The organism is Calothrix sp. CCY 0018, assembly GCF_963920925.1.
Lineage (GTDB): Bacteria > Cyanobacteriota > Cyanobacteriia > Cyanobacteriales > Nostocaceae > Rivularia.
This window is the reverse complement of record NZ_CAWUDI010000013.1, coordinates 1-57,671: the sequence shown is the minus strand read 5'-3', so window position 1 is coordinate 57,671 and position 57,671 is coordinate 1. Positions and strand designations below refer to the sequence as shown.

Annotated in this window: 51 protein-coding genes, 1 tRNA gene and 1 other annotated feature; of the genes, 17 read left to right on the top strand and 35 right to left on the bottom strand. The window is 39.2% G+C overall.

The features are described 5' to 3' along the window. Window positions 1-587: 587 nt before the first annotated feature. The 3 genes from ACM03V_RS11645 to ACM03V_RS11635 all read right to left on the bottom strand — a co-directional run bounded on the left by ACM03V_RS11645 (window position 588) and on the right by ACM03V_RS11635 (window position 3,910). Window positions 588-1,121 (bottom strand): hypothetical protein, encoded by a 534-nt coding sequence (locus ACM03V_RS11645; protein WP_414620946.1) that lies wholly within the window; start codon window positions 1,119-1,121, stop codon window positions 588-590. 405 nt (window positions 1,122-1,526) lie between these two features. After that, window positions 1,527-2,873: an O-antigen ligase family protein gene (locus ACM03V_RS11640; protein ID WP_414620945.1), complete on the bottom strand. Its 1,347-nt coding sequence runs from the start codon at window positions 2,871-2,873 to the stop codon at window positions 1,527-1,529. A gap of 194 nt (window positions 2,874-3,067) precedes the next feature. Continuing rightward, window positions 3,068-3,910, bottom strand: coding sequence for a YaaW family protein (locus ACM03V_RS11635; RefSeq protein WP_414621028.1), 843 nt, complete (start codon window positions 3,908-3,910; stop codon window positions 3,068-3,070). Window positions 3,911-4,155: 245 nt separating this feature from the next. Here ACM03V_RS11635 and ACM03V_RS11630 point away from each other — a divergent pair, with 245 nt between their 5' ends. Next, window positions 4,156-5,208: an NAD(P)/FAD-dependent oxidoreductase gene (locus tag ACM03V_RS11630; protein ID WP_414620944.1), complete on the top strand. Its 1,053-nt coding sequence runs from the start codon at window positions 4,156-4,158 to the stop codon at window positions 5,206-5,208. A gap of 117 nt (window positions 5,209-5,325) precedes the next feature. On the opposite strand, the gene ACM03V_RS11625 is transcribed toward ACM03V_RS11630, so the two are convergent. The 3 genes from ACM03V_RS11625 to ACM03V_RS11615 all read right to left on the bottom strand — a co-directional run bounded on the left by ACM03V_RS11625 (window position 5,326) and on the right by ACM03V_RS11615 (window position 8,025). Beyond that, window positions 5,326-5,658, bottom strand: coding sequence for a DUF3140 domain-containing protein (locus ACM03V_RS11625; protein ID WP_414620943.1), 333 nt, complete (start codon window positions 5,656-5,658; stop codon window positions 5,326-5,328). A 24-nt stretch (window positions 5,659-5,682) separates the two neighbouring features. Then, the gene (locus ACM03V_RS11620; RefSeq protein WP_414620942.1) at window positions 5,683-5,898 is read right to left on the bottom strand and encodes a DUF2945 domain-containing protein; all 216 of its coding nucleotides are present in this window, start codon (window positions 5,896-5,898) and stop codon (window positions 5,683-5,685) included. A 522-nt stretch (window positions 5,899-6,420) separates the two neighbouring features. Beyond that, a complete protein-coding gene (locus ACM03V_RS11615; RefSeq protein ID WP_414620941.1) occupies window positions 6,421-8,025 on the bottom strand; it encodes a S41 family peptidase in 1,605 nt (534 codons plus the stop codon). Between the two features lie 403 nt (window positions 8,026-8,428). Here ACM03V_RS11615 and ACM03V_RS11610 point away from each other — a divergent pair, with 403 nt between their 5' ends. Beyond that, window positions 8,429-8,560 carry a hypothetical protein gene (locus ACM03V_RS11610; RefSeq protein ID WP_414620940.1) on the top strand — a complete coding sequence of 44 codons (132 nt, stop codon included), beginning with the start codon at window positions 8,429-8,431 and terminating at the stop codon, window positions 8,558-8,560. Window positions 8,561-8,836: 276 nt separating this feature from the next. Beyond that, complete coding sequence (locus ACM03V_RS11605; protein ID WP_414620939.1) at window positions 8,837-8,992, top strand: hypothetical protein; 156 nt, start codon at window positions 8,837-8,839, stop codon at window positions 8,990-8,992. Between the two features lie 291 nt (window positions 8,993-9,283). On the opposite strand, the gene ACM03V_RS11600 is transcribed toward ACM03V_RS11605, so the two are convergent. Next, entirely contained in the window at window positions 9,284-10,138 is an 855-nt protein-coding gene (locus tag ACM03V_RS11600) for a M28 family peptidase (protein WP_414620938.1), read from the bottom strand. Window positions 10,139-10,419: 281 nt separating this feature from the next. Between ACM03V_RS11600 and dnaK the strand changes: the two genes are divergently transcribed. From dnaK to ACM03V_RS11580, 4 genes are all read left to right on the top strand, one after another. Further along, window positions 10,420-12,678 (top strand): molecular chaperone DnaK, encoded by a 2,259-nt coding sequence (gene dnaK, locus ACM03V_RS11595; RefSeq protein ID WP_414620937.1) that lies wholly within the window; start codon window positions 10,420-10,422, stop codon window positions 12,676-12,678. 308 nt (window positions 12,679-12,986) lie between these two features. After that, window positions 12,987-13,976 carry a DnaJ C-terminal domain-containing protein gene (locus tag ACM03V_RS11590; RefSeq protein WP_414620936.1) on the top strand — a complete coding sequence of 330 codons (990 nt, stop codon included), beginning with the start codon at window positions 12,987-12,989 and terminating at the stop codon, window positions 13,974-13,976. A 164-nt stretch (window positions 13,977-14,140) separates the two neighbouring features. Next, window positions 14,141-14,683: a J domain-containing protein gene (locus ACM03V_RS11585; RefSeq protein ID WP_414620935.1), complete on the top strand. Its 543-nt coding sequence runs from the start codon at window positions 14,141-14,143 to the stop codon at window positions 14,681-14,683. A 107-nt stretch (window positions 14,684-14,790) separates the two neighbouring features. Then, complete coding sequence (locus ACM03V_RS11580) at window positions 14,791-15,063, top strand: DUF3143 domain-containing protein (RefSeq protein ID WP_414620934.1); 273 nt, start codon at window positions 14,791-14,793, stop codon at window positions 15,061-15,063. A 117-nt stretch (window positions 15,064-15,180) separates the two neighbouring features. On the opposite strand, the gene ACM03V_RS11575 is transcribed toward ACM03V_RS11580, so the two are convergent. From ACM03V_RS11575 to lysA, 3 genes are all read right to left on the bottom strand, one after another. Further along, complete coding sequence (locus ACM03V_RS11575) at window positions 15,181-15,930, bottom strand: isoprenyl transferase (RefSeq protein ID WP_414620933.1); 750 nt, start codon at window positions 15,928-15,930, stop codon at window positions 15,181-15,183. Beyond that, entirely contained in the window at window positions 15,927-16,847 is a 921-nt protein-coding gene (gene cdaA / locus ACM03V_RS11570; RefSeq protein ID WP_414620932.1) for a diadenylate cyclase CdaA, read from the bottom strand. The genes ACM03V_RS11575 and cdaA overlap by 4 nt, the downstream gene beginning before the upstream one ends. 169 nt (window positions 16,848-17,016) lie before the next feature. After that, window positions 17,017-18,432 carry a diaminopimelate decarboxylase gene (gene lysA, locus ACM03V_RS11565; RefSeq protein ID WP_414620931.1) on the bottom strand — a complete coding sequence of 472 codons (1,416 nt, stop codon included), beginning with the start codon at window positions 18,430-18,432 and terminating at the stop codon, window positions 17,017-17,019. Between the two features lie 97 nt (window positions 18,433-18,529). Here lysA and rimI point away from each other — a divergent pair, with 97 nt between their 5' ends. Together rimI and ACM03V_RS11555 are read left to right on the top strand one after the other, a co-directional pair. After that, the gene (rimI, locus tag ACM03V_RS11560) at window positions 18,530-19,084 is read left to right on the top strand and encodes a ribosomal protein S18-alanine N-acetyltransferase (RefSeq protein WP_414620930.1); all 555 of its coding nucleotides are present in this window, start codon (window positions 18,530-18,532) and stop codon (window positions 19,082-19,084) included. A gap of 406 nt (window positions 19,085-19,490) precedes the next feature. Next, on the top strand, window positions 19,491-21,986 hold the full coding sequence (locus ACM03V_RS11555) for an ATP-dependent Clp protease ATP-binding subunit (protein ID WP_414620929.1): 2,496 nt from the start codon (window positions 19,491-19,493) through the stop codon (window positions 21,984-21,986). A gap of 249 nt (window positions 21,987-22,235) precedes the next feature. Here the strand turns inward: ACM03V_RS11555 and ACM03V_RS11550 are convergent, their stop codons facing one another. Beyond that, window positions 22,236-22,475 (bottom strand): pentapeptide repeat-containing protein, encoded by a 240-nt coding sequence (locus ACM03V_RS11550; RefSeq protein WP_414620928.1) that lies wholly within the window; start codon window positions 22,473-22,475, stop codon window positions 22,236-22,238. A 453-nt stretch (window positions 22,476-22,928) separates the two neighbouring features. On the opposite strand from ACM03V_RS11550, the gene ACM03V_RS11545 reads away from it, so the two are divergent. Next, window positions 22,929-24,719, top strand: coding sequence for a protein kinase domain-containing protein (locus tag ACM03V_RS11545; RefSeq protein WP_414620927.1), 1,791 nt, complete (start codon window positions 22,929-22,931; stop codon window positions 24,717-24,719). A gap of 160 nt (window positions 24,720-24,879) precedes the next feature. On the opposite strand, the gene rplL is transcribed toward ACM03V_RS11545, so the two are convergent. The 8 genes from rplL to rplS all read right to left on the bottom strand — a co-directional run bounded on the left by rplL (window position 24,880) and on the right by rplS (window position 29,358). After that, window positions 24,880-25,284, bottom strand: a complete 405-nt coding sequence (rplL, locus tag ACM03V_RS11540; RefSeq protein ID WP_414620926.1) for a 50S ribosomal protein L7/L12 — start codon at window positions 25,282-25,284, stop codon at window positions 24,880-24,882. A gap of 102 nt (window positions 25,285-25,386) precedes the next feature. Continuing rightward, window positions 25,387-25,974: a 50S ribosomal protein L10 gene (gene rplJ / locus ACM03V_RS11535; protein ID WP_414620925.1), complete on the bottom strand. Its 588-nt coding sequence runs from the start codon at window positions 25,972-25,974 to the stop codon at window positions 25,387-25,389. Between the two features lie 33 nt (window positions 25,975-26,007). Further along, window positions 26,008-26,228, bottom strand: a sequence feature (ribosomal protein L10 leader region). Between the two features lie 92 nt (window positions 26,229-26,320). After that, on the bottom strand, window positions 26,321-27,031 hold the full coding sequence (gene rplA / locus ACM03V_RS11530) for a 50S ribosomal protein L1 (protein WP_414620924.1): 711 nt from the start codon (window positions 27,029-27,031) through the stop codon (window positions 26,321-26,323). Between the two features lie 215 nt (window positions 27,032-27,246). Beyond that, a complete protein-coding gene (gene rplK / locus ACM03V_RS11525; RefSeq protein ID WP_414620923.1) occupies window positions 27,247-27,672 on the bottom strand; it encodes a 50S ribosomal protein L11 in 426 nt (141 codons plus the stop codon). A gap of 6 nt (window positions 27,673-27,678) precedes the next feature. Continuing rightward, window positions 27,679-28,323, bottom strand: coding sequence for a transcription termination/antitermination protein NusG (gene nusG, locus ACM03V_RS11520; RefSeq protein WP_414620922.1), 645 nt, complete (start codon window positions 28,321-28,323; stop codon window positions 27,679-27,681). Further along, a complete protein-coding gene (gene secE, locus ACM03V_RS11515) occupies window positions 28,320-28,547 on the bottom strand; it encodes a preprotein translocase subunit SecE (protein WP_414620921.1) in 228 nt (75 codons plus the stop codon). Before secE ends, nusG begins: the two co-directional genes overlap by 4 nt. A gap of 204 nt (window positions 28,548-28,751) precedes the next feature. Continuing rightward, window positions 28,752-28,824, bottom strand: a tRNA-Trp gene (locus tag ACM03V_RS11510). Between the two features lie 171 nt (window positions 28,825-28,995). Further along, window positions 28,996-29,358 carry a 50S ribosomal protein L19 gene (gene rplS / locus ACM03V_RS11505; protein ID WP_414620920.1) on the bottom strand — a complete coding sequence of 121 codons (363 nt, stop codon included), beginning with the start codon at window positions 29,356-29,358 and terminating at the stop codon, window positions 28,996-28,998. 257 nt (window positions 29,359-29,615) lie between these two features. On the opposite strand from rplS, the gene ACM03V_RS11500 reads away from it, so the two are divergent. Then, complete coding sequence (locus ACM03V_RS11500; protein ID WP_414620919.1) at window positions 29,616-30,593, top strand: glycosyltransferase family 2 protein; 978 nt, start codon at window positions 29,616-29,618, stop codon at window positions 30,591-30,593. Window positions 30,594-30,754: 161 nt separating this feature from the next. Here the strand turns inward: ACM03V_RS11500 and ACM03V_RS11495 are convergent, their stop codons facing one another. The 3 genes from ACM03V_RS11495 to ACM03V_RS11485 all read right to left on the bottom strand — a co-directional run bounded on the left by ACM03V_RS11495 (window position 30,755) and on the right by ACM03V_RS11485 (window position 37,141). Next, window positions 30,755-33,943, bottom strand: a complete 3,189-nt coding sequence (locus ACM03V_RS11495; protein ID WP_414620918.1) for an efflux RND transporter permease subunit — start codon at window positions 33,941-33,943, stop codon at window positions 30,755-30,757. Between the two features lie 72 nt (window positions 33,944-34,015). Next, window positions 34,016-35,335 carry an efflux RND transporter periplasmic adaptor subunit gene (locus ACM03V_RS11490; protein ID WP_414620917.1) on the bottom strand — a complete coding sequence of 440 codons (1,320 nt, stop codon included), beginning with the start codon at window positions 35,333-35,335 and terminating at the stop codon, window positions 34,016-34,018. A gap of 405 nt (window positions 35,336-35,740) precedes the next feature. Beyond that, window positions 35,741-37,141: an efflux RND transporter periplasmic adaptor subunit gene (locus tag ACM03V_RS11485; RefSeq protein WP_414620916.1), complete on the bottom strand. Its 1,401-nt coding sequence runs from the start codon at window positions 37,139-37,141 to the stop codon at window positions 35,741-35,743. 537 nt (window positions 37,142-37,678) lie between these two features. On the opposite strand from ACM03V_RS11485, the gene ACM03V_RS11480 reads away from it, so the two are divergent. The 4 genes from ACM03V_RS11480 (at window position 37,679) to ACM03V_RS11465 (ending at window position 42,567) form a co-directional block, all read left to right on the top strand. Then, window positions 37,679-38,221, top strand: a complete 543-nt coding sequence (locus tag ACM03V_RS11480; protein ID WP_414620915.1) for a phycobiliprotein lyase — start codon at window positions 37,679-37,681, stop codon at window positions 38,219-38,221. Window positions 38,222-38,803: 582 nt separating this feature from the next. Beyond that, the gene (locus tag ACM03V_RS11475) at window positions 38,804-39,016 is read left to right on the top strand and encodes a hypothetical protein (RefSeq protein WP_414620914.1); all 213 of its coding nucleotides are present in this window, start codon (window positions 38,804-38,806) and stop codon (window positions 39,014-39,016) included. A gap of 328 nt (window positions 39,017-39,344) precedes the next feature. Beyond that, entirely contained in the window at window positions 39,345-41,858 is a 2,514-nt protein-coding gene (locus ACM03V_RS11470; protein WP_414620913.1) for a DUF4114 domain-containing protein, read from the top strand. A 112-nt stretch (window positions 41,859-41,970) separates the two neighbouring features. Beyond that, on the top strand, window positions 41,971-42,567 hold the full coding sequence (locus ACM03V_RS11465; protein WP_414620912.1) for a pentapeptide repeat-containing protein: 597 nt from the start codon (window positions 41,971-41,973) through the stop codon (window positions 42,565-42,567). A gap of 232 nt (window positions 42,568-42,799) precedes the next feature. Here ACM03V_RS11465 and ACM03V_RS11460 read toward each other — a convergent pair whose 3' ends face one another. The 5 genes from ACM03V_RS11460 to ACM03V_RS11440 all read right to left on the bottom strand — a co-directional run bounded on the left by ACM03V_RS11460 (window position 42,800) and on the right by ACM03V_RS11440 (window position 47,594). Next, window positions 42,800-43,060 (bottom strand): hypothetical protein, encoded by a 261-nt coding sequence (locus ACM03V_RS11460; RefSeq protein ID WP_414620911.1) that lies wholly within the window; start codon window positions 43,058-43,060, stop codon window positions 42,800-42,802. Window positions 43,061-43,070: 10 nt separating this feature from the next. After that, a complete protein-coding gene (locus tag ACM03V_RS11455; RefSeq protein ID WP_414620910.1) occupies window positions 43,071-43,214 on the bottom strand; it encodes a hypothetical protein in 144 nt (47 codons plus the stop codon). A 572-nt stretch (window positions 43,215-43,786) separates the two neighbouring features. Further along, the gene (locus ACM03V_RS11450; protein ID WP_414620909.1) at window positions 43,787-45,499 is read right to left on the bottom strand and encodes a diflavin flavoprotein; all 1,713 of its coding nucleotides are present in this window, start codon (window positions 45,497-45,499) and stop codon (window positions 43,787-43,789) included. A gap of 133 nt (window positions 45,500-45,632) precedes the next feature. After that, window positions 45,633-47,351 carry a diflavin flavoprotein gene (locus tag ACM03V_RS11445; protein ID WP_414620908.1) on the bottom strand — a complete coding sequence of 573 codons (1,719 nt, stop codon included), beginning with the start codon at window positions 47,349-47,351 and terminating at the stop codon, window positions 45,633-45,635. Between the two features lie 36 nt (window positions 47,352-47,387). Next, on the bottom strand, window positions 47,388-47,594 hold the full coding sequence (locus ACM03V_RS11440; protein ID WP_414620907.1) for a hypothetical protein: 207 nt from the start codon (window positions 47,592-47,594) through the stop codon (window positions 47,388-47,390). Between the two features lie 120 nt (window positions 47,595-47,714). On the opposite strand from ACM03V_RS11440, the gene ACM03V_RS11435 reads away from it, so the two are divergent. Then, a complete protein-coding gene (locus tag ACM03V_RS11435) occupies window positions 47,715-48,443 on the top strand; it encodes a pantothenate kinase (RefSeq protein ID WP_414620906.1) in 729 nt (242 codons plus the stop codon). A gap of 59 nt (window positions 48,444-48,502) precedes the next feature. On the opposite strand, the gene ACM03V_RS11430 is transcribed toward ACM03V_RS11435, so the two are convergent. From ACM03V_RS11430 to ACM03V_RS11420, 3 genes are all read right to left on the bottom strand, one after another. After that, on the bottom strand, window positions 48,503-49,192 hold the full coding sequence (locus ACM03V_RS11430) for a hypothetical protein (RefSeq protein ID WP_414620905.1): 690 nt from the start codon (window positions 49,190-49,192) through the stop codon (window positions 48,503-48,505). A gap of 166 nt (window positions 49,193-49,358) precedes the next feature. Continuing rightward, the gene (locus ACM03V_RS11425) at window positions 49,359-50,174 is read right to left on the bottom strand and encodes an alpha/beta fold hydrolase (protein ID WP_414620904.1); all 816 of its coding nucleotides are present in this window, start codon (window positions 50,172-50,174) and stop codon (window positions 49,359-49,361) included. A 213-nt stretch (window positions 50,175-50,387) separates the two neighbouring features. Further along, window positions 50,388-50,882 (bottom strand): NUDIX hydrolase, encoded by a 495-nt coding sequence (locus tag ACM03V_RS11420; RefSeq protein ID WP_414620903.1) that lies wholly within the window; start codon window positions 50,880-50,882, stop codon window positions 50,388-50,390. Window positions 50,883-51,888: 1,006 nt separating this feature from the next. On the opposite strand from ACM03V_RS11420, the gene ACM03V_RS11415 reads away from it, so the two are divergent. After that, window positions 51,889-52,071 carry a hypothetical protein gene (locus ACM03V_RS11415; RefSeq protein WP_414620902.1) on the top strand — a complete coding sequence of 61 codons (183 nt, stop codon included), beginning with the start codon at window positions 51,889-51,891 and terminating at the stop codon, window positions 52,069-52,071. Window positions 52,072-52,295: 224 nt separating this feature from the next. On the opposite strand, the gene argH is transcribed toward ACM03V_RS11415, so the two are convergent. The 5 genes from argH to ispF form a co-directional block, all read right to left on the bottom strand. After that, the gene (gene argH / locus ACM03V_RS11410) at window positions 52,296-53,705 is read right to left on the bottom strand and encodes an argininosuccinate lyase (RefSeq protein ID WP_414620901.1); all 1,410 of its coding nucleotides are present in this window, start codon (window positions 53,703-53,705) and stop codon (window positions 52,296-52,298) included. A 182-nt stretch (window positions 53,706-53,887) separates the two neighbouring features. Continuing rightward, a complete protein-coding gene (locus ACM03V_RS11405) occupies window positions 53,888-54,139 on the bottom strand; it encodes a hypothetical protein (RefSeq protein ID WP_414620900.1) in 252 nt (83 codons plus the stop codon). 50 nt (window positions 54,140-54,189) lie between these two features. Beyond that, the gene (gene larB / locus ACM03V_RS11400) at window positions 54,190-54,966 is read right to left on the bottom strand and encodes a nickel pincer cofactor biosynthesis protein LarB (protein WP_414620899.1); all 777 of its coding nucleotides are present in this window, start codon (window positions 54,964-54,966) and stop codon (window positions 54,190-54,192) included. A 138-nt stretch (window positions 54,967-55,104) separates the two neighbouring features. Beyond that, a complete protein-coding gene (locus tag ACM03V_RS11395) occupies window positions 55,105-56,877 on the bottom strand; it encodes an ABC transporter substrate-binding protein (protein ID WP_414620898.1) in 1,773 nt (590 codons plus the stop codon). Between the two features lie 126 nt (window positions 56,878-57,003). Then, window positions 57,004-57,480, bottom strand: coding sequence for a 2-C-methyl-D-erythritol 2,4-cyclodiphosphate synthase (ispF, locus tag ACM03V_RS11390; protein ID WP_414620897.1), 477 nt, complete (start codon window positions 57,478-57,480; stop codon window positions 57,004-57,006). Window positions 57,481-57,671: the final 191 nt, after the last annotated feature.

The following is a 57,671-nucleotide window of genomic DNA, read 5'->3' as shown; positions in this document are numbered from 1 at the left end:
TTTGAGAAAGAAGACAATTTAAAATAAACGCATCCGTTATTGAAATCCAATGTTGAAGGTGTTTATAAGAAAGAGATTAATCAGTATTACTAATTATTGCTCACTGATAACTGACAACTGGTGAAACACTCGCGGTGGACGGGTTTCCCGGCATAAGCAAAGTGTTGAACCCGGAGGGTCACTGATAAAGATGCATCCCTTCGGCTAAGTATATTCCCGGTATTCCGGTCGGAATTAAGGGGAATAACTTGATTTTATCATGCAAGAAAGCCCCATTTCCAATTGAAGCAACACTTAACAGTCAACAGTGAGCAGTTACCAGTTCTTTCTACCCGCTCTACCCCCTCTCCCCCCTCTCTTTCAATAAAAAACTCAGCTTCTCAACAAATATGCGGAGAAACCGAGTTTTTTTGGCTATATAGATAAATTCAAGAAAATGTAAATGCTGTAGTTTCGGAGAATATACTCAAGATAATAAAACCACAGATCGTTTACATTTTTATTTCAGCAATTTTACCAGTTTAAATCGGCGATAATTACTGACTTAATTTTTTGGGAAAATTTCAGCTAAAAAGTTATTGGTACTATTACCATTTGATACCAACGCCAGTACCAATATTAACAGGTATAGCACTGGTATTTTCGTAACCATCAACTGCTAGAGTTGCATTACTGTAAACAACAATTCCTTTCTTAACTTCAGATTCAATACCAACACTTGCGGTAACAGAATCTTTGTTGCCTAAAGGAGTTGATCTACCATCTTGCTCTACGAAGTTATAACCACCAGCAACGTATGCTTTTGTACGGGAACCGAGACACGTACCAACTGCAACTTCAGGGTTGATAGAGGTTGCATCGTTGTTCCATAGAACCTTGGTTTTTACGTCTACTGGTGTACCCTGTACAGGTAAGCTAGCTTGGATATTACCGCCAACATTCGCAGCATCATTGTTCTGTCCACCATTAGTTACCTGAGCGCCAATACCACCGCCAACATAGGCAAAATCGCAACTTCTTCTAGGCTGTGCGGAAGCGGAACCAGCAGACAAAACAGCAGGAGCGATTAATAAAGAAGATAAAGCTGAAATAGTAAGGCAAGACTTAATAAAGCGTTTCATAATTGTCACCAAATATAGTGCAGGTTGCTTTTACATTCATAGTCGAAAAATAAACCAATTAGGTTCCAAAAAGTTTCGCGTTAATTGTTAATTTGCTACCTCAACCTCTGGAAATCCTCGTACATAAATATTTCTCCATTTTCCTATTCAATTCTCTGCTTAAAAGCAACTTTCGCATGACTAATAAACATAAAAATAGTTTCCAAAAATTCACCTAAAAAATATTTAAGTAGACTCTTTTTAATCTGTCACAAAGAGTATGGATGAATCCGATCTATTTAATAGTTGAATTTCAATTAATTCTCTAATCTTCCGGATGATTGTTATTAGATGTATATGTGTGAGGGGGATGGGGGGATGGGGAGACAAATGATTAATTTACTACTAACTACTAACTACTAACTACTAACTATGCCCAATTTTCCGCTCAATTCCACAAATCGCACCAAACATCAACCAAGAAAGCGTATTTAAGCGAAAGTCAAATAGCGTCACATCCACCGTATTGAAGAGTATCCAGCCGACAAACACTAATAAATAACTGAAAAAGATTAATTTATCTTGCTTGGGGATAACTCGTAGCGATCGCACACCTTTGACAAATATCCAGCCCAGTAAACCGAAAAATAACAGCGTTGCAATTAGTCCAGTTTCAGCGGATAACATTAAAAAGAAATTATGCGGATGCCCCAGCCAAAGGTTCATTTTAGTCTCATAAATCTGCGAAAAATTACGTAAACCCCAACCAGTCCAAGGACGCTGTATAGTCAAGTCCCAAGCGAAATTCCATTGAGTTGTACGCATTAAAGCAACTGGTCTATCTGGGTATAATTGGTCATTAAAACGTGCCCAGAAAAAAGCCGGAACAAGCTTACGAAATAACTCTGCGATTGGTGAAGGAGCGAAAGCAGCCATAAGTACGCTAAGAGCAATCCCCATTACAACCGCCACAATCAACCGCCAACCTTGGTAAAAAGCATAAGCCAAACAAGCTACCAGAGCAATTACCCAAGCATTGCGAGAGTTAGTTAGAATTAGCCCCGTGAAGTTAGTTATTACAGCTAAGGTGAGGAAGAGGAAAAGGTGAGGGGAGGGGGGGGAAGAAGGGGTAGAAATTTCTATCTTGTCCCCTTGTCTCCTTGTCTCCCAATCTCCCCATCTCTTTTTCCTAAATCTTCGCCATTCCTGCAACCATAAACCCAAATTTAAGATAAAAACTATCGCGAGATATCCGGCTAAAATATTGGCGTAAATAAACGTAGAAGCCATACGGTTGGGGGGATTTCCTCCAGCTACCAGCGTCCAACCGAAGATGCTATGACCTAAATGTGAAGTGTTCCATCCTAGAAATAATTCTCCCATCCCGATAATTACAACTGGTAGGGAATTTATCGTTAAAATCCAGGATATTCTTGTTAATTGCGCCGTTGTTTGAATTAAACGACTCCAGCCAATAAATAATAAAAAGAAAGGTAGTAAATTAAATAAACCAAGAAAAGCCGTGATTTTATCCGCAGCAAAAACAACGGTAGCTACTAAAAATAAACTTAAAAGAATAAATCCTCGATACAAAGGATATTTAGGAATCTTACGAAATTCTTGTCCAAAAGGAATTAAACCGCTTAAGAACAAACCGACAGCACCCAAAGCCGGAATAAAAGGAAAGACAAATAATCCTAATTGCAAGCAATACCAAGAAAATCGTAATTCAGGATCTTCATGTCGTAAATAAGACCATACCTTTTTTGCCATTCGATTTTAGATTTTAACAACGGATGCTTTTGTTTTAGATTTTGGATTTTGGATTGAGGTTTAAAAGTTAGGAGTTGGGAGTTAGGAGTTAGGAATTAAGAGTTAAGAATGATAAATAAATCTACCCCCTCTACCCCCTCTTCCCCCTCTTCCCTCTCTTTCCAATTCCCAATCCCAATTCCCAATTCCCAAAATTACGCCATTTCCCAACATTCCTCTCGGGTGAGACGGATTTGAGCTAGAGCGAAAATAGTGGGGATAATTCGTCCGTAATTGGTGGCGATCGCTCTCCATCCCAAATCGGCGAAAAACCAAGCCCACATCATGGGACCAATAAATGCAAATACGCTTCTGACGGCACCGTAACGGGCTGCACTTACTGCCATACCGCGACGAGCTATTTGCGAAGTTGCATAACCCTGAAACTGTTTAGCAGCAACGGTACCACCTTTAATTGCTGTTTGTCTGGCAACTTGATAAGTAGCGAAATGAGTTGCAAATTGACGGGTGATTTGTTTGAGCAACATTGGTTGAATAACCGAAGTTACCGCGATCGCACTACCGCCTTTGAAAATTAAACCCAAAGGATCTTTTTGTAAAGCTAAAGGCAAAGGTTCTTTAAGTTCGGATTTGATTAACTGCTGCTGTACTTTCTCGGTTAACTTTCTTTTTTCACCCGCAGGTAATTTCTTCCAAACTTTTCCTAAAAGATGCAAAAATACTTCAGCTTCTAAATCGACTGTTGTCAAATCATCTGAATAAGAAATTTTTAAATATTTGCATACCCCAACCAAAGCTTCGCGGTAGGTAATCTGCTTACAACGTCCCCGCAATACCGTCATTCCATCGGCAGCTAAAAAGCAAAAACGCTCCTCAATTGCATCTAGCCAAGCTTGACGATTTTGGCTTTGTACTTCTATGGGTTCTGGTGTTTGCAGGTAATCCAAAGGATTAAACTTACGACTAAATAGAATTGCCGTTAAATCTTGCAACTCTTCTTCAGTAGCTAATTCAAGCGCTGCCCTTAATTCATCCAATTTCCCTTTCTCCCAAACGAACATTTTGTCCCGTACTTTATTCTACTATTAGCTTTCGGCACTCATCAGTAATACTTTGTACCACTACCTAAAACTGATAACTTATTCAACAATTAACAAAGCCGGATAATTAGGGGATGGGGAGATAGGGTGATGGGGAGAATTTTAATTCTCAACTCCTAACTCCTAACTCCTCCCAATGCCCATCCAAAATAAAAACATCCGTTGTTAAAATCTAAAATAGAATGACTGAAATTGCTGTAATTGGTGCCGGAATGGCAGGTTTAGTTTGCGCTCAACAGTTAACCCAAGCCGGATATTCGGTAATAGTAATAGATAAATCCCGTGGAGTGGGTGGAAGAGTTGCCACAAGACGTTTATTTGAAACAAAAGCAGATCATGGTGCTTGTTATATCAAACCCAAAGGTGAAGTTTTACAGCGTTTGATAGATTTGTTAGTTCAAAAAGGCGATTTAGAAGTTTGGACAGATATCCTGCACGTTCAAGATAATTCTTCATCTCTCGTCGCCAACCCCTTATCATCTCTTGCCTACACAGCACCATTAGGAATGAATGTTATAGCTAAATTTCTGGCGCAAGGATTAGACATACATCGCGGACAACGTGTTGATAAAATTACCGTTAATTCTCATAATCAATGGCATTTAACTAGTGAAACCAACGAAGAATTTACAGCTTCATCTGTAGTCGTTGCTATTCCAGCACCTCAAGCCGTAATGCTATTGGAATCTTTACCAGAAAATTTTTTAGATCATAAATTCCTAGAAAAATTGCGTGGTGTTGAATATTACCCAGCTATTACCGTAATGGCAGGATATCCCAATTCATCACAACAACCGGAGTGGAAAGCAATTACTTTCAAAGATAATCCCGTATTAGGATGGATTGGATTGGATAGCAGCAAACGAAAAAATCCCGTACAACCCCACTTTGTCATTCATAGCAGCGCTGACTTCGCAGAAAAATATTTTGAATCGGAATTACAGGAAGTAGGAAAAGAGATATTAGAAAATGCAGTTTCTACCGTAAATTTAGAGTGGCTGAAAAATCCTCAATGGATGCAGCTACATAGATGGAGATATGCTTTTCCTAAAACACCATTGCAACAAACTTGTTTACCAGCAGAAACATCTTCACCTTTAGTATGTTGTGGAGATTGGTGTGGTGGAAATCTCATCGAAAGTGCAGTATTTTCCGGAATTGCAGCAGCTGAATACATTAATAGTAAACTTCAGCAGCGTGAATTAGCAGGAATTGATTTTCTTGATGTTTTATGAATATTAAATTAGGTTTGTAGTTAGGAATGCGCGTCCTTATTTTGAGCGAAGACAGCACTTACTACGAACCTAATAACAAAGTTTTAACTCATAACTCATAATTCATAACTCCTAACTTTATTTTATCGGGTCATGTCCCCAATTCATCAACGAATAACGCCAAGGAGTATCTTCAATATCACCATCAGGTTTCTGTGCAGAATGACGATGAACGTAACTAACAACTTTTCTCATATGAGATACATCATCATCGGTATAATCATCTTTCTTCTTTTGCAAAATATCGATGATGCGCTTACCAGACTTATGTCCAATTGATTCATCATCGCCATCATCTTTTTGTCCAACCGATTTAGATTCCTCAGTTTGTAACCAAGATTCCAACTGTTTGGCAGTCATATTAACAGCATCATCAAACTCTTTAATTACTGTTTCTGTATCTTTACTCATTATGAATTAATTTCTATTAATCTATTAGTCATTAACTTTATCTAAAGACTCAGGCTTATGAGCCGCTTCTTTGCCACTTTTTTCGCTTTCAACTAAATATTCAGGATTATCTTTAGAAGCTGCAACATGATGTCCTTTAATATCAGTTTCAGAAGTCAACTTCTTTTTTACTTCACCAGTCGTTTTACCTTGGGCAGTATTCCATTCGACTTTATCGCCTTTTTTTAATTCGTCGCTCATATTCTTTTTATGGTTAATTTATTAGTTTTCTTACATACATATTTTAAGTACGGTAGCGAAAAAATCATCTGCCTGTAGTTATCATTCTGTAGATAGATGAAAAATTAGTGTTTGTAGGGTATGTTACGGCTTCGATATCTATTCGGTAATAGAAAAATATAGCGTCAGCCGTAACGCACTAGGATGTTGACTTTGGATAAATTTCTATGCTTAAAGTTCATACAACTTTTATGTCGGTAACAACCATAATCTTTCTCCCTCACCCCACCCTAACGGGCACCCCTCTCCCAAATTTGGGAGAGGGGAAGGGGGAGAGGGCAATATCTTGGGGGCAAACACGTTTTTTGCATGATTTTTTATTTCTTAAAAGGACACAGAATCAACACCCTAGTAACGCACCATTTAATTAGAATAATAATTTCAGATGGTAGTAAAACACTAAACTTGGATGGTGCGTTAAACCTATTAAAAATTGTCGTTGGAATTAATAAATAATCGTGGGTTTAACACACCCGAAAAATCTTAAAAAACTTCTAAAGGTAAATGATGCAATCCTTTCATAGTCGCCAAAATACTTGCAGCTTTTTCAATCAAATCAACATTGCCATTTAAAACATCATTAAAAGTCATATTGTGAATATAATCGGGAATTACTCCAAAATCTTCCAGCGGATAACCGTTTTGATTTCCAACACGAATTGCACGTTTTACAGCCATTCTTATTTGGGCATTTCTTGGTAAAGGAGAATAACCATTAGGATGGAATAGATCGTAATATTCCCAAACATTAGCACCACCAGCACCCGTACTTTCGCTAGTTCCAAGAATTGGTCCTATATTATTATCTTGGAATCCTGCGGCAAAAATATCTGTAGTGCTGTAACACAAAGCATCGGTAATTAAGATAACGGGACCAAAGTATTTTTGTCCGTATTGATTAACCTCATCAATATAATAAGAATGTCTACCAATTGGATATCCCGAAGAATAAACTGCACCAGTATTTATCGAACGCTCAATTGAACTTTTCCAGGGTTCCGGGGCTAATTTTAAAGTTGTCGGTGTATTAATAAACTGAAATAATTCTGGTTGAATTTTATTAGCGGTAAATAGTTGAAGAATCATTTCGCCAGCTTCAATATATCCACCACTATTACCGCGAACATCAATTATTAAACCATCTCTAGGTAACTGTTCTAAAACGCGAATTAAATCTTGAATAAATTTTTGTCTATCGTAAATCATAAAGCTGTGAATTCGCATATAGCTAAATTCACCATGAGAAGTACTGCAAATACTCCATTGAAAATCAGTTTCGTAAAATGTTTGATTATCTTGTTTAGCAGCCGAAGCAAATAAACCTTTCTTTATTTTTTGTAGTTTTGCAGCTTCAAAATCAACACCCAAAGAACCATAAGCTTTTAAATTAGCAAAAGATTGATTATTTGTTTGAGCTTGAGTTTCCGGTAGATTCCAGGTTTGCCATTGAAAACGATGTTCGTAATGCTCGTGGTTTTTAGTGATATAAGAAATATACAGCCATTCTTCATCAGGTACTAAATATTTACTTCCCGAACGAAGAGTTAAAGTATTTAAACCATGAATTCGACGCGCATTTTCATTACTAACATAAGTTCGTAAACCATTTAATTCAATCGCACGCTCAATTGGTACACCATTCCAATGAGTTACTATGACTCCTTTTTCTAAACTTTCATGTTCAAAATCTTCATTTACATGAGAAACAACGTAATACCTTTGATTATTTTCATAAAACTCTTCAATTATGAAAGGTAAAACAAAATTAATAGATTGATAAGGCATCGGAGGTACATAAACTGTATGTAAGTCTCTAAGCTCCGTAAAAATGCCAATCATTTCTCGCTGAAAATTAAGTTCGTTCATCTTCACCAAACGATACTTGAGCAGTTTTAAACGCTGTACCGGATCTATGGCATTCCTAGCTCGTTTCAAAGGTAAATGAACGTATATATTTTCGATAAAACTTAAAGCTTGATTAACAATTTCTTCCCTTTCTTCCTTAATCGAATGCTCAATAATTTGTTTTTTCTGTTCCTCCGTCAATCCCATTGAAGCGACTACATTATCCAGCTTATAGTCAGCCATAGTAATTAAACTCCTTACAACCTATGTCAGAAAGAATACCGCTATTGTTACACAAACTGTTTTTTTAAGTAAAAATTTAAACATATTTACGGTTGCGTTTAAGCTGGTAGTGTTGGAATATGCAATCCTTTAATTTCTCTGTAGGTAGAATTTTCAGGTTAAATAGTAATTGCTTGAGATTAAAATATAGCCGTAACCCACCATCTTTACATAATGTCTGTTTAATTACCTTAATCTGTTAGGGAATCTCCAACGGGAGGCAGAGCCTCTGTGAAATGCATTACAAGGTAGAACCTTGTAACGAGAGCCGAAAAATGTAAATAAATGCTGTTTCCTTGCTGAAAAAGTACTAGAATACTATAAAATATAATTATTCTCAAATAAATAATTTAATCATAATTATATGTATTCTGAATTGCTTCAACATGGCGATTTGCAGCCTTTTCTTAATCAACCAGAAACTTTAATTAATCAAGCTTTGGAATTTCAACTTGCTGTTATAAACTATTTGGAAACCTCACGTCAACTTTTATAAGTATTAGCAAATAATAGCCCTTATTCTCAAGTAGTATAAGCTGCAAAATTACACGTTAACTTAGCAGGAGAAATAAGAGAAAATTGGCGATAAGTTGCAGAAGCAGCGATAAAAAATGCACCTTTAGAGCAAAACGATAAATTAGTTGCAGAGTTATTAAAAATAGCACCAGTACCTGAAGATTTGATAAGCGAATGGATACCGAGAGATATATTAATTGAGGGTTTATAAAATCCTTATTTACCACAGTTAGATAAAAATAAATTATTGGAAAGATTGGCGCATTCAACTATTATTGAAGAACGTTTGAAAGCAGCAACACATAACGATACATCAAGGAAAAAATTAGACCTCTTAGCGGGAGATTTAGAATTACCGATTCGGATTGCTGTTGAGTATCGGGATGATAGTTTAGAATATGTTATTGTATAATTCTTCTATCAATTACTCCTCAAATTGCAATTGATTCTTATTCACTTCCAGGAAATTTTCATAAAGATCCAGCAGATAGGCTAATTGTTTTAACAGCAAGAATATATGATGTTCCGTTGCTCCCGTGTAGATGAAAAAATACTTGCCTATTCTTATGTAAAAACAATTCAACCTTGATATAAATCTTCTCTCTCTTCTCTTCCTCAGCGTCCTCTGCGTCCTCTGCGGTTAAATAACACCAAAATTCTCGTTACTAACCTAAATACGGGGAGACGTAGCACTGCTACGTCTCTACATCAATTTCCGAATCCCCTCTTCCAACCCCCGACAAACCCCAGTCAAAAAATCCAAATCCAAAGTCCCAATCTTATCGCTCGGCTTATGATAATGAGGATTTCGCATAAATGAAGTATCTGTTACCATCATCGCTGGATAACCTGCATCCCAAAACGGCGCATGGTCACTTCTTCTTACAGCAGGAACTATTTTCCCATTATTCGGAACTGGTAAAAATTCACTCTTTGTCCCGGATTTACGAATAATGTTGCGGAGTCGAAATAAATCGGGAAAGGTTTTCAAATTACCAATCAAAGCAATATAATCACCCGTACTCGGATAAAACTTTTTCAATATCGCAGCCGGATATTCTTGTGTCCCCGGATTAACATCGCAATAACCTAACATTTCCAAAGACATCATCAAACGTAATTTCTGCTTTTCTTGTACCAATTTTGCGACATAATCCTTACTACCAAGCAAATCAGATTCTTCCATATCAAAAGCAACGAGTCGCAAAGGATACCTTGTTGGCTGCGTAGCAAAAATTCTCGCTAATTCTAATAAAACTGCCACACCAGTAGCATTATCATCAGCCCCAGGACTTCCCGGAACGCCGTCGTAATGAGCCGCAATTAAAATTGGTGATAAATTGTCCTTCCCAGTTTGAGAATCAGAAGGTAAATTCAAGATTAGATTTTCACAGACTTTGCTACCAACTTCAAAGGTGTGGATTTCCACACTTCCCCATTGTGAAAAAGAAGCACGAATGTATTCTTGAACAAAGAAATGTCCTGCTGTTGCTAAATAAGGGTCGCGCTCTCGTACTATCTGGATAAGATGGGTTTCGAGTTGTTTTTTTAAATCCACGGATTAACTAGGAACTATGAAGGATAAAGGATAAAACTTAGATAAGCAGTGAAAATTGATTTGTTTTTTCAAGTATATTCATTACCCAGCAAAGGCAAAAAATCAAGCAGAAGTGTTAATGGCTTGTTTGATGGATAATTTGATGAATAAATTAAATTATTTCAAACTTGATTGATTATTGATAACTTAGTTGACAATGTATTTCTCAACTGCAAGATACAATAAATCAAGCATTACTTCTAAACATATATTTATAAGAGATTCTAGGAGAAGCGTAGGGCATGGGCAAGGTAGTAGGCATCGACTTGGGTACAACAAACTCTGTAGTCGCCGTTATGGAAGGTGGCAAGCCGGTGGTTATTGCCAATGCGGAAGGAATGCGAACCACTCCATCGGTTGTTGGCTTTAGTAAAGACGGCGAAAAGGTTGTCGGACAAATGGCGCGAAGACAAACTGTCCTCAATCCTCAAAATACCTTTTTTGCGATCAAGCGGTTTATGGGGCGCAAATATTCGGAGTTAACTCCGGAATCGAAGCGGGTTCCTTATACGGTACGTAAGGGCGAAATTGGCGAAATAAATATTGTATGTCCCCGTGTCAAGAAGAATTTTGCACCGGAAGAAGTTTCGGCGATGATTTTAAGGAAATTAGCCGATGATGCCGGTAAATATTTGGGAGAGCAAGTAACGGGTACAGTAATTACCGTTCCTGCTTATTTTAATGATGCTCAGCGACAAGCTACCAGAGATGCGGGTAGAATCGCTGGTTTAGAAGTATTGCGAATTCTTAACGAACCTACTGCTGCTGCTTTAGCTTACGGTTTGGATAAAGCTGATAGCGAAGTAATTTTGGTATTTGATTTGGGTGGGGGAACCTTTGACGTATCGATTTTAGAAATCGGCGATGGTGTATTTGAAGTTAAAGCCACATCCGGCGATACTCAATTGGGTGGAAACGATTTTGATAAAAGGATTGTAGACTGGTTAGCTGAGAAATTTTTAGAAGATGAAGAAATAGATTTACGACGCGATCGCCAAGCTTTACAACGCTTGATGGAAGCTGCGGAAAAGGCGAAAATTGAACTTTCGGCGGTTAGCGTCACCGATATTAATTTACCTTTTATTACTGCCGATCAAGATGGGCCAAAACATTTAGAAACTCGTTTAACGCGATCGCAGTTTGAAGCGATGTGTGACGATTTATTAGGCAAATTGCGAGTTCCGGTTAAAAGAGCATTGCGTGATGCTGGAATGACACCGCGAGATATTCAAGAAGTTGTACTTGTGGGTGGTTCAACCAGAATGCCAATTGTGGAAAAATTGGTAGAAGCGATGATTGGTTTACAGCCGAATCAAAATGTTAACCCCGATGAAGTTGTAGCCGTTGGTGCTGCGGTGCAAGCTGGTATTTTAGCTGGTGAATTGAAAGATGTATTGCTACTTGATGTGACTCCTTTATCAATTGGTTTAGAAACCATTGGTGGAGTGATAAAAAAATTAATTCCTCGCAACACAACAATACCAGTCCGCCGTTCCGATATTTTCTCTACTTCCGAAAACAATCAAAACACGGTGGAAGTCCACGTAGCCCAAGGCGAGCGGGAAATGGCTGCTGATAACAAATCCCTGGGAAGATTTAAACTTTACGGAATACCTCCCGCGCCTCGGGGAATTCCGCAAATTCAAGTATCTTTCGATATTGATGCCAACGGCATATTACAGGTGACGGCATTAGATAGAACCACCGGAAGAGAGCAAAGTATTACAGTTCAAGGAGCTTCTAACTTAAGCGAAGCCGAGATTCAGCAAGCGATTCGGGATGCTGAGAAATTCGCCGATGTAGACAGACAGCGCAAAGAAAAAATCGAAAAACGTACTCGTTCCGAAGCGTTAATTTTACAAGCCGAAAGACAGTTACGAGAAGTCGCTTTAGATTTCGGAATGCAGTTTGCTCGCAATCGTCGTCAGCGAATTGATAATATTTGCCGAGATTTGAAAGATAGTTTGAAGGCAGATGACGATAGAGGAATTGACCAAACTTACGCCGATTTACAAGACGCTTTATCCGATTTGAATAAAGAAGTTCGTCAGTACTACGCCGACGACGAAGAAGACGATTTATTTGGTACCATCCGCGATATCTTTATCGGCGATAAAGATGATGATGATTTATACGATAAGGGCTATGGTAGAGGCTCTGACAGGGGTTACGGTAGAGATGCTGGCTTAGGCTATGGTAATAGGGATTATGACCGGGGCTACGGTAAAGATGCCGATAGGGGTTACGGGAGAGATGCCGACAGAGGTTATGGTAGACAACCTGACGATAGGGGATATGGTAGAGAACCCGATAGAGGTTATGGTGGCGATTCCGACCGTGGTTACGCAAGAAACGACCGGGGAAGAGATAAAAGAGATAGTGAGAGGGATTATGGAAGAGACAACAGCTATCCTTCCTACGACAAAGATTATTCTTCGCGTAAACCAGCCAAGCCCAGCTATCAAGATAACTGGGATGATGATGATGACGATTGGCTATAAAGTCGTTTAAATTAGCTTTTTGTGAGCAAATACAGGCTAATATACGGGCGGTTAACCCCGCTCTTAGCTATTTGACGACAAATATACTTATGAAACAATCCGGCTTGAAATATTAGATAAGGGTAAAAACTACACATATAAACGCTTTTTCTTAAGTCTTCAAAAAACGTTTCATTTTTTCTCGAAATACCGCATATTGCATTCAAATGACAATCGAAAATAAAAATCTAATTAAAATAACTTATTAATATTTACTAATTCCTATTCCCTATTCCCCATTCCCTATTTCTTCTTATAAACAACTTACTATGCAGAACTTGCAGAATTTTCGCGATTACTACGAGATATTAGCAGTATCTAAAGAAGCTCCTAATGATGAAATCAAAAAAAGTTATCGCCGATTAGCTCGACAATACCATCCAGACTTAAATCCTGGTAATAAAGCCGCAGAAGAAAAATTTAAAGATGTAAACGAAGCTTACGAAGTCTTGAGCGACCCCGCTAAACGCGCTCAGTACGACCAATTCAGCGTGTTTTGGAAGCAAAATGGCTTTGCTGGCTCAAAATCTTCCTCACGCAAAGCCCCGAATCCAGGAAACGGTCGTACTTCTACTGAGGTTAACCCCGGCAAATACGATAATTTTGATACCTTTATCGACCAAGTATTTGGTGTAAAAAATAAAGGCAATGCACCTGGTAGTTCCCCTAATACGACAAAAACTGACCCATTCAAGACTCCCAGAACAAAAGTTTCTTATACTCCAGGTGCCCGTCCAAATCGGCGAGATATAGAAGCAAGATTAACTTTACCTTTAGAAAAAGCTTATCAAGGTGGCTTAGAAAGAATTCGTCTCGAAGATGGACGTTCTTTAGAAGTAAATATGCCTCCAGGAATGGTAACGGGACAAACTATTCGATTGCGAAACCAAGGCATTGGTGGCGGCGATTTATACTTAAAAATTACCGTACAGCAACATCATATTTTTAAACTTGACGGCAGCGATATCTTCTGCCAAGTGCCTATTACTCCTTGCGAAGCAGTCTTAGGAGGACAAGTAGAAGCACCTACGTTAGATGGATTAGTAAAAATGACTATTCCCCCAGGAGTTAGATCCGGGCAAAGATTGCGTTTAGAAGGTAAAGGCTATCCCAACGAAAAAGGCAAACGGGGCAACCAACTCGTAGAAATTCAAATAATTACTCCTGCTCCTAAAAATATCAGTTCTGAAGAACGCGAACTTTACGAAAAGTTACGCGAGATAGAAACCTTTAAGCCTCGTAAAGATTTGCTGAGATAATTTGTCAAAAAATAGCTATATTGCCTTATGGGGAGCCAATACAGCCTCGAAACTTATATTTACAAATATTCAAATATTGATGAAAATAAGATTTGGCAACCTTGCTACGAAAAGATAGTTTTAAAATATGAGAAAAAACTGTTTGCAAGGTAACTAACACAGCCGTGAATCAAAATGGGACAAAATTAAGCCGAGGTGAAGCAACCTACTATTCCTTATTAGGTTTACATCCAGCAGCTTCGGTAATCGAAATCCGTCGTGCTTACCGAGAGCTTAGCAAACGCTATCATCCCGATACTACAGATTTACCCACAGCAGTTGCTATTGTTAAATTTCAAAAACTCAACGAAGCTTACGCAACCCTAAGCAACCCGCAAAAACGTTTAACTTACGACCTGAAAATCGGCTATTCTCGGTTTGGAGTGATTCAAGCACCCTCCGACTTAAACCGTCCAGTTTCTGGTAATCGATATACATCCAAATCGGCTTACCTCGATCCTACCGATCGCCCCCTCTCACCCGGCGAGATTTTTGCTTTATTTATTCTAGGGTTAACTTTTTTAGGATGTTTGCTACTAGTAATCGCCGTAGGTTTAACCAGAGGTGAAGCAGCTTTTCAAACAACCATAGAGCAGCGAGATATTTTAGTACATCAGCAAGTAATTAATTCAGATCGAGCAAATATTGTACATAAAATTAATAATTAAAATATCAAAGGGTTTAATAAAGCAACGGGGAGTAGATGGGGAGAGGGGGAGAGGGGGAAGAAAAATTACTAACAACTAACAACTAACAACTAACAACTAACTGTATTATGTATCTTTTAAATTCAGAAACTCCACTGTACAATCATCCACTTCCTCAAATTGAGCAATGGTTAGAAAACAGGGGCTGTCAGCAAGACTCAAAGCTATTACATTTGTGGCGCATACAGAAACCTGCTTGGGAAGCGGAAATCTGGCTTGATGTCGAAGAAATTACCGTCCGATATCTTAGCGCAGGAGAAAAACAGGAAGACGTTCAGCGCTCGTTTAAATATTCTCTAAGTCGCCAAGATGTAGAAGAAGCGATTTTCTGCGGGCCATAGGGGAAATGGGGGGATGGGGTGATGGGGAGAGAGGGGGAAGATGGGGAGATGAAGGGAGAATTACAAATCCAAAATCCAAAATCCAAAATTCTATGCCCAATCCCCAATGCCGAATTTTTAAACTTTCCCAAACCTTCTGTCTCTTTGCTGATAGGCTGATAATGCTTTGCGGAATTCGTTGCGGTCGAAATCGGGCCACAATGTGTCGGTAAAATATATTTCTGAGTAGGCTGCTTGCCATAAGAGAAAATTACTCAAGCGCATTTCTCCGCTGGTACGAATAATTAAATCTGGATCGGAGTTTTGAGCTGTGTAAAGATGATCTTCAAATGTCGCTTCATCAATTTCGTGCGGCTGGAGCAATCCTTTGTCTACTTTTTCGGCGATCGCTCGACAAGCTTGAATAATTTCTTGTCTACCTCCATAGTTGGTAGCGACATTAAAATCAATTCCACGATTGTCTTTGGTTTCTTCCATCGAACGGCTAATTTCTGCTTGCAAGGCATTTGGCAAAGCTTTTAAATTACCTACAAAACCAATTCTGACGTTCTCTTGCAGCATTTCTCGCAGTTCTTGACGCAATACACGCTGGAATAAAGTCATCAAAAATTCGACTTCTTCTTGCGGTCTACCCCAGTTTTCGGTAGAAAAAGCATAAGCTGTTAAGGCTTTTATTCCCCAATCTTTACAGCAGCGGAGTAAATCCTTGAGAATATCAACTCCGCGCTTGTGCCCCATAATTCGAGGCAAACCCCTACGTTTAGCCCATCGACCATTGCCATCCATGATTACCGCAACGTGTAGTGGTAATAGTTCTTTTTTTAAATCGCTTGGCAAAGATTCTAAATTCGTTGATTGTGCTGTCATTTTTTATCCCGAGAAGCGGTCGATGGTAAACCGAGTAAACGTGAAATTAATGCGGTGGATTTACCACGAATTTGACGACCTAAACTGAATAAACCGGGGGCTACAGCTTCCCGATCCACAGCGGGAGAAAACAAAGTCTCCAAGGAATCTCTCAATTTCGTGATTGTTAGCGGTCTATTTAGAGTTCCCCTTTCTGCAAGAGAAATAGAACCTGTTTCTTCCGATACAACGACACAAATACAATTTTCGACACGTTCGGTAATTCCCATCGCAGCTCGATGCCGCGTTCCCAACTGGCGAGAGGCAGTACGCCCCGAAAGCGGTAAAATTATACCACTGGATACAATCCGAGAACCACGTATCAACGTTGCACCATCATGCAAAAGAGTTTTTGGCTGAAAAATTGTTTGCAGTAGTTCCTTAGAAACTTCAGCATTCAGCTTAACTCCCGGCACGGAAAAATCACGCTCATCAATTGGACCAGTCGTTTCTATAATCAACAAAGCTCCAATCCGGTTCTTGGAAAGTTCTCTAACCGCATCAACAATTTCATCAATTACACTATACGATTTCGGTACTGCTAAACTCGAAGTTTGAAACAACTGCCGAAATTCACCACGTCCCAACTGTTCTAGAAAGCGGCGAAACTCTGACTGAAGAGTTATCGCCATTGCTACAGCACAACCATATACAAGGCTTTGCAAAACAAAATTTAACAGTTGTAGCCCAAAGAAATCACTTACTGCCGAAGCTAGCATTAAAAGAATAAATCCCCGCACCATCCATAGCGTGCGACGTTCGCTGATAATTACTAGCATCATATATGTTAGGGCTAGCACTAACATGATATCCAGAGTCTTTAACAAGGGCTGCGACCATCCCAGGTTTGCCAGCCATTGTTTCCATAAATTCCCCATGACATCTGGATTACGCGCTTTGTTTGAAGGATATTTTGCTCAAAGTATAAATAATATAGATGCCCTCCGGGCAACTTGCTTGCATAGTAGCATGAAGTACAGAGCATAAAATAGTTGATTTGTTTTCAGCCTTTATGCTACCGTACTGCTTTGCCGATGTAATACTTTATTATTCGCTTTTTTTGAGCCGTTCTGGTAAGCAATCTTGACGAATCAAATCTTGATATGATTCGCGCTGCAAAATTAAGCTTGCTTCACCATTCCCAACTAAAACTGCTGCCGGTCGAGGCAAACGGTTGTAGTTAGATGACATACTGTAATTATATGCACCAGTTCCCATTACTACGAGAGTATCTCCCGGTTCCGTGGGTGGAATTTGAGCATCATGAATTAGGATATCTCCCGATTCGCAATGTTTACCAGCAATTGTGACTTTTTCGGTAGATGGCACGGACATTTTATTCGCTACCACCGCTCGATAAATTGACTGATAAGTAATCGGACGAGGATTGTCCGACATTCCTCCGTCTACAGCGATATACTTACGTATTCCGGGAATTTCTTTCGATGCACCAATACTATATGTTGTAACGCAGGCTGTACCAATTAAAGAACGTCCCGGTTCGCATAATATTTTTGGTAAAGGAATATTCGCGGTAGAACAGGTTTGTTCAACTACCTCGCAAATTGGCTTTACCCATTCTTCTATACTCGGTGGGTCATCGGATTCTATATATCTTATTCCCAAACCACCACCAACATTTAATTCGGTAATGTTGATCTTATAAGTAGCAGCTTTTTTTAACCACTCTACCATAAGAGCGGCTAAATCTTGATGGGGTTGGCGCTCAAAGATTTGCGAGCCGATGTGAGCGTGTACGCCAACGCAGTTTAAAGATTTTTGCTTGCTGACGAAAGCAAACAGCTCGTCAAGAGCATTGGGATCGAAACCAAATTTACTATCTAACTGTCCCGTGCGGATGTAATCGTGGGTATGACAATCAATACCAGGAGTCAGACGCAGCATAATCCGGTACGGTGCATAGCTTGAATAACTATCATCCGCCGCGAGTTTTACCAAAGTATTTAATTCATGCCAGTTATCTACCACAACAGTACAACCGGATTCCACAGCGATTTGCAGTTCATCACGAGACTTATTATTGCTGTGTAGGTAAATCTTATCGCCATTCGCACCACTTTGTATTGCTGTATATAATTCACCTCCGGAAGCTACATCTATTCCTAAATTTTCAGATGTAACAATGGCGCACACTGCCAAACAATTCCATGCTTTAGAAGCGTACAATACTTGGGATTCACCTTTATAGTATTGCTTAAAACTATCGCGATACTGGCGGCAAGCAGTTCGCAAGCTTTCTTCGTCCAGAATATATAGTGGAGAACCAAACTGCTTCACTAAGGTAGTTACATCACAACCTCCTATTTCTAAATTGTCATTCTTATTAATAGAAGCAGTCAAAGGTAGGAGTGATTGATTCGGCGAAACACTTTCTTTTTCTTCTTTCGATAGTATAAAATTACTACCATTTGTTTGAACCCCAGCCGGGTAAGTCGATACCATAACGATATAGATTGATAAATTGGATGTTTTGAATTCTGGGCGACATTTATCTCCCGTTACCCAGTGTACAAAGGGCGATGTACTATAACCAATAAAAGTGAACTTATTTGAGCTAAAAATTCAATCTCTCGATCGCGAACATCTGTCCGCAATACTGGAACTAGATAAAGCTTGCTTTGGCGGCTTATGGTCGAGAGAAGGCTACCAAAGGGAACTTGATAGTCCAAATAGCGAGATCCAAGGTTTATTTTCTCAGAAAACCGGCGAAAAACTTCTAGGAATGGGTTGTTTTTGGTCAATCTTAGAAGAAGCTCATATTACAATTTTGGCAATAGATTCTCAATATCACCGTCAGGGAATGGGCGCAGCTTTACTTTACTCTCTTATAAAGACAGCACGCGATCGCCATTTAGAAAGAGCGACTTTAGAAGTACGGGCTTCCAATCAAGCAGCAATTGCCCTATACGAAAAATTTGGCTTTAAGAGAGCAGGAACAAGAAGACGTTATTACCAAGATAACGGTGAAGATGCATTAATTCTGTGGCTTGGAGGCATACATAAGCCAGAATTTTCCGAAACTTTAACTAACTGGGAAAGTATTGTACTTCAAGGCTTGAGGAAATCAGGCTGGCAGTTAGCAGTTACCAGTTAGCAGTTACCAGTTAGTTAATATTTTTAACCTTTAACCTATTGCCAAATTTTGTTTAAAAATTATTACTATTAATAATTAAATGATATTTAATCTAACGATAAAGTATTTTTATAAAGTTCATAATCAACTTGACGGAAATAGAAAAAATTGATATTAGTGATTGTTGGCTAATGGCTTAACAATTGTCCAAATCTCAGTGTGTACGGGTTGTAGTCAAGCTAAATAACGCACTTAATTAAACTCCTCAGTACGCTGACTACAAAAAAGTAACAAATAATATGTAACCTTAACCAATCAAGTAGGTTCCCAGCATTTGGATGTCTAACAAGTTTCACAGACACCCATCGGATTTGCCTGTGCTAAAATCAGCGTACCGGCACGACGCAGGCGATGGGAATAATGCCTTATGTTTGAACGCTTCACAGAAAAAGCCATCAAGGTAATAATGCTTGCTCAAGAAGAGGCTCGCCGCCTTGGGCATAATTTTGTTGGCACCGAACAAATCCTCTTGGGTTTGATAGGCGAGGGAACTGGCGTGGCGGCTAAGGTGCTCAAATCAATGGGCGTTAACCTTAAAGATGCCAGAATCGAGGTCGAAAAAATTATCGGCCGAGGCTCGGGTTTTGTCGCTGTGGAAATTCCGTTTACCCCACGGGCAAAGCGAGTTCTGGAACTATCTTTAGAAGAAGCTCGCCAGTTAGGTCATAACTATATTGGTACCGAGCATCTACTGTTGGGCTTGATCCGCGAAGGAGAAGGCGTAGCAGCTAGAGTACTCGAAAATCTTGGTGTAGACCTATCTAAGGTCAGAACCCAAGTGATTCGTATGCTTGGTGAAACCGCTGAAGTTACGTCTACAGGTCAATCTGGACGCAATAAAACTCCGACTCTAGATGAATTTGGTTCTAATTTGACCCAAATGGCTCTAGATGGCAAGCTCGACCCCGTGGTTGGACGCGCTAAGGAGATTGAGCGAGTAATCCAAATTTTAGGCCGTAGAACCAAAAATAACCCGGTATTAATTGGGGAACCTGGTGTTGGTAAAACTGCCATTGCTGAAGGACTAGCACAACGTATTGGAAACAAAGATATACCTGATATCTTAGAAGACAAACGTGTAGTAACTCTTGATATTGGCTTGCTTGTTGCAGGAACCAAGTATCGGGGTGAATTTGAAGAACGCCTGAAAAAAATCATGGATGAAATCCGTCAGGCGGGAAATGTAATTTTAGTAATCGACGAAGTTCACACCTTAATTGGTGCTGGTGCGGCGGAAGGCGCAATTGATGCAGCCAACATTCTTAAGCCAGCTTTAGCTCGCGGTGAATTGCAGTGTATCGGTGCGACAACGCTCGATGAATACCGCAAGCACATCGAACGAGATGCAGCGCTTGAGCGTCGTTTCCAACCAGTGATGGTGGGTGAACCTTCAGTAGATGAAACTATTGAAATTTTATACGGTTTACGCGACCGTTACGAACAACATCATAAATTGAAAATTTCTGATGAAGCGGTGCTAGCGGCGGCTAAATTATCCGACCGTTATATTAGCGATCGCTATCTTCCAGATAAAGCAATTGACTTAATTGATGAAGCTGGTTCTCGGGTACGTTTGATTAACTCCCAACTGCCACCCGCAGCTAAAGAGTTAGACAAGGAACTGCGTAAAATCCTCAAAGAAAAGGATGATGCAGTACGTTCCCAAGATTTTGACAAAGCTGGCGAACTGCGGGATCGCGAAATGGAGATCAAAGCAGAAATTCGCGCTATTGCTCAAAACAAAGCTGGTACTTCTGGTGGTAATGGCGAAGAACCCGTAGTTACCGAAGAAGATATTGCTCACATTGTGGCTTCTTGGACAGGCGTTCCGGTGAACAAACTCACCGAATCCGAATCCGAGAAATTGCTGCACATGGAAGACACCTTGCACCAGCGTTTGATTGGTCAAGAAGAAGCTGTAAGAGCAGTTTCGCGTGCAATTCGTCGCGCTCGCGTTGGTTTGAAAAATCCCAACCGACCGATTGCTAGCTTTGTTTTCTCCGGGCCTACTGGTGTAGGTAAAACTGAATTAGCGAAGTCTTTGGCTTCATACTTCTTCGGTTCGGAAGAAGCAATGATTCGTCTGGATATGTCCGAATTCATGGAGCGTCACACCGTCAGCAAGCTGATTGGTTCGCCTCCGGGTTATGTCGGATACAACGAAGGCGGTCAGTTAACGGAAGCTGTAAGACGTAGACCTTATACGGTAGTGCTTTTCGACGAAATTGAAAAAGCTCACCCCGATGTATTCAATATGCTGCTTCAAATTCTTGAAGACGGTAGATTGACGGATGCTAAGGGACGTACCGTAGACTTCAAAAACACCTTGTTGATATTAACTTCTAACATTGGTTCCAAGGTAATTGAAAAAGGTGGCGGCGGTATCGGTTTCGAGTTGAACGAAGACGCTAGCGACTCTCAGTACAATCGGATTAAGTCTTTGGTTAACGAAGAACTTAAGCAGTACTTCCGTCCTGAATTCCTCAACCGTCTGGATGAAATTATCGTCTTCCGTCAGTTGAACCGTGAAGAGGTAATGTTAATTGCCGATATCATGCTCAAGGAAGTATTCGGGCGACTCGTTGAGAAAGGTATTCAGTTAGAAGTGAGCGATCGCTTTAAAGAGCGTTTGCTTGTAGAAGGTTACAACCCCAGCTACGGTGCAAGACCTTTACGTAGGGCAATTATGCGCTTACTAGAAGACAGTCTTGCTGAAGAAATTCTCTCTGGACGCATTACTGAAGGTGATACAGCCTTGGTTGATGTGGACGAAGGCGGAAATATCCTTGTTACTGCCGAGAAAACACCAGAAGACAGCAGCGGTGAGCAAGATGATGCTTTGCCTCAAGCTGTTGAGGGGTAATAGAGTTTTAGATAGTAATTATCTGGAATTTTAATAATTAGGAAGCGGTAGGAAATTTCATTTCTCTACCGTTTTTTTTGTTTTACAGATAAATTAGTATATTAGTTCTGTTTTTGCGGAGATTATCGATTGACAAAACCGCAGAGAGCGCGGAGGGCGCGGAGGAAAGAGGTGGAGAGAGATTTTAAAATTTAATTTAACAATATAAATAGTTCATTCATAAATATCTGAAAATATTCTTTTTTATTGTCAAAGAAAAGAATCCTCTATGACTGTTCCATCACGCCAAATAGTATCGCGGCAGGTACATTCAATAAAAGAAGTATTATCAAAAATAGCTCCAGTAAAATTAGCTTCCGCTAAATCGGCATCGCTAAAGTTAGTACCACTTAAATTAGCACCACTCAAGTTAGTACCAGGTTCGAGGATAATCCCAATAAATGCTCTCTCTCCAGCAGTATATCGCTGTAACAATTGCTCAGCAGTCATGCTTATTTAATATTTTTAGTCCATTTTAATTCACATCTTGCACCATTTCTGTTAAGCTCAAATTCCCGCCTTGTAAGCCGGAGGCTTTCTCGCAGAGAAATCAATTGATGCGGCTCAGATACAAAGTACGTTGAAACGCACTAAAATAACCTAAAACCCTTAGCCAGACTGATTTATCAGACTTTGTGTATTAGCCTTAGAATAAATTCCAAGGCGGTTTTGAGAATAGTGTAAGATGCGAATTTTTATGGATTTACGCTATTAGACTCTTAATTACATTCCCCGGCACATTTATAATTACTCCGATCAATCTCAATAAATAAAAATTTCTCTCCCCAATAAATAATCAAAAATCAAACCGGGATAAATTCTACACCAACACCGTCTGAGTTTTTAAGATAAATTAAATATTGGCTCGCGGCATAGATTGGTGTATTCCCTCGTTTAAAGCAGATGACAACAAAGCTACTGAACAATCGTTATCAAGTTATCCAGGTATTAGGTGCTGGTGGGTTTGGCGAAACCTTTTTGGCGGAAGATACTCATCTTCCTTCTCGCCGACGTTGCGTGATTAAGCAACTTAAACCGCTCGTAGATGAACCAAAAACCTATCAAAAGGTTCAGCAACTTTTTGAACGAGAAGCAACAACTTTAGAATTTCTCGGTGAAGGTAGCGAGCAAATTCCCAATCTTTTCGCCTATTTTTCGGAAAACGGGTTATTTTATTTAGTTCAGGAATGGATTCAAGGACAAACTTTAACGAATATTGTTGAAGCTCAAGGATGCTTGGATGAAACAATTGTTAGAGATATTCTACGAAGTTTGCTATTGGTTTTAGAATACGTTCATTCAAAAGGAATTATTCACCGCGATATCAAACCCGACAATATTATTCTTCGTAATTCAAATAACAAGCCGGTTTTAATTGATTTCGGTGCGGTAAAAGCAACAATTCGTACCACAATCAATTCTTCAGGAAATCCTACGCAATCTATGGTAATTGGTACGCCGGGATATATGCCTATCGAACAGGTTTTGGGGCGTGCAGTTTTTGCTACCGATATTTATAGTTTGGGTTTAACGGCAATTTATTTATTAACCGGGAAACATCCCCAAGAATTGGAAACGAACCCAGAAACTGGAAAAATAGTCTGGGAAGATGACGCTCGCTTAATTTCTACCTCTTTAAAAACAGTTCTCAATCAAGCGATCGATCCAAATATAGGTAGTCGCTTCAGTACAGCAAGCAAAATGCTTTATGCTTTGCAATCTAATACTTCTACGGCTACTTCACCCGTACTAAATAATCAAAAAACTCAAAAAACAGTTGCAGTATCTCCTGCCGGTGGAATTCCTCGAAAAAATATCAATTCCACAAATTATACGACTTCTCCAAACTGGTTAAAACCCGGTTTAATTTTTGGCGGTTTACTGGCTGCTGGATTAATTGGGGGAATAGCAATTGCTAATTTTAATAAACAGCAACCGGAAGAAGATGTTGTTGTATCCCAAACTCCGCCACCAACTATTGATAATGATAATAGTGTAATTCCTTCTCCCGAACCTTCTGTAAACATTCAACCAACCGCAAAACAGCAAGTTGAACCACCAGAGCCACAAATTGCTCCACCGCAGCAGCAACAAGAACAAATAATCGAACCAACACCTGAAGAAATACCTGAAAATAGGCAACCGACAGCTATTTTTACACCACAACCCCAACCGCAAATATTTTCTACTCCCAAACTTAAACCTAAACCTAAACCTACTCCTACAGCTAATTCACTGCCAGAAGAAAACGTAAAACCAGTTACTCAAAATGATAGTCAAAATAATACTGCAAATACTAATATTCCAGTATTTCCTACAGGTAGCGATGAAAGCAACGTTACAGCAAATTTAGGGCAACCGACGAAAGTTTCTAAAGGTTTATGGAATACCCGCGCCTATCTTTATAAATTACAGCCCAACGTAGACTTAGGTTTATTATTCGATCGCCAATCTGGAAAATTACGACAAACAGAAGCATCTTTAGCTCAATCCGTAGGAGCAAACACGATGCAAAATACTTTACAAGGAATGTTAAAAGGTAATATTAACGGCGACATTCAACAAGGATTGCAGCGAGTGTATCAGCGCCAAAGTAACAGATATTCTTTTCAAACAGGAAATTTAAAAGGAGAAATAGAACGTAATAGAGAAGGTAGAATTTATATTGCCGTTTGGGAAGCGGATTTGCATTAATTGGGCATAGGGCATCGGGCATTGGAGAGGGGGGAGAGGGGGGAGAGGGGGGAGAATTAATTATTTAAAACTCCTAACTCAATAACAGACGTAGCATTGCTACGTCTCTACAATGCCCCATGCCCCATGCCCCATTCCCCATTCCCTATGCCCAAGTTAATTACTTAACAGTTACTTTCGCACCAGCTTCTTCAAGCTGCTTCTTAGCATCTTCAGCAGCATCTTTAGCCATAGCTTCTTTGATTGCTTTAGGTGCGGATTCTACCATTTCTTTAGCTTCTTTCAAGCCTAAGCCTGTAATACCGCGTACAACCTTGAGGATAGCAATCTTCTTATCGGCTGGTACGTCTTCGAGTATTACGTCAAATTCAGTTTTTTCTTCTTCTGGTTCGGCAGCAGCACCAGGCGCTCCAGGCATTGCTCCAGGCATCATCATCATGCCACCACCACCGGAAGCAGAAGCATCAACTTCAAATACTTCTTCGATTTGCTTAACTAATTCGGAAGCTTCAAGCAAGCTCAAAGATTTCAAGCTTTCCATAATTTCATCGGTTTTTGCAGACATAATCTACTCCTTTTGTTGTTGTTATTTTTCTAACTTTAGTCGTAGTAAGGATTTTAATTCTTATTGAAGAGGGCTAAAGCCACTTACTACAAACAAAAAATTCTAGGAATCTCCAGAATCTGAAGAATCTCCAGAACCTTCTTTTTGAGATATTGCTTGAATTGCCCGTGCCAAAGAACTTGGTACTTCGTTGATACCTGTAGCCAATTTGGTTGGTACTTGATTGATTCCAACTGCCAATTTTGTGGCAATAGAATTCAAACCACCAGCAATACGAGCCATAAGCTCTTGCTTGGAAGGCAAATCTTTGAGTGCTTTGACTTGATCTACTGTCAAAGCCTGCCCTTCAAGCACTCCACCGCGAATTGTTGTTTTCTTAGTGGCTTTCTGAAAATCTTCGTAAGCTGTGATAGCGTCTTTTAAGTCTTCTTTAACCAGCAAGAAAACTGAAGAGTCTTGAAGATACTGCGTCATTGGCTGCCATTGAGTATCTTCTTCAACAGCAATCCGCATCAAGGTATTTTTGGTTCTTTTACAAACCGTACCAGTTGGACGCATCCGATTACGCAAATCGGTAATTTGCGATACGTTTAAACCTTCGTAATCAATAACCAGTGCTAAGGAAGACTCGCTCAAAAGTCCCTTAAGTTCGGAAACTATCTCTTTCTTATTTTCTAGCGTTCTACCCATTTCATATCACCTCCTTCATGGCTTTTATTAACCTTAAAAACAACAAAACCCTGACTGCAACAGCCAGGGTTTAATCGAGGTTTTCCAAGGTTTAATATTTATAAAAACGTTTCTCTACGCTCTTATAAAATCCTTTTGACATCATATCTTAACCATTACGATCAGAAATGAAACACAATTAAGGAGTAAACCTAGGCAGGGAATTAAGCTTTTGTTCAAGCACCTGCTGTCTCTGGCTGTTATTTATTTAGTTAAGAGTTAAGAGTTAGGAGTTAAGAATTGATAACTCATAAATCATAACTCAAAATTGGTCAAAGTCAACTATTTTTTTTCCGAGTTAAATGACCTAAACCATCTTCATATCGCGTAAAGAGTTGGTATCAACTCGAATGGATGGCCCCATCGTGGCAGATACATAAACAGTACGCCAATAGCGACCTTTAGCTCCCGAAGGACGGTTACGATCGATACTTTCCTGTAACGCCTTCAAGTTTACTAATAAGTCTTCTGGGGTAAAAGAAGCTTTACCAAACATTACATGAACTATGCCTGTACGGTCGGCTCGGTATTCTAATTTACCAGCTTTGAATTCCTCAATTGCTCCCGCAAGATCGTTTGTGACGGTTCCACCTTTTGGAGATGGCATCAAACCACGAGGACCTAATAATTTACCAAGTTTTGCTACCTGTGGCATCACGTCGGGTGTAGCAATCAACTTGTCGAAATCCATTCTTCCTTGCTGAATTTCGGTAATTAATTCTTCCGAACCTACTATATCTGCACCAGCATTAGTCGCTTCTGCTACTTTTTCACCTCGTGCAATTACTGCCACTCGGATTGTTTGTCCGGTTCCCTTTGGCAGTACTACTGTTGTCCGTAACTGCTGGTCTGTATACTTAGGATCGATTCCTAAACGAATATGCGCTTCGGCTGCTTCCGGAAACTTTGCCGTTGCCGTATCTTTGAGCAAACTTAAAGCTTCTATCGGTTCGTAGTCTTTATCTTCGACTTTCTCAAGCAGCGTCTTCATGCGACGCGATAATTTATTATTTGCCATGTTTTCTCCTGGGGTAAAACGAGATTGCTTCTCTCCCCCAAATAAATTTTAGATTTTGGATTATGTCCTTACGGACACGCTCCGCTAACGGATTTTGGATTAAGTGTTAGTGGTTAGTGATTAGTAGTTAGTTGCTAATGATTAGTTATAAATTCATAACTCATAACTCCTAAAAAACATCGATCAAAGTTTTATACCTTTGACCTTTAACCTTCTCAATCTGTTACCGTTACGCCCATATTACGAGCGGTACCTGCAATGATTTTCATCGCCGCTTCGATGTCGTTGGCGTTCAAATCGGGCATTTTGGTTTCGGCGATTTCTCGCAATTGGTCTTTTGTGATGGAACCAACTTTAACTTTTCTCGGTTCTGCCGAACCTTTGTCAATTTTGGCTGCTTTGGTAATTAACACAGATGCAGGAGGAGTTTTTAAGATAAATGTAAAACTCCGGTCTTCAAAAACCGAAATTTCGACAGGAATCACCGTTCCAGCTTTATCGGCTGTTTTGGCGTTGTACTCCTTACAGAACATCATGATGTTAACGCCGTGCTGACCTAGAGCAGGTCCCACTGGCGGTGCTGGGTTGGCTTTCCCAGCTTGCAGAGCCAGTTTAATAATCGCTGTTATTTTCTTCGCCATTGCTTACTAGCTTTGTTTCTCTACTTGATTGAATTCCAATTCTACTGGGGTGTCTCTTCCGAAAATCGAAAGTGATGCTTTGAGCTTACTTCTTTCCGGACTGACTTCGATAACTTCACCTTCAAAATCTTTAAACGGACCTGAAAGCACCATTATCTTATCACCAGCAGCCATGTCAATTTTCAATACTGGCTCTTGTTCGGTAGCTTGTTTGAAGATTCTTTCAACTTCACTATGGGAAAGCGGCAACGGTTTTACGTGTCCGCGCCCTCTACCCGTACCGCGCTTTTGTTCTGCTCCTACGAAGTTAATTACATGGGGAGTGTTTCGCACTACCTGCCATATATCATCTTCCATTTGCATTTTTACCAGTACATAGCCAGGAAATACCTTTTCTTCTGTACTGTAGCGACTACCATCTTTACGAATCTTAACTGTTGGCGTGTGTGGAATTTCGACTTGGATGATTTTATCAGCGACATCAAAAGTTTGAATACGCTGCTCCAAGTTGGTTTTTACACGCTTCTCGCAGCCAGAGGCTACTTGCACTGCAAACCAGCGAGCTGAGCGCACGCTGCCATCATTTGATGGTGCATCTACTTCCTCTGACTGCAACGGCGAATTACGGTCTTCGTCTGTTGCAGAATTCATTTAAATATTACTGTTGCTGCCCAAGCAAAGAATTTATCTACGAAAAATATAACTGTAGCGGAAAGAGTTACCATTAACAGCACCGCTGCGGATTCACTGACGAGCTGTTTTCGAGAAGGCCAAACGACTTTATCAAACTCCTCTCTAGTTCCTTTAAAGAAGTTACCGAGACTAAACCCGCTGCTATTCAATTCTTGAATCTGTGCTTCGTTCTTTTTGGCCACAATATGAAACTCTCCCCCTATCCTTACTTGTTACACTTTTCTTTTCATTAACATTAATAGTAACAGCTTTAAATAGAACCAATATTTATAACTAAAATATATAAAGTTAAAGCTGCTATAAAAACAAAATCAACCCGAAACTATCAGTAAAACTGATTTTACAGTTGTAGCTGCAAAGTTTCCGGGCTGGATTTTATTTTTGAGCGCGCCCTGGAGGACTTGAACCCCCGACATTAGGTTTTGGAGACCTACGTTCTACCAACTGAACTAAGAGCGCACAAGCTTTTTTAATGACTGTTCGATGTCAGTCTTATATAGTTTAACTCAATTGTGACATTAATAGATCCTTTTTTTCTAAAAATTATAGAAATTAAAGAAATTAATGAACAGCGGCGATAGATGCCGCTATTGTAATGATTTTCACGTCTACGGTGAATGTTCATTTAAATCATAATGAGCGATCGAAGCGTTGCTGAATACGAGTAGCTTTGCCGATCCGCTTGCGTAGATAATAAAGTTTAGCGCGTCGTACTTTACCACGACGTATTACTTTGATGTTATCGATGCGGGGAGAATGCACGAGAAAAACCCTTTCAACGCCAACGCCTTGAAATACTTTGCGAACTGTAATAGTTTCGTTAATTCCACCATTACGCATGGAAATTACAACTCCCTCGTAGGGCTGTACGCGGAATTTTTCGCCTTCTTTGATTTTTACTCCAACTCTTACAGTGTCACCCACGTAGATTATTGGTAAATCTGTTTTGAGTTGTTCCGCTTCTATATCGCGGATTATTTGCTGTACGTTCATCTAAATTCTCCAAGGTTTGCAAGTCCCTTACTTTGCAGTTAGGGATAAGGAACGACTCGCCGATTTTAATGCCAGTCGTTATGGGTTGTGTTCAAATCTCACAATCGCTAATAATAAATCAATATCGATGTTTTAGTCCACTTATTTCAAACCTTTATTTTAGATATTGCAGCCAATATTGCCAGAATTTTCTGTATGAAGCAGAATTTATTTTTAAGTTCGGTAGTTTATGGCGCTGTATTTAGAGTATTGAGTGTATGAAATTTAGCGTTGTGATTACAACCTATAACCGTTTAGATTTACTCAAACGAGCAATTAACTCTGCCCTTAACCAAACTCTTAAGTGCGAAGTGATTGTTGCTGATGATTGTTCTTGTGACGGTAGTTGTGAATATGTCGAAAATTTTCGCAAACAGTTGCCATTAGAACAACAGCAGCGATTAGTTTACCTTTGTAACAGTAGTAATTCTGGTCATGCTGCAACGGTAAATGCTGGGATTTCTAAAGCTAAAGGTGAGTGGATTAAATTTTTAGATGATGACGATTATCTGGCTCTTAATTGTCTGGAGGAAATGCAAAGCGCGATCGCACTTTGTGAAAATGCCGTAATCTGCTCTTGTGTGGCAGCTCAGGTGAATGAATTGGAGGTTGAAGTCACTCGTACACCTGTATTAGGTCCGGGATTGGCTTTTTACGTACCTCAAGTTGATATTCATTACGGTATGCTTCTGGAAAGATTACCGTTTGGTACCCCAGTTCAAGTAGCTTGTACTCGTGAAGCTTTTTTAAAAAGTGGTGGATGGGATACAAAATTAACTGGATGCGATGATATTGATTCTTGGATTCGTATTGCTCAATTTGGAAATGCTATTTTCTTAAATCAATGTTTAGCTTACCGAACAATTTGGGCTGGAGGATACGATCAAAAAATATATCTAAAAAAGCGTTTGAATACCAATATCTCAATGAAAGAGAAGATTTACGCTTTAGTTGACGAAAAACACCGCTCCGAAATTCCAGCTTTAGAGGATATTAAAGATTACTTGAAACTGCATTGGGCAATAGCTGCATTAAAGCAAAAAAAGCTGAAAATTTTTCTTCAATTAGCCAACACTTCCGTTTTATCTTTAACAGCTTGGAGACTTTTACTTACTTCAATTATGGCACGTCGCGGAAATTTAAACAGTCCCCATCTACGTAAAATTGTCTTAATCGAATCATCAAAAAAAAACTGAATTTATTTTCGGTTATTTATGCTTATTTTAAAAATTATATTTATGGTAATTGGTAATTGGTAAGAGTCACTAAAAAATATTAGTAGTGGAAGTATCTTGCTCCCTTGCTATTTTCCACATCATCTACATTTCATGCCCAATTACCAATGCCCAATGCCCAATTACCTATTCGCCATTACCCGAATTAATTTCCCAGCAAACAAATCGTGTAACAAAATATAAAAACAAGGAATGACAAATAAGGTTAAAAGCGTTGCTAATGACAACCCGGAAAATACTACTACACCCAAAGGTTGCAAAAATTCCGAACCTTCTCCGATTCCTAATGCTAGGGGAAACATACCTAAAACTGTGGTAATGGTAGTCATTAATACCGGACGCAAGCGTTGAGGTGCAGCTTGCAAAATTGCGCTTTGACGGTCAATTCCTTTTTGTTCGCGAATTTGATTTGCTAGCTCTACCATAATGATGGCGTTATTAACGACAATTCCCACCAGCAACACAGCACCAACGATTACTGTTGCACCGATCGCCGTTTGAGTAATATAAAGTCCGAAAATACCCCCAGCTAATGCCAAAGGAATTGTAAACATAATTACTAAGGGGTCTACGAGGGAATTGTACTGCACTGCCATGACTACAAATACTAGAAATGCGGCTAATCCTCCCAACAGTTTTAAAGAATTTTGCAGCTGCTGATTGGCTTGTGCTGCGGAACTGGGTAATACCGACACACCTTGAGGTAAATCCAAATTAGCGAGTACGGAATTCACCTGTTTTGTCGCTTCGCTAAGGCTGGCTCCTTCAGATAAATTACCGGCAATAATATAAACCTGACGCTGGTTAATCCGCTGAATTTCTCCGGGTGCTTCACCATCAACAATTTCGGCAACATCACTCAAGCGCACTTGACGGTTATTATCAACAAATAAAGGTAATCTTGCCAGTTCGGAAGAAGATTTTATTGAGTCCTCATCTAACTGCACTCGTATATCTACCAAACGGTTATCGCGCTGTAGCTGAGTCGGTGTACTACCTTCAATCGCAGTTTGAATTGTGTCGCCAATTTGTTGAGCGGTTAATCCTACTGCTGCAACTCGTTCCCAGTTAGGAAGAATTTGAATTTCTGGTTGAGGGGGATCGGCATCGGGACGGAATCTAGCTAAGGGGACTTGCTCCTCCACCGCAGCTAAGACTTGTCTTCCTGCTTCTTCTAAGGATTGAGAGTCATTTCCTTGCAAAATGATATCAACATCTGCACCGCGCACGGGAGAATTACTTAGTATCAAACCCCGAACTGCACCGGGACTGATACGCAAACGAATTCCTGCTAAATTGAGCTTCTCAAATTCGGCATCAAGTTTTTCTACATAAGCTTCTACATCGGTACGGGATTTCAAGGTAATGGTACTCGAACCCCGGAGTGGATTTTCGCTGGTACTAGTACCAAACAGCGCTCCTCCAGAGGTAGTAAAAGCATACTCGGTTTCTGGCTGTTTGAGTAAAACATCATCTACCGCAGCCATAACTTTTTGGTTTGTTTCTAATGGTGTACCGGGAGGAAACTGAGCAAATAAGTTAGCTTGTCCGGTACTGATGCGGGGTAAAATTTCTTGCGGGATTTGAGGAATCATCCATAAACTGCTTCCGCCAAAAACCAGAATAGCCAACCCAATTGCTAACAATCGAAAACGCAGCACTTTCCCTAGAAAATTACCGTATCCTTTGGTTGCGTCTTCAAAACGTCGATTAAACTGACTTAGTAGCCAAAATTCATTCAAACGACTCGACCATCTCCAAGCTAATAACCGAGATGTCATCATCGGTACAACGGTAACTGCAATTAAAATAGAAGCTGCAATAGAAAAGCTAATTGTCAGAATTAACTCGTTAAATAACAGCGAAATAAAGCCACCGATTAATATAAATGGCAATACTGCAACTAAGTTTGTACTGGTGGAAGCAATTAATGCCGATTCAACTTCCTTGCTACTTTTTTCGGCTTGATTAATTAATTGATGCGGACTCAAACGAGTTTTTGTATTTTTACCAGGAGTCATCCCCGCACCCTCGGCAATATTCTCCAACATGACGATGGAGTTATCAACGACAATCCCCACACCCAAAGCCAAACCACCCAAACTAAAAACATTGAGAGATAAGCCAAATATTCCCATCAAAATAATTGCAGCTAAAGTAGCCAAGGGAATTGCCAGCACGATAATCAACGTTTGACGGATCGAACCAAGAAATAATAAAACCGCGATCGCAGCAAGGAGGGTGCCAATTAAACCGGAAGTTGCAACGTTAGATATGGAGTTGCTGATAAATTTTGATTCATCCGAAGTAGTTGTAATTACCGTTCCTTCTGGAATTACACCGGATTGTTTTAATTGTTCTAAACGCTTTTTGACATCATCTACAACGTTAATTGTATTAGCATCTGGCTGCTTCTGGACGCTGAGTTTGACCGCTTCTTTGCCATTAAGCAAAACGAACACTCGCTGTTCTTGGGCACCATCTATAACTTGAGCAAAATCTCGCAGATAAACCCGTTGAGTTGGTGAAGTGGTATCGGTGGAAGAAACTTCAAAAGAAAGATTTTTAAGTTCTTCAGCATCTTGAAAACGTCCTACAGTACGGATTAACGGTTCGGAATTTTCACCAGTAATTCTTCCACCAGAAATATCTTGATTGCGGGTTCTTAGTTCATCAAGTACGTCATTTAAACCTACACCTAAAGCCTGCAAGCGGTTTAAGTCAATATTTACCCTAACTTCTTCTTGAAGTCCTCCCGATACATCTACCCCTGCAACCCCTGGAACTACACCGAGTTCGCGAGCGAGTTCTTCTTCTGCAAATACACGCAAGTCAACTCCTTTTAAGGAAGGTGAAGTCAAGGCAAATTCGTAAACTGGTAATTGGGAAGGGTCGAATTTGAAAATACGCGGTGCTTCAAGAGTATCTGGTAGACGGCTTCTAGCTCTGTTATATGCAGCAGTCGCATCGTTGAGAGCTTGGTCGATGTTACCCCCCGGTTGAAAGTACATATCTACACTTATTCTTCCTTCACGAGTTTGAGAATATACCTGAATCACACCTTCTGTAGCTGCAAAAGCTTCTTCCAATGGTCTGGTAATTTCATCAACTCCCACGTCTGGAGAAATTCCCGGTGCTTCTAGACGTGCGCCAATTCGAGGATAGGTAATTGATGGCAGTAAATCTACTGGTAATCTTAGGACAAAAAACATACCTAAAACAATCACTGCCAGCGTCAGCATCAGCGTACCGATATGCTGACGGATAGAAACACCGCTAATACTAAATCCGTTTTGGTTGACCTGCTGCATATTTTCAATTATCAATTATCAATGAACAGTTATCAACTAACTACTAACTACTAACCACTAACAACTAACAACTTATTCGCCTTTTTCGGAAAGAATTGAAAGACGTACAGCCGCACCATCTTTTAAAGGTTCTCCACTACGAGCTACAAATTTTTCCCCTGGTTGCAATCCAGATAAAATTTCTACTTTGCCATCAACCTTTTTTCCTACAGTTACCTCTCTTGCTGAAACTTTGGGTTTTTCTTCTGAAGAGCTTGAATTTAGAACAAATATTTTTCCTTGTTGTAATGCTGTCTGGGGTATTACAACTCTTGCTTGTTCTTGAGATGTAAAATCAACCCGTGCTAATAAACCGCTGCTAATCTGACCATTTTGATTCGGAATAACTACTTCTACTGGTACTAGTCGAGCAGTTGGATCTGCTGCTGGGGAAATACGAGTAACTTTTCCAGGGTATGTTTGGTTGGGGAAAGCATCTAAACGCACTTGTACGGATTGTCCAACTTTTATTTTTGCTAATTCTAATTCTGAAACTTGAACTTCCACTTTTACGCGATTGAAGTCCCCTATTTGCAAGACTTCATTCCCTGGTTGGAGAAGATTACCCGGTTCCGTTACTCTTACCAAAACTGCGCCAGAAATCGGTGATATTAGTCTTGCATAAGAACGCCTTTCTTGAGCTTCTGCAACTGCCGCTTGTTGAGCTACAACTCTACCTTCAGCCGCAGCGAGGGTTTGCTGTTCTACTCGAACGCTTTCTTGAGCAGCACGAAGAACTTGAGCGGCGGTTTGCGCTTCTGTACGGGCTTGTTCGGCTGTTTGCTTGGCGATCGCACCAACTTCAGCGAGTTTCTGCTGTCTTTGAGAATCTGCTTGCTGTTGTTGCAGTTGCAACCGGGTTCTTTCTACTTCTGTACGAGCGTTGCTTATCTGAGCGTTGATGCGTGCAACTTCTGATTTCAAAGATGCTAATTCTGCTTCTGCTTGATTTATTGTTGTTCTCAACAGAGCATCATCTATTTGCCCAATAACTTGTCCTCGATCGACTTTATCTCCTACATCTACATTCAAGGCTAAAAGCCGCCCTTCTACTTGCGAACGTAATGAGACTGTACGAAAAGGTGTAGTAGTACCCGTTAAGGATTGTTCTTGCTGTAATGAACTTGTGCGAGCGATCGCCACATCCACAGCCGTTGCACCACCTTTTTTCCCTTCCCTACCCCGACGTTGAGATTGAGCATCAGCCGATTCGGGGGGAAGCGAGCCGCAACTTGTACTTAAAAGTCCTAAACTTAAAACACAGGCAATTAATCCACCAGAAAAAGGGAGCAAGCGATATCCTGATAAGAAAAAATTATTATTTTGTTGTTTGCTTGTCTCTTTATGCGGCATTTTTTTGATTATAGTTTGTCTAATAAAACTGTTGATTTCCAATAATTTTTAATAAATAGGACTTACGCAAAACCCCACTTTTTAAGGGGAGGTTGAGGGGATATTAATGTTTAGAACACCATACTTTCCGTTTTCACCCGGAGGGTGTGGGTTATCGCTGCGTAAGTTTTAATAAATATAGATATGGAACTTAAAGTGATATCTGATTATGCAATTACTAGGTATTATAAATCCTGTCAAATAATCCTTACTATACCGCAAGTCATAAATTCTACTGACTAAATCGTGACTTTTTTCACTTATTTTTTTTTAATTTAAGTAGTAATATTTTTACGTTATTGTAACCAAATTAACTGTTTTTTAAGAAAATTTTATGAAAGTCTTATTTCTACGTTGAAAAAAATTTCATTTTTGCTTTGTTTCTGAAATAATCGATAGACGTACATTTTCACCATTTTTTAAGGGTTTACTACTGCGGATTACAAAAGATTCTCCCGATTCTAATCCCGATATAATTTCTACTTTTCCGTCAATTTTTTCCCCTATAATTACGCTTCTTGCTTGTACAATATTTTTTTCTCCGTCTTCTACAACAATAAATACCGTACCTTGAATATTTGTATTTAATTGATTTGCTGTTTTTTTAACCTCTGCTTCTGTTTTAACTGCTCTCAGAGGTACTATAACTTGCTGTGCGGTTGTATTCTGAAATTTGACTCGCGCTAATAAACCGCTACCAATTTTATCTTCAATATTGGGAATTACTACTTCTACAGGTATTAAACGGGCTGCTGTATTTGAGTAAGGTGAAATTCGTTTTAATGTACCGATGTATTGTTGGTTGGGGAAAGCATCTAATAAAACTTCTACCGTTTGCCCTATTTCAAGTTTTCCTAATTCTAATTCTGAAATTTGAACTTCTATTTTTACTCTGCTAAAATCGCCGATTTTTATAATTTCATTACCGGGTTGTATTAAATTACCCGGCTCGATAATCTTTTCTAAAACCAAGCCGTTTATAGGAGATGTTAATTTTGCGTAGCTTCGTAGCTCTTTTGCTTGAGCTACTACTGCTTGCTGTGCTGCTACTCTTCCTTTGGCTGCGATGACAGATTGTTGCTCTGTTTGCACTTGTTTTTGTGCTGCCTTAACTGCTTGTGCTGCTGTCTGGGCTGCGGTGCGGGTTTGCTCGGCTACTTGTTGAGCGATGGCACCTTCTTTTAATAGCTTTTCCTGCCTTTGAGCATCCGCCAAAGCTTGCTGTAATTCTAATCGCGCTCTTTCTACTTCTGTTAAAGCGTTACCGACTCGACTATTGGCTCTTGCAACTTCTGAATTAAGCGCCGCAAGCTCTGAAGAGGCTTGATTTAAAGAGGTTTTGAGTAAAGTATCATCAATTAATCCAACAATATACCCTTTGGTAACTTTATCTCCTACATCCACATTCAAGGTTAATAACTGCCCTTCAATTTGGGAACGTACTGAAATTTTCCGAAATGGTACTGTTGTTCCGGTATATAATAACTCTTTTTCTAACTGCCCTTTTCTAGCAATAGCTGCATCTACAGCAGTTGCACCTCCCCGACGTTTCAATGTGGCTTGGGCAGTTTCTTTAGGTGCAGAATTACAGCTTGTATTCAGTAAACCGATAACCAAAAATGCAAATAAAATCGAGCTAGAGCGCCATAAATTACTCTTTAGATTACTCTTAATTTTTATAAATAGCTGATTTACAGGTAAATTTTTCTGAAAGCATTTATTTATTGCTTTTTTTCCTACATTGAAATGCTGTCGTTGATTGTACATTCGTTCCTAATTTGTAATATGACTCAACCTGCATTCGGGGTTCCTAAAAACTTGTAAAAGACACGGTAGTAGGAGAAGGGAAAAATTAACTTTTTATCTAATCTAAAAAGCTAATTAAAAATGAATTCTTCGCGTTCAGCTATGCTGCCTCTATCGCAAAAACATTTTGAAATAAGTATTAGGAAATACTTGACAATAATACCTTTTTGCTCATGGCTACAGGACTGATTTTATACACCAGGTGTCATTATAAACCGAGCCTTATCAAGTGAATCTTTCTTTGAGCTTAGAATCTGTCTAAAGATATAAAAATTTTTAATTATCATTTTTCTGTGCAATCTGCATTCTCTTCAAGCAGTGACTGCATAACCAAGTTTTTATAAGCACTATTCGATCTGAAGACAATTTCGATGCGCTACATTGTATCGAACATATCAGTATTTTACTAAATATGTAGTTAACCTTAAGATATATTACACATTCTGGTATTTGCAGAGTACATAGTGTAAGAGTCTCAATTTAATGAGGAAACAACCAGTGACATCTCCAAATAAAGTCGTACAAGTAGCTGAAAAATCTTTGATTGCAGAATTTTTTCGAGAATCAGTTGGTAAATGGAATTCGGAAAGGCGTTACTACACTTTACCGGATGGAAAAACTAAGGAAGTTGCGAGTATTATTAGGATTCGGTTTTTAGAAGCGGGATGCGATGAATTGCGAAAACTAGCACAGATGCACGAATTAGATGAGTCTATGAAGATGACTTGCGGTGCTGAAGTTTCTTGGCAAAGCACTAACGCCGTAACTCAAGCAAAAGAATCCAACGGTTTAACATTATTCGGTGCTTTGGGAAATATATTGTATCGCGATCGCGGTTTTGCAACGTCGAAGCCAATAACCGCCGAATATCATTTCCCTAACGATAAAACTTTGTGTTTGCGTACAGAGTACAATGGCTCGGTGTTTGAGGAAGAGTTAAAATTTATTGGTGAGAAGTATCGTACCCGTCAATCCGTAATTTCTCGCGCTGGGGAACAGGTAATGATTGGACAATATTTGGAAAAGCGGATTGAAGAATGAATAATTATCAGTACAAACTTTAGCTTTATCGATAGGTTAAAGTTTGTATTGTCAACTGATAATATTGGTTTTATTGGATTAAGCAGTTAATTTAACCATACGCTTCTTAAGTCGCTCAAAAAAACTCCAAATTAAATATTGACTTTTAATTAATTTGAGCTTACTATATGTATGGAACGAGAAAGTAGTAGTTTATATCAACTTGGAAGTTGAATAGTTAACGCTAAATATTTTTTATAATTGAATAAGGAATTTTTAACCTAAAAGTGTTGCACTCTTAGGTTTATTTTGCTATCTATATATAAGCATTAATGATTTTAGGTGTAATCAAACTGGCGACTTTCTCGTTTATCGTTGGTTGACTTCTAACTTCTTAAGCGCTGCATACTTGATTGAAGAAGGAGAGTAGCCATAATGAAAATTAAAATAATTAGCAATTTATAAGGCAAGAAAAAATAAAGACTGCCTTAATTAAACCTAGAATTTGGAAATAGAAATAGAAAGCCGTAAGTGTTGAAATTACTTGTCAAAGTCAACGCTTAGTTTTTGCTGAAAAATAAAACTTTTTAAGGCGAGGAAATAATGGATCGAATAGCCTTTTTAATGTTGTTTCTCTACATTCGTTCATTTGACTTCTCTAAATACCCCGAGGATTTTGATGATGGAAGAAGAGAGTCAAAATCTGAAGATGGATTCAATCTAGATGAATTAAATAGAAAAGGGGAAGAGCAATTATTAGCAAAAAATTATCAAGTGGAGGCTAAATACTTTTTAGAAAGACGTACATTTTTGTAAATGTATAAATCTTTGTTCGTAGTAAGCGATTTATCGCTGGGGACTAAAGTCCTTACTACGAACTAGATAATTTTTATCACTTACTAAATCAAGCTAAAATTGAATGCTCTTAAGTTACTAATAAAGACATATTGCCCAAGTAATTTGACTTGACTAAAATCAAAATTGATGTTTTATGTAAGTAATTGTACTTATGTTGATTTGCTCGCATTGATACTAATAAAATTTGCCATATCAAAAAAACACTGTTAGTATCGAGGTGGCTTTTTCGTGGTTATATTTACCAGTGTATTCTACCGCCAGTTGATGTAATTTAACATTGGAAAATATGGCAATTATCACAGTTTCAAGCACCGCTGACAGTGGAAAAGGAACGCTTAGAGAAGCTATTTTACAGGCTAATTCAGGGGATACAATTCGCTTCAATTCATCTCTTGCTAACAAAACGATTAAACTCAACGAACAGCTTGTCGTTGATAAAAATCTTACTATTGATGGGGCTGATGCAGCAAATTTAACTATTAGCGGTGAGAATAAAACGCGGATTTTACGTGTTAGCTATGACTATTCGGATGTAGTCTTGCGAAATCTCACTTTTGCTAATGGTAAAGCTGTTGATGGAGATTCGAGCAAAACCCAGCGGGGTGGAGCGATTGAACTTGTTGACTCTAACACCTTGGTGGTGGAAAATTCCCGCTTTATCGACAATGTAGGGGAACGGGGTGGTGCAATTTTTGTCGGCTACGGCTCTAAAGCCACAGTTATAAACAGTGTTTTTGATGGAAATGACGGTTCGGTTGCTAACGACGGTTTTAGTGCAGGTGCAATCTCTACCTATGGAGGTGGAGAGAGAGCAACCGTTGTTAATAGTAAAGGCGATCGCAATGTTGGTGGAGAAGCCTTTCTAGAAATTCGCGACTCGACTTTTACAAATAACAAAGGAACCTACGGTGCTGTCTACACCTTATTAACCAACCTCAAAGTTGAGGATTCAATCTTTAAAAATAATGAGGGTGTTGATGGAAGTGGAGCTATTTTCACTGATGGAGCCAACGGAACTGAGAAACGCGATAATTTTGGCGGCACAACTCTGATTCGCAACGTTGTGGCAGAGGATAATATCGGCGGTGGAGATTATGGTGGAGCCTTTTTCCTCAGCGGATACTCTAAAGACAAGATTGTTATTGAAGACAGCAAAATCATTAACAACAAAGCTAGAAGAGGAGGCGGTTTAGCCGTTCAATCTTATCGAGATGAAGAAAACCCTGCTTCTTTAGTTATTCGCGATTCGATAATTGCCGATAATACTTCCACATCACAGGGAGGAGGTTTATGGACGGATATCAAAGGTGGAGTCACAATTGAAGATTCAACCTTTTCTGGCAACCGCATCGAGAATTCTAAAGGAAGTGGAATCGGTGGAGCAATTGTCCTGAATTATAAAACGCCAGCCAAATCGACCATTATCAATTCAACATTTGCTGATAACTACGCTGGCGATCAAGCAGGAAGTATCTGGATTGCTGGGAAACAACAGGCAAAAAATCTCACCATCAGCAAGTCTGAGTTTGCAGACAATCGTTCGAGCAATAAAGAATTAGAGAATACAGTTAATTACCAAGTAACTGATGGTGGTAGCAACATCGTTCAAAATATAAACGGTACGGATTCAGGCATCCCCGGAGCGAAGTTAGTTGATGATTTGCAATTAAGTGTAAATCCAGTTCCTCAAAATGACGATAATCCTGTTACCAATCCAGTCTCGACACCTATTAACAACGAGCCTTTACGTTATGAAGCCGAAGAACTTACTCTAGATGGTTATAAAGTAGAGACTGTAAAAGGCTCTGGAGCATCAGGTGGAAAACATATTTCTATCAAAGGAGCTAGTGATAATAAAGGCTCTGCTACAGGTACATTCGAGGCTGAAGCAGGAACTTATCAAGTAAAAGTTGGCTACTATGACGAAAATGATGGTCAATCTAAAGCTAAAGTCACCGTTGGGGGAGAGAGTACAAGCTTTACTTTTGACAAAGATTTACCTGATAGCTGGGTAAAACCGGCTTCAAAAACTAGTCGTATTGCCATAGAAGAAGTGCAGTTAGAGTCTGGAGATACTTTCAAAATTGAAGGAATTAGTAATAAAGGTGAATTTGCTCGCTTTGACTATATTGAATTTTCTCCCATCAAAGATGTAAAAGCATCGGAAGTCAATTCTAATCCTGCAACTGTGCAAAGTACGAACAATCCCGAACCTCAGTCAGCCCCCGTACCTATAGAAAATGATTCTAATGTTTCGGAACCGTTAGAACCTGTAATCAATGGAATCGTAAATCTGGGCAAAGTTGATTTTGATGGAGATGGCAAAGTTGACGAACGAGTTTCGTTGATTTTGGATGATATCAATAGTACTGGTTCTTATCAGAATTCAGCAGGTTTTTATCAAGTTTTGGATGCGGATGGTACCGTACTTGATACAGTTACAAATCAACTGATTAAGCCGGGAGAACAAGGATATGAAACAGCGGCACTCAATCAACGTATTCCTGAATTAGAGTTTGATAAAAATGATGGTAGTTTAACCGCAGAAGTTGATGGGGGAATATTCTTAGTACCATACTTAATTGCCAATGGTACTGTAGAAGAATTTATCGGTACAAATCCGACTAATGATAAATCTGGCAGCGGATTAAATGCCTACTTTGCTTTTGGAAATGCGAATCCAGATGGAATCGAACATCTTAAAGCTTCAGATAATAACTTTGGTTTTGAGGATTTGTATGGTGGAGGCGATAAAGATTTTACAGATTTGACTTTCAACGTTACTGTTGAGAGCGCTTAATTCCGAATTTGATGTATCAAGAAACCCGGCTTTTTCAAAAAGTCGGGTCTCTTGCTTTCTTCCGAGCAGAAAAGTAGAGATTATAATCTCAATTAAATCTAATAAATGACTTATGACTGCTGAAGAGTTATTAAAGCGATATACTGCTGGGGAGAGAGATTTTAATGGGGTTAATTTGAGAGGTATCAATCTTAATGGTGCCAATATTAGCGATTCTAGATTTGATTGGGCTGACTTGAGGGAAGCCGATTTGAGCGGAGCTAACTTGAGTTGGGTAAAACTTAGTAGTGCCGAACTTCAAAACGCTATTCTTAGAGATGCCATCTTAAAAAAAGCCTTTATGGAATTTGCTCATCTTGAAGGTAGCATTCTGGTGGGGGCTGATTTAAGGGGATCTCTCATTCGGGAATGTAGTTTGAATGATGCCAATCTTGAAGGAGCTAATCTTAGAAATACTTGCTTGCAAAATTCTTGTTTTTTAAGAGCTAACCTCAGAAATGCCGACTTGAGAGAGTCCGATTTGCTCGAAGCTATTTTTGACGAAGCTAACCTTGAAGGAGCTAATCTCGCCAGACTTTGCTCAGTTTATGAGACTAGTTGGTATAGAGCTAATCTTAGAGGTGCTTGCATCGAAGAAACCGATTGGAATATGTGTCGTTGGGATAATACTATCGCACCCGATGGTAGAGTAATTACCGATGAAGATTAAGAATTTTAAATTACAGTTAGTAGTAGTAGGTTGGGTTAAAGCCCCACAAATAAATTGATGGTTAGCTAAAGATATAAATAGGACTTTAACCCAACATCAGGATTTTGATTCTACACGAATGGCTATAGCTAACTTTTACAAGTTTTAAAAATTTCGATATTTCAACCATAAATTATGTTGGGTTACGGAGCATATTTAAATTACACTTATCAATCAAATTTACTTTATGCTCCTAACCCAACCTACAAACTAAATTTTCTTGGTTTGGAAAAGAATTCCAATAAGCAGCAGGAGCATCTTTTATAATTAACGTTCCTTTGGGTGCATTCCCCGCTTTATCCAAGGTGACAAAATATCTTAAATTCTTTGCCATTCGCTCAAAAGTTATTTTATTATAACCGCGTGCTTGACCGATACCAATACAAAGATCGGGTAATAATGTTTTAAGAGTTTCATTAACAGTATCTCCGAGGGTATTAGTCTTACCGGGCATAATCTTGAAGTCAATGCAATCGATATATTGACTCAGCTTTTGAGGAGGGCGTTAAGCGAAGCTCACCGAAGGTATCGCGCAAAGACTTTACTAATAACTCTGAAGCATTTAAACCATCATCATTCGCCTCAAAGCCAGTTATTAAAACTTTCACTTAAAAATATTTGTTATTAATTTTATTAATTCTCAGTTCATAGTAGGTTGGGTTAAAGTCACACAAATAAATTGATGATTAATAAAAAATATAAATGCGGCTTTAACCCAACATCGGGATTGTGATTATATACGAATGGCTATAGCTAACTTTTAATTATTTGTTGTTTAAAAGTTGCTATGTTTTAACCATAAATTATGTTGGGTTACGGCGCATTTTTAATTTACAATTATCAACCAAATTTATTTTTGCGCCTAACCCAACCTACAAGCTTGGAAGATTACCTATCGAAAAAAAACCGCAGAGAACACAGTAGTAGGTTGGGTTAAAGTCGCACAAATAAATTGATGGTTGACGAAAAATATAAATGCGGCTCTAACCCAACATCGGGATTGTGATTATATACGAATGGCTATAGCTAACTTTTAATTATTTGTTGTTTAAAAGTTGCTATGTTTTAACCATAAATTATGTTGGGTTACGGCGCATTTTTAATTTACAATTATCAACCAAATTTATTTTTGCGCCTAACCCAACCTACAAGCTAAGAATTACAATCTAAAATCCAAAATCTAATAATGCGTTCCCGTTTTCCGATAATGTACTGCTGTCAATCCTTCGTTATTCAATACTTTACCGTTATCTACGGTGGCGTAAACTAACCAGTGGTCGCCGCATTCCATCCGCGAATTTACGGAACATTCAACGTATGCTAAAGCATCAGCAAGAGCGGGAGAACCATTACTAGCTTCTTCTGTTTCAATCCCTGCAAATCTATCTTCCCCAGGGCTAAAGGGTTTAAGAAAATGTTTCATCATCCCTAAATGACCGCCTTCTTTTAATACATTCAATACAAAACCGCTACCAGAATGCATTAAAGATTCTAAGGCTCTATCTTTAGCTACGGCGATGGTTAAACCGGGTGGGTTAAAGCTGGCTTGAGATACCCAGGAAGCTAACATGGCGCTGGAAACATCACCTTGTTTCGCAGTTACCACGCACAAGGAACCAATAATTCTTCCCACTGCTTGTTCCACGCTGGTAGAAGGTTGAGTTGGTGCTTTGACTTTTTTGGCTTTTTTCAATGATTGAGCAAAATCAACTCCGGCTTCTTCGCACATTTGCAGCGTCTTTTCGTCGGGTTTAAATTTTACCCGAATCGGTTCAAAACCAAAGCGGAATCCAGCATCTTTGAGTTTGCTTTCTAATATATCTACTGCTTCTCCACTCCAACCAAAAGAACCAAATACCCCAGCGGGTTTACTTTTGGCTGCTGTAGAAAGGATAATACCTAAAGCTGTTTGAATTTGCGTTGGTGCATGACCACCGAGAGTGGGAGAACCGATTACAAAACCGGATGCTTTTTCTACTGCTATTTTAATTTCTTCTGGTTCAACAGCTTCGCAATTGATCGATTCTACAGCGACTCCGGCTTTAGTTATGCCTCTGGCGATCGCCTGCGCTAAGGTTGCGGTATTCCCGTAGGCGGAAGCATAAATTAATGCAACGTTAGTATCTTGTTTTGTTTGCTGTTTGCTCCACTCGTGGTAAGCATCTGTAATATCGATTAAACCTTCGCGCACCAAAGGGCCGTGATTGGGAGCATACAGCCGCACCGGCAAATCATCTATTTTTTCTAAAGCGGTTTCTACTTGACGGGCGTGGGGAGCCATCAAGCAGTCATAATAATAACGTCTATCTTCTACAAAAATCTTCCAACCTTCATCAAAAACTTGATCGCCACAGATATGTGCGCCAAATAATTTATCGGTGTAGAGAATTTCCGTTTGAGAATCGTAAGTGCAAAGATGATCGGGATAGCGGGGATTAGGAGTAGGAATAAATTCTAAATTATGTCCTTTTCCTAAATCGAGGGTTTCTTCCCCCTTCATTACCATAATTGGTAAATCTTCGTTTTCTAAAGCTTTGCGTAAATTAATTGCACCGGGATTAGAAGCAACAAATTTTACTTGCGGTGCAACTTCCAGTAAAGCCTTCAAAGTAACAGCACGGTTGGGATTAACGTGACCGATTATAACGTAATCAATCTTAGTTACATCAATTCTTTCTTGCAACGCATCCAAGTATTTTTCCGTAAAAGTTTCCCCAGGAGGATCGATTAAAGCAATTTTATCGGCTTTGATTAAATAAGAATTAGCCGTAGTACCTTTACTTAAAGCGTATTCGATCTCAAACCGTAACCGCGTCCAACTGCGGGAACGAATGATAGTTGTATCTGTAGCAATGGGGAGAATTTGAACGTCACGGGGTTTTGTTTTTGACATGGGTAAATTGGTAATTGGTAATAGGTAATTGGTAATGGGTAATTGGGGGAGAGGGAGAAGAATAACCTTTAACCTTTAACCTTTGACCTTTGACCTAATTATTCTTAACTCCTAACTCCTAACTCCTAACTACTTAATAATGATTTCCAACTTTTCTGTGATGCACTGCGGTTAAGGCATCTGGTTTACTGACTTTTCCTGCATACACGGTGCTGTATACAATCCAATGATCTCCAGCGTCCATTCTGCTGGCAACTTCGCATTCTACATAGGAAAGTGCATCTGTTAATATTGGCGCACCGTTTTCGGCTGGTTGGGTTTTGACTCCTTCAAAGCGATCGGCACCAGGGCGGAAACGCTTGAGGAAATGGTTCATCAACCTTTGATAATTGCCTTCTTCGAGAGTATTTAAAACGAATTTATCGCCAACCTGCATCAAGGATTCAATTGCTCTATCTTTGGCGACTGCAATTGTTAATCCCAAGGGTTTAAAACTTGCTTGATTTACCCAGGATGCCAACATCGCGCTTTTTACGTCACCTTGTTGAGCAGTAATAATATATAAACCACCACTCAATCTTCCCATAGCTTTATCTAAGTCAGCATCAAGAGACTTCATGTTTTTGATGCTTTTGGCGCGGTTTAATAATTGCCCTAAATCAGTTCCCGCTTCTTCGCACTGCTTATAAGTATTTTCGGTTGGTGTTTCTTTAATTTTGATGGCACCAAAGGCTGGTTTTAAACCCAATTCGCGGAATTTGGTCAAAACTGGATCGATTGGTTCATCATCACCACCACCAGTTTCAAATAATCCTACTGCTTGCTTATCGTGTACCGAACCCAAAATAGTACTAAAAGCAGTTTGCAGTTTTTGATCGGATGCTGGCGGCATTCCCAAGATAATTCCACTAAACCGACTTGCTTGTTCTCTTAATTCCTGTAAGTCAATTTCTTCGCTCAAATCTACCATTTCTACAGCGACTTCGGTTTTAGAAACACCGCTAGCTAATGCTTGAGCAAGTTTATTACTGTCACCGTATTTGGAAACGTAGAAAATACCAACTGTTTTCTCAGCTTTGGCTTTATTTTTACTCCAATTGCGATAGCGTCCGATTAATTCATCTACATTATGCTGTAAAAGTGGCCCGTGCCCTGTAGCTACCATTCCTACGGTTTCCAACTCACCCATGCGTTTGAGAGCAGACATTACAGAGCGAGCATTGGGAGCCATCAAACACTCGTAATAATATTTGTATTCGCCGCTAATTGCATCCAAATCTTCATCAAAAGTAGCATCCGAACAATAATGCATCCCAAAAGCATCACAGGTAAAAAGAATTTGAGTTTTGTGGTCGTATGTGAAAATTGTGTCGGGCCAGTGTAAATTAGGAGCAATGACAAATTCAAGCTCATGTCCGTTTCCTAAATCTAGGCGATCGCTATTTTTAATGATTTGTCTTTTGAAAGGTTGGTGTACCAGATTTTCCAAAAACTGAATCGCAACTTTTGAACCAACAACGGTAACTTCCGGTGCTAACTGTAAAAAATCTTTAACTAAGCCGCTGTGATCGGGTTCGGTATGACTGATAATTAAATAATCGATTTCCGCTGGATTAACAAGTCCATTAAGAGTATCAAAATACAGCTTGCGGAATTTTTCGTGAGAAGTATCAACTAAAGCAGTTTTTTCACCACGGATGATAAACGAGTTATAAGTGGTGCCATTTTCCAAACCAAACTCGATATCAAATCTATCTCTATCCCAATCCAGAGAGCGAATTGCCGTAGTATCTTCAGCAATCTCCGCAGTCTGCATGGTCAGTTTTTTTGCGATATCGGTAATTGCTACCATAACTCGTCTCCTTAATAGATTTTTATATCTGAGTATTTATGCCTCAACTCCTATTGTGACACGAGATAATTGCATAATTTTATCAATATATCTATGGGTAGAGTTTGGGGATGGATAATGGGTAATGGGGTAATTGGTCTTGTAGGGTGTCTTAGACGCACGACTATATACTGGTCTAGCAAAATCGCGATCGCCTTTCTCGTAACGCTCCAACAACTCCTCAGCAGTCATCTTCCAACTCATAATTTGTAATGCTTCAATTAATGTCGGTAGAGATTAGTAATTGAATACTATTATCTTATAAATATCCATAATTCTCAGCGCACCTCCGCGCTAACCTCCGCGTACCTTTGCGTTAAAAAAGTGTTCTCAAATCCCTCAAAAACCTGGCTAGCATTAATAATCGGCAACTCCCGCTTACACTGGGGTTTATTCAACCAACAAACCCTTACAAAAGCCTGGGATACCAACTATTTATCTACCCCCTCTCCCCCCTCTCCCCCCTCTTCCCCCTCCCCCCCTCTCTTCATCGCTTCCGTAGTTCCCACTCAAACAAAGCTTTGGCAAAATTACCCAAATGCAAAATTTATTCCCTTAAACGAAATCCCTCTCAACAACTTATATCCCACATTAGGAATCGATAGAGCCTTAGCTTTACTTGGTGCTGGTGAAACTTGGGGTTTTCCCATGTTAGTAATTGATGCGGGAACGGCACTTACTTTTACAGGTGCCGATAGCAACCGTAATTTAATCGGTGGCGCAATTTTACCGGGTTTAGGCTTACAATTTTCAACTCTTACCAACAAAACCGGACAATTACCAAATGTCCAATTACCGCAACAACTTCCACGAAGATATGCAGTAAATACTCAAGAATCAATCCAAAGCGGAATTATTTACACAATACTCGCAGGAATCAAAGATTTTATTGAAGCGTGGTTACAAGATTTTCCTGAAAGTAATGTTGTTATCACAGGTGGCGATCGCATTTTATTATTTAATTATCTAAAATCGCAATATCCCCAAATTTCACAACGGATAATCGTAGAAAAAAATTTAATTTTATGGGGAATACAAAAAACAATAATGTAGAGACGTAGCACTGCTACGTCTCCCAACAAATTTGATACATACACAAAAATCTAACTTAATCAAACAGCACGATTCAATCTACGTTTAAACAACAAACCCCCACCTACAATCCCCAAAGCAAACAAACTCAAACTAGAATTACCTTCAGCAACAGAAACAGTTTTAAATGTAATATTAGAACTTGTAAAAATCTCGCGGTTAACTTCTAAAGTTTGAGTTTCGGGATTAAAATCGAAGAATTCAATCCTTTCTGTCGAATACGAATCTACATTATCGGAAAGTTCGGGAAGTTCTGCAACATCGCCAGTATAAAATATAGGAATGCTGAAGTTACAAGTAAACACTCCTTCCGAACATTCAGATGGATAAACAACACCGCTTAAAGTTGTTCCCGGCGGAAATAGGGCACCACCAGGAGGAGGAGTTACGGGAGAATCGGGAGGTGGTGGAGTTGGATTGGTTAGTATTTGATAGTCGGCAGTTTCACCGTTAAAATTCAAACCTCTTTCCGGTACAGATAAATCGAAGTCCGAAACAGTATTACTATACAAAATCCCTGTACCAAATCCAAAATCTGCTGGTACCTCAGAAGCCTCAGCTTCAGTATCTAAAGTAAATGAACCCGTTAACCCATTTTCGTTTTCAAAGCTAAAGTCTAATAAAGCTGCTTGTGCTGGTGTAATGCTTCCAGTTCCTAAAGCTAAGGATAATAACCCTCCAGTAGCTATAATTAACTGTTTAATTTGCATATAATTAATTAACTTTAAGTCTGTAATACTACTCAGTTAATCATTTATAGTTCCCGCAAATAATAAGCTTTTTTTTGTGTTATTTGATTTATCTTTATATAAGTTACTTCCATCGGCGATTAACTTCGATAGCAGCCTAATTTACTATTTACCTAATTCGTAATTCTTAACCCCTTTTAATAAATCCTTTAATTCCTTTAGCGACATCAGAAGCGGATGATTGAGGTAAATTATCTTCTCCATAATCAATCATTTTCAACTTAGATTGAGGAATAAGTCTAGCGTAAATGTTAGTTCTTGTTAAAGCATCTGCCGTATCTTTTGCACCTTGAAATATCAAAACTGGAATCTGGATCAAATCCAATTTTTCTTGCAATAATTCCGCTTTAATTTCTGGAAGCTGACGCTGATATAATAATTTACTTCCCGTTGGATTTTCTAATAATATCCGTCTTTGCTGCAAATCTTCTTTTATTTTAATTTTCCAACCAAACATTTTTGCGAAGGGACGAAATATTTGTAAAAACCTAAATATAAATGATGGACTTTGTATTAAACGTCGCATTTTTTGCCAACGTTTTTCAAATCCATCAATTTCCACACCTTCTGGAGATAATAATATTAAACCTTGAACTTTCTCTGGATACTTTAAAGCACAACTAGCAGCAATCCATCCTCCTAAAGAATGTCCCGCTAAATACACTTTCTCTAATTTTAAAGCTTGTAAAAACTCTACTAAACAATCAACGTGCAAATCAATTGCATGATGAACGTCGGGATATTCTGACTCGCCGAATCCTAACATATCTGGTGCAAAACAATGGAAATCTCGGCAGATCAATTCCATTGTCGATACCCATTCACTGCTATCGCACCAAGCACCATGTAAAAAAACTACGGGAGTACCATAACCAACTTCACGCCAGAATAATAACCCTTGAGAAAGCTTTCTCCGAGAGTTACGAAATAACATCGTACTCATATTGAATTTAATGAAGGTAGTTAAATTTAACAAATTTGATTCTTTAACAACTTTGATGCAAAAATCTCTACAAAGTTCGTTATACAAGGATTACTAAACTGACCGAAAAAAGACCGATCCGTATTATCTTTGCTTATGTTCCCTGATCCCCACTCCCCGTTCCCTTTTTTAAACTAAATCCAAAACCTCAAAGTTGGATATTAGTACATAGTTTTATGCTAATGTTGTCAAGTCACTTAAGTAGTCTTGCAACTGCCGATAGTGGTCGTGAGACATTGGTTCTTCAGGTAAAGAGTTGCGATCAAAAGCTTGTATTTCACTTGCTTCTAAAGTGTCTTGAATCTCCATTTCTCCTCTTACTTCTGCTTCCGCTACAACACAAATTGAATGGATTCTAGGGTCCCTATCTGGTGCTGAGTAAACTCCAACCAAACGTCGAATTTTCACTAACTCCAATCCGGTTTCTTCCATTAATTCACGTTTAATTGTGGTGGGAACATCTTCTCCCCAATCTACCATTCCACCAGGCAAAGACCACAAACCGTTGTCTCTTCGCCGAATTAATACAATTCGTCCATCGGGTAATATCGGAATAATACTTGTTCCCGTTATCGGATGACGGAAAATAATACCCAGTATCGTTTGTCCATAGCGCCATAGAGTCCGTGTAGACTGTACGGCTGTACCAAATAAAGCAGCAACGTTCAATGTTCAAATTTATGTGTTGTACTTACTTATTCTGACTTACACTCATTCATACAACTACCATTGTATATAGCAGCTTTGATACAAAAATATTTGTGCGTCAGGTTTTATTCTAACAATTACCACTTTATAAAATGGTAGTCATAGAACAGTTTAATTTTACCATCCAAAGAGTTAATATATATTGCGTATAAATATACTTTATGGCGCAGTAGTTTATCAAAAATTATCGGTTTGTAATTGGTGTTACAATTACTGCAAATTGTCGAAAATATTTTTCTGACAGCAATTAACCATATAGTTAATTCAGAGCCAAATTTAAAGTTATAGTCATCGTTTTTGACTATTTAATACTTGTAATTCGATATTTTTGTTAAAATTAAAATAACTATTGCGATAAATTAAATTATAGTTTGTCAACCAAAAATATTTTTTAAATATAGTTTTCATAGTTTAGACCAACTACATCTAACTGATAGAATGTTAATTATAAGTGAAAAATTAAAAGATAAACTTTAATATTTAACTTATAATTAAGGTAACGCTCCTATATAAAAATCATAGAATAAATCACTTATTGCAACACTTTGATTTTTTGAGTGCGATACACTGTACCCGGTGTCGGCTAAGCCGCACAGTAAGGTGAACACTTATTGCCAATATTTTTATTACAGTAATAATTTTCGATAATCGCCTAATTTTTAATAAAATATTAGATATAAAACAGGAATGGCCGCAACCGCAACCAAAAAGTAGTCATTCCCAACTCTAAGATCCCCCCAACCCGATTAAAAAAGGGGGCTTTGCGTAAGTGCTATAAAATTTATAATGGTGTAAACTTAATGCGACCCATTGACATTATAAAAATAAATGGGATAGACTGTATTGCTGTTTAAAATATGCTAGTTACTGGTTTAGGCTAGAATGTTATTAACATCAATTAGATAGCTAAAAAATATCTATCTAATGCCGAACGGTAATTTAAACGTTGTTTATTAATGAGGTGAATATGGCTAAGCGCCGTAACCTAAAGAAAGAAAAGGCGTTACGGAACCAGGCATATGCCCGCAAGTTTCGTAAACGGACTAACACAGGACGTTATCAAAGAAGGTACCAGCAAGGACCGCCTAAATCAGAAGAAGAGAATTCATCAAATAATGATGATAACGGCGGAACTAGTGCTACTGACTAGTTTTCTAATTTCAATTTTTACTTTTGTAAGTTTTGAATTGCGGAGCGTTTATGTACACGCTCCGCAATTGCTTTTTTCAGTTACCAGTTATCAGTTATATGGTTTCCCGTTAAATACTTATTATTAAGGGAGTGGGGGTAGAGTGGGTAGAGTGGGTAGAGTGGGTAGAAATTTATTAACTCCTAATTCCTAACTTCTAACTCCTAACTCCTAACTCCGATTCCCTACTCCCTACTCCCTACTCCCTTCCCATTAATTTGAGAACGAGCAACTTGTAATGCTTGATTTACCTGCTCGAAACCCGTTCCACCATAACTATTGCGTGCAGCTACAACTTGACGGGGTGATATGGCTTCATAAATATTCTTGTCAAATTTGGGATGCAGGTGTTTCCATTCTTCCAAACTCAAGTCTTTTAAAAGTTTACCAGCAGCAATACTGGTTTTCACCACCTTACCTACGAGATTATAAGCTTCTCGGAAGGGAACACCCCGCGCTGCTAAATAATCTGCGACATCGGTGGCATTAGAAAAGTCTTCCGCTACAGCTTCTGCTAACCGTTGAGTACGAAATTCTAAACCTTCCCGCATCAAAATTGTCATTGCTGATAAACAAGCTTTGACGGTATTAACTGCATCAAACAAACCTTCTTTATCTTCCTGCAAGTCTTTGTTGTAAGCAAGGGGTAATCCCTTCATCATCACTAACATCGCTTGCAGATGACCGAATACCCTGCCCGTTTTACCTCTTACCAACTCCGGTACGTCGGGGTTTTTCTTTTGAGGCATAATACTCGAACCAGTTGCACAGCTATCTTTCAGCGTGACAAAGCCGAATTCCTCGGAACTCCATAAAATCACCTCTTCCGATAAGCGGCTAAGGTGAACCATAATCAAACTGGCTGCACTCAGAAATTCAATTGCAAAATCGCGATCGCTAACTCCATCAAGGCTGTTATCGTAAACCTTGTCAAAATTTAATAGTTGAGCGCTGTAATGTCTATCTATAGGAAAAGTAGTTCCCGCTAAAGCACCGCATCCCAAAGGTGAAATATTTACCCGCTTATAAACATCTCCCAGCCGTTCCCAATCTCGTTGCGACATTTGGAAATAAGCTAAGAGATGATGAGCAAGACTTAGAGGTTGAGCGCGTTGTAGATGAGTATAGCCAGGAATCAAAGTTTCAACGTTTTTTTCAGCAATATCAACTAAAACAGCTTGAAAATCCCGTAATAATTGACGAATTTGCTGAATTTGTTCGCGTAAATAAAGTCTCGTATCAGTACCTACTTGGTCATTACGAGAACGTCCCGTATGCAGTTTTTTACCGACATCACCAACAATTTCTACTAAACGATGTTCGACAGCAAAATGTACATCTTCCGAATCAACATCCGGATTAAATTTACCTTCACGATATTCCTGACGAATTTGCTCTAAACCAGCAACTAAGCGATCGCCTTCCTCCGAAGATATAATCTTACACTCTTGCAACATTTTGGCATGAGCAACCGAACCAGTTAAATCGTATTCAATTAATTCAATATCAAAATCTATGCTGGCATTAAAGCGAGCAATAGTAGGATGCAACGCCGATTCAAATCGCTGGCTCCAAGTTTGTTGTGTTTGTGTCATAGAGGGGGGAGAGGGGGAAGAGGGGGAAGAGGGGGAAGAGGGGGAAGAGGGGGAGTGAGGGAGTAGAAATAATTTATAATTCCTAGTTCTTAACTCTTTAATACAAAATTTAAAATTTTCTAATTCCTAACTCTTAACTCCTAACTCCTAACTCCTAACTGGTCACTGTTCACTGCTAACTGTTACCCGTAGCTTGTCAAATTACGAATTAAATAACCGATTACTAATCCAATTAAAAGCGCCCAAATTTGACCTGTTTCGACAAAGTTATTCCAAGCTTTTTGTATTTGACCTAAAAGATCGGGGTCGGTGACATTTTGAGCTAGTACTGACCAGTTTACAGGTATTCGGCTCTGAGCATTCACGGTATTTGATAATAAAATTGTTGTCCAAAAACTGAGAGCAAACCCACCCAAGAGCGACCAAAGTTTCATTTTTAACTTACCTATTGGTTAGCATCACCGTGATAGCTCAAAGACTTATATTATGACATCCGTAATTTCTCGGCTGAACGCAATATTTGTCCGGCTAAAACGGCTGCACCAAATCCATTATCTATATTTACTACTCCTATACCCGCCGCACATGAGTTTAGCATTGTTAGTAAAGGCGCTAAACCACCAAAGCTGGCACCATAACCGATACTGGTAGGTACGGCAATTACTGGTGAGTCTGCTAAACCCGCTACAACACTCGGCAAAGCACCTTCCATACCCGCAACAACAATTAATACAGACGCTGATTCGATGACATGGCGATTACTTAACAAGCGATGAATTCCTGCTACTCCCACATCCCATAGCCGTTGTACCTGGAAACCCGAAAGTTCTGCGGTAATTGCGGCTTCTTCGGCAACTGGTAAATCGGCAGTTCCAGCAGAGAGAATACCAATTGTACCGGAATATCGAACTTTAAGTTGAGCAGGTGCGATCGCGCAGATTCGAGCCATATCGTAATAACGCAAACCCCTGACTTTGGGTTGTAGGGCAACGAAAACTTCTTGAGTAATGCGAGTTGCCATCACAACTTGATTTTTTAAACGCATCACCTCCATAATCCGAGCAATTTGTTCGGGGGTTTTATCTTGCCCCCAAATCACTTCCGGGAAACCAGTTCTTAAAGAGCGATGATGGTCAATTTTGGCAAACTCATCTACAGATTCGTAAGCTAAATCTTTTAATTGAGAAAATGCAGCATCAGTGGATAGACTTCCGTTCGCGACAGCGTTTAGTAGAGATTGTAGAGCTTTTTCATCGGTCATAGAAGATGGAGGGGGAGAGGGGGAAGAGGGGGAAGAGGGGGAAGAGGGGAAATAAGGAGATGGGGAGACAAGGAGAATAAAAACTCCTAACTCTTAACTATTCCCCATGCCCAATGCCCTAAGCCTCATTCCTATTTTTTACTCTTTCGTAATTTTAACTTCTTCGATATTCCAGAAAGCACCGCCGATCGCATTAAATTTAGTGCCTTGAATATTGTTGCGGATGGCTCCTAGTGAGAGGGGATTAACAAGATAGATAAAAGGTAAATTTTCTTGAGTAATTTTTTGGGTTTCGCCGTATATTTCTTTGACTTTTTCTTCATCTAATTCCTGTGTTGCTTTGACATAAAGTCTGGCAATTTCTTTTTCCCAAGGTTCAACTTCCCAACCTTCAATTGGTTTTTGTCCGGCTTGAGGTTTCTGATTAAACATATGTAATCCACCTTCGGGTTTCCATACGTTGGCTCCATCATTTGGTTCCAAGCCACCCGTTAAACCTAGTAATGCCATTTCAAAGTCTAAGCTATTAGATATTTTATCTAAATAAGTATTCCAAGCTAGAGGGGTGAAATCAACTTGAATGCCTATTTTACTTAGATCGGATTTGATTTGCGCTCCCATAGCTTCGCGAATTTTATTACCGGAATTAGTTAGTAAAGTGAAGCGGACGCGATTTCCATCTCGATCTAATAATTGACCTTGAGAATCAGACTTAAATCCGGCTTTTTTGAGTAATTCTCTTGCCTTATCTAAATTGTAATCGTAGACTTTTAAGCCTTTTTCTGGAGATAGGTAATAAGGGCTTTGTACGGAGATTGGTGAATCTTGTGTTTGACCTAAACCTTGAAAAGTGTTGTTAATCATGGTTTGGCGATCGATAGCATATGCTACAGCTTGGCGGAATTCTTTGTTATTAAACCATTTTGATTTTATGGGATCGACTAAAGGCTTACCGTTTCTGCTACCTTTGTTTAAGTTAAAAAATACAAAAGATGTACCAGTAGCCGGACCACCATTCTCTATTTTAAAATTACCGCGTTTTTCTTCTTTTTTAAGTAAAGAGAAATAGTCTGGAGTTACACCGATATAATCCAAGCTACCGGAACGGAATTGTAATAAGGAAGTATCTTGAGATTCAACAATTTCCCAGTTTACTTTTTTGATTAATGGTTTATCTTTTTTCCAGTAATAAGGATTGCTTTCAAATACGACTCGTTGAGTAGTATTGTAACGTCCTAACTTGTAGGGGCCATTAGTAACAATCTCGTCAACAGGGGTATCAACACTCCATTTTTGCAGAAATAACGGCTTCCCTTCCGAATCTTTTGTTTCTACCGATTCTCGTAAAGCATGAGCCGGTAAAATCGGAGTCCCCATATTTTGTAAGAAAGGGCGAAAAGGCTCTGGTAAAGTAAATTCTACTTCGCGATCGCCGAGTTTTCTAACTTTAGGCAATTGACCGCTTTCACCGATTTTAAAAGCGTCTTTAGTATCGGTAGGAATTTCTTTATTAAAGTAAATGCCGTTGTAAGTAAATGCTACATCATCTGCGGTTAAAGGTTTACCATCAGACCATTTCAAACTATCGCGCAAGGTAAAAACAAAACGCAATCCATCATCGGAAACTTTCCAAGATTCAGCTAATTCTGGCTCAATTTCTCCAGTTATAGGGTTTTGAGTCGTTAAACCAAGAAAAGTGTAAGGAAAAATATTAGGTGACTCTTGAGAAAGAGCGTAGTTAAAAGTTTTCGGGTCGCTGAGAATACTAAGTATTAACGGTTTTGTTTCTGCTGCCTCGGTTCTAAAATTAGCCGGATTGCAAGCAGCAACAATAAGAGCCGTTATCGCTGCCAGAATAACTGGTAAACGCAAACGCCGAAAGTTGGAAAATAGAGAAGAAATTCTGAGCATTTAGGTAGATATACGAATAGTTAATGATATTGATTGCGATTGTAGCGAAAACTATATTTCCTATGTTCGTAGTAAGGGCTTTAGCCCTCTTCCGGAATATGAAGGGCTAAAGCCCTTACTACGAACCTATTTAATTAACAAAACCACAGCATAAGCACAAATCCCTTTTTCTTCACCAACGGGGCCTAATTTTTCATTAGTTGTGGCTTTGACACCAACTTGGTTTGGTTCGATTTGTAAAACACTGGCTAATTTTTCGCGCATTTTTTCTATATGGGGTTTTAGTTTGGGACGCTCTGCGACTACCACAGAATCAATATTTCCTACTTTCCAACCCTGCTCTTGAATCAAATTATTAACTTTATCTAAAAGCATCAAACTATCAGCACCAGCCCACTTGTCATCGCTGGGGGGAAAATAATGTCCGATATCACCCAAAGAAAGCGCACCCAACATCGCGTCCATAATCGCATGAGTTAGAACATCAGCATCGCTATGTCCCAACAAACCTAAAGAATGAGCAATTTCCACACCACCCAAAATCAACCGACGCTCGGTAGTTAAGCGATGGATATCATAACCGTTTCCAATACGAACATTCATAACAAGGAGTTAATTGTTAGTTGTTAGTTGTTAGTTGTTGGGAATTGGGAATTGGGAATTGGTAATTGGTAATTGGTAATTGGTAATAGTTAGGAGTAAAGAGTAGAGTCGCGAGTTAATAATTTTCTACCCCATCACCCCATCACCCCATCACCCCATCACCCCATCACCCCATCACCCCATCACCCCAT

What these genes read in the sequence shown, in the direction of transcription:
- ACM03V_RS11620 (WP_414620942.1), bottom strand. Translation starts at nt 5,898, where the DNA reads ATGAGCGACGAATTAAAAAAAGGCGATAAAGTCGAATGGAATACTGCC.
- ACM03V_RS11500 (WP_414620919.1), top strand. Translation starts at nt 29,616, where the DNA reads ATGAAATTTAGCGTTGTGATTACAACCTATAACCGTTTAGATTTACTC.
- ACM03V_RS11640 (WP_414620945.1), bottom strand. Translation starts at nt 2,873, where the DNA reads ATGGCAAAAAAGGTATGGTCTTATTTACGACATGAAGATCCTGAATTA.
- ACM03V_RS11615 (WP_414620941.1), bottom strand. Translation starts at nt 8,025, where the DNA reads ATGGCTGACTATAAGCTGGATAATGTAGTCGCTTCAATGGGATTGACG.
- ACM03V_RS11430 (WP_414620905.1), bottom strand. Translation starts at nt 49,192, where the DNA reads ATGCAAATTAAACAGTTAATTATAGCTACTGGAGGGTTATTATCCTTA.
- rplA (WP_414620924.1), bottom strand. Translation starts at nt 27,031, where the DNA reads ATGGCAAATAATAAATTATCGCGTCGCATGAAGACGCTGCTTGAGAAA.
- ACM03V_RS11460 (WP_414620911.1), bottom strand. Translation starts at nt 43,060, where the DNA reads ATGCCCGGTAAGACTAATACCCTCGGAGATACTGTTAATGAAACTCTT.
- ACM03V_RS11475 (WP_414620914.1), top strand. Translation starts at nt 38,804, where the DNA reads ATGGATCGAATAGCCTTTTTAATGTTGTTTCTCTACATTCGTTCATTT.
- ACM03V_RS11645 (WP_414620946.1), bottom strand. Translation starts at nt 1,121, where the DNA reads ATGAAACGCTTTATTAAGTCTTGCCTTACTATTTCAGCTTTATCTTCT.
- rplS (WP_414620920.1), bottom strand. Translation starts at nt 29,358, where the DNA reads ATGAACGTACAGCAAATAATCCGCGATATAGAAGCGGAACAACTCAAA.
- ispF (WP_414620897.1), bottom strand. Translation starts at nt 57,480, where the DNA reads ATGAATGTTCGTATTGGAAACGGTTATGATATCCATCGCTTAACTACC.
- ACM03V_RS11495 (WP_414620918.1), bottom strand. Translation starts at nt 33,943, where the DNA reads ATGCAGCAGGTCAACCAAAACGGATTTAGTATTAGCGGTGTTTCTATC.
- ACM03V_RS11485 (WP_414620916.1), bottom strand. Translation starts at nt 37,141, where the DNA reads ATGTACAATCAACGACAGCATTTCAATGTAGGAAAAAAAGCAATAAAT.
- larB (WP_414620899.1), bottom strand. Translation starts at nt 54,966, where the DNA reads ATGACCGATGAAAAAGCTCTACAATCTCTACTAAACGCTGTCGCGAAC.
- ACM03V_RS11545 (WP_414620927.1), top strand. Translation starts at nt 22,929, where the DNA reads ATGACAACAAAGCTACTGAACAATCGTTATCAAGTTATCCAGGTATTA.
- ACM03V_RS11415 (WP_414620902.1), top strand. Translation starts at nt 51,889, where the DNA reads ATGGCTAAGCGCCGTAACCTAAAGAAAGAAAAGGCGTTACGGAACCAG.
- ACM03V_RS11450 (WP_414620909.1), bottom strand. Translation starts at nt 45,499, where the DNA reads ATGTCAAAAACAAAACCCCGTGACGTTCAAATTCTCCCCATTGCTACA.
- rplJ (WP_414620925.1), bottom strand. Translation starts at nt 25,974, where the DNA reads ATGGGTAGAACGCTAGAAAATAAGAAAGAGATAGTTTCCGAACTTAAG.
- dnaK (WP_414620937.1), top strand. Translation starts at nt 10,420, where the DNA reads ATGGGCAAGGTAGTAGGCATCGACTTGGGTACAACAAACTCTGTAGTC.
- ACM03V_RS11395 (WP_414620898.1), bottom strand. Translation starts at nt 56,877, where the DNA reads ATGCTCAGAATTTCTTCTCTATTTTCCAACTTTCGGCGTTTGCGTTTA.
- rplL (WP_414620926.1), bottom strand. Translation starts at nt 25,284, where the DNA reads ATGTCTGCAAAAACCGATGAAATTATGGAAAGCTTGAAATCTTTGAGC.
- nusG (WP_414620922.1), bottom strand. Translation starts at nt 28,323, where the DNA reads ATGAATTCTGCAACAGACGAAGACCGTAATTCGCCGTTGCAGTCAGAG.
- ACM03V_RS11425 (WP_414620904.1), bottom strand. Translation starts at nt 50,174, where the DNA reads ATGAGTACGATGTTATTTCGTAACTCTCGGAGAAAGCTTTCTCAAGGG.
- ACM03V_RS11575 (WP_414620933.1), bottom strand. Translation starts at nt 15,930, where the DNA reads ATGACAGCACAATCAACGAATTTAGAATCTTTGCCAAGCGATTTAAAA.
- ACM03V_RS11465 (WP_414620912.1), top strand. Translation starts at nt 41,971, where the DNA reads ATGACTGCTGAAGAGTTATTAAAGCGATATACTGCTGGGGAGAGAGAT.
- ACM03V_RS11610 (WP_414620940.1), top strand. Translation starts at nt 8,429, where the DNA reads ATGTATTCTGAATTGCTTCAACATGGCGATTTGCAGCCTTTTCTTAAT.
- lysA (WP_414620931.1), bottom strand. Translation starts at nt 18,432, where the DNA reads ATGGTATCGACTTACCCGGCTGGGGTTCAAACAAATGGTAGTAATTTT.
- ACM03V_RS11490 (WP_414620917.1), bottom strand. Translation starts at nt 35,335, where the DNA reads ATGCCGCATAAAGAGACAAGCAAACAACAAAATAATAATTTTTTCTTA.
- ACM03V_RS11470 (WP_414620913.1), top strand. Translation starts at nt 39,345, where the DNA reads ATGGCAATTATCACAGTTTCAAGCACCGCTGACAGTGGAAAAGGAACG.
- argH (WP_414620901.1), bottom strand. Translation starts at nt 53,705, where the DNA reads ATGACACAAACACAACAAACTTGGAGCCAGCGATTTGAATCGGCGTTG.
- cdaA (WP_414620932.1), bottom strand. Translation starts at nt 16,847, where the DNA reads ATGGGGAATTTATGGAAACAATGGCTGGCAAACCTGGGATGGTCGCAG.
- ACM03V_RS11550 (WP_414620928.1), bottom strand. Translation starts at nt 22,475, where the DNA reads ATGACTGCTGAGCAATTGTTACAGCGATATACTGCTGGAGAGAGAGCA.
- ACM03V_RS11625 (WP_414620943.1), bottom strand. Translation starts at nt 5,658, where the DNA reads ATGAGTAAAGATACAGAAACAGTAATTAAAGAGTTTGATGATGCTGTT.
- ACM03V_RS11405 (WP_414620900.1), bottom strand. Translation starts at nt 54,139, where the DNA reads ATGAAACTTTGGTCGCTCTTGGGTGGGTTTGCTCTCAGTTTTTGGACA.
- ACM03V_RS11630 (WP_414620944.1), top strand. Translation starts at nt 4,156, where the DNA reads ATGACTGAAATTGCTGTAATTGGTGCCGGAATGGCAGGTTTAGTTTGC.
- ACM03V_RS11445 (WP_414620908.1), bottom strand. Translation starts at nt 47,351, where the DNA reads ATGGTAGCAATTACCGATATCGCAAAAAAACTGACCATGCAGACTGCG.
- ACM03V_RS11440 (WP_414620907.1), bottom strand. Translation starts at nt 47,594, where the DNA reads ATGAGTTGGAAGATGACTGCTGAGGAGTTGTTGGAGCGTTACGAGAAA.
- ACM03V_RS11580 (WP_414620934.1), top strand. Translation starts at nt 14,791, where the DNA reads ATGTATCTTTTAAATTCAGAAACTCCACTGTACAATCATCCACTTCCT.
- ACM03V_RS11590 (WP_414620936.1), top strand. Translation starts at nt 12,987, where the DNA reads ATGCAGAACTTGCAGAATTTTCGCGATTACTACGAGATATTAGCAGTA.
- rplK (WP_414620923.1), bottom strand. Translation starts at nt 27,672, where the DNA reads ATGGCGAAGAAAATAACAGCGATTATTAAACTGGCTCTGCAAGCTGGG.
- ACM03V_RS11555 (WP_414620929.1), top strand. Translation starts at nt 19,491, where the DNA reads ATGTTTGAACGCTTCACAGAAAAAGCCATCAAGGTAATAATGCTTGCT.